We start from the raw sequence: 55829 nt of genomic DNA, 5'->3' as shown, positions 1-55829 counted from the left end.
TGGCTGGCGAAGGTCACGCTCGCGCCGGTCGCATATGGTCACTTCTTCGTCGAACACAACCGCGGGCACCATGTGCGGGTGGCGACGCCGCCCGATCCGGCTAGCGCGCGCTATGGCGAATCGTTCTGGGCATTCCTGCCGCGCACCGTGCTGGGTAGCATCGCTTCAGCATGGCGGCTCGAGAAAGAGCGGCTGGCGCGTAACGGCCAATCGCCATGGACCTGGCGCAACGAAGTGCTGCATTCGTGGGCGATGACTGCCGTGCTATGGGGCGTGGTGATTGCGCTGTTCGGCAAGGTGGTGATCCCGTTCCTGCTGATTCAGGCTGCATACGGTGCGTCGCTGCTCGAAGTGGTCAACTATCTGGAGCACTACGGGCTGGGCCGCAAGCTGCTGCCGAGCGGCCGTTATGAGCGCTGTCGTCCCGAGCATTCGTGGAACAGCAATCGCATCGTCACGAACCTGTTCCTGTATCAGTTGCAACGCCATGCCGATCATCACGCCAACCCGACCCGGTCGTATCAGGCCCTGCGCCATTTCGACGGCGCACCGCAACTGCCGTCCGGTTACGCGACGATGATCATGCTCGCCTATGTGCCGCCGCTCTGGTTCCGCGTGATGAATCCGCGCGTGGTGGCGCATTATCACGGCAACATGGAGCAGTCGAATATCAAGCCTGCGATTCGCGAGCGGGTGCTGGCGCAGTTCGCTGGGGCGGGTGGATGAAACGAGTTGACGCGGCGATTTCGCATCGCCGCGCCAGATGATTGTGCTTGTTGTGCTTGTTGTGCTTCGACCCGCCGTGTCACCAGGCGGGTCGCACCGCATTTACTTCCGGTCGAACGAATACTTGCCCGGGCCGGTCACGCTCAACAACAGCAAGCCGCCGATGATGCTGACGTTCTTGTAGAAGTTGATCATGTTCACATATTGCTCCATGCCGCTCATGGTCCAATAGTGGTGTGCAATGAACGCGGTGCCCAGCGTATAGAGCGCGAGCAGCACAGCCAACGGGCGCGTATAGAGGCCCACGACGATCGCGATGCCCACCACAAATTCCATCACCACCGCAATCACCGCCGAGATCTCCGGCATCGGCGCGCCGGTCTGCGTCATATAGGCCACGGTGCCCGAGAAGCCGGTCAGCTTCGACCAGCCGAACAGGACGAACAACGCCATCAACAGAATCCGTGTGACCAGAATCAGCTCGTCCTTGCGGTTTTCAAACAGGGTATAGCGCATGATTTTCTCCTTTAAGACCAAAGTTCGGACATCTCGATGTTGCGCAGGTCGAACACCAGCACTTCGGCGTCGTGGCCCTGCGTGAACGACAAAACCTGTTCGTTGCGCACCCGTGCGCCGTCGCCTTCGCCGAGCGCGACGCCGTTCACGGTGATGCTGCCGCGCGCCACGTGGACATATGCGTACCGGTCAGCCGCCAGTTCCAGCCGGGCGCTCTCGTCGCCGTCGAACAGGCCCGCATAGACACGCGTGTCCTGTTGCACCGCCAGCGACTCGTTCGCGCCGTCCGGCGAGATCACAAGGCGCAGCGCACCGCGCTTTTCCGCCGTACCGAAGTGGCTTTGCTGATAACGCGGCGGCGTGCCTTTGAGCGCCGGCGCAATCCAGATCTGCAGGAAATGCACGGGTTCGCTGCGCGAATGGTTGTATTCGCTATGGGCGACGCCGGTGCCTGCGCTCATCAACTGGATGTCGCCGGGCACGATCACCGAGCCGGTGCCCATGGTGTCCTTATGTTCCAGCGCGCCTTCCAGCACGTACGAAAAGATCTCCATGTCCCGGTGCGGATGCTTGCCGAAACCTTGGGCCGGTGCGACGCGGTCGTCGTTGATCACCAGCAGGTCCGAAAAGCCGTTCTGCTTCGGGTCATGGTAATTGGCGAAGGAAAACGTATGACGCGAACTGAGCCAGCCGTGCTCCGCGCGGCCGCGTTGATTGGCGTGTCTGATTTCAAGCATGTTGTTTCTCCTTGATTGTGCGATCCGGCCAGGTTGTCGTCCGTGATCCATGAACAGCAGTTTACGTCAATCAATGTGTTTATAATCATGCCTGAATCGGAAACACTGTCACGTAATGGTGGACAATATCCGTCAGCAATCAAGCGGGGCAATCAGGAGAAGGGCGATGCAACTCGACGACATGCGCATCTTCGTCGCCACGGTTGACGCGCACAATTTCACGACCGCGGCCAACCGGCTGTCGCTGTCGAAGCAGTTCGTCAGCCGGCGCGTCATGGCGCTGGAAGAGGCACTCGGCGTGCGGCTCCTGATCCGCAACACGCGCAAGCTCGCCGTCACCGAACTCGGCCAGGAATTTTACGAGCGGGCCAAGCGGATTCTTGGCGAGGTGGCAGAGGCGGAACAGGCCATGTCCTTGCGGCGCGGCTCGCCGCATGGGCTGCTGCGCCTGAGCGCGCCGATGTCGTTCGGCATGGTGCATCTGTCGCCGCTGGTGGCCATGTTCCTGCGCAAACACACCGACGTGCGCTTCGATATGGAACTGAGCGACCGCACGGTGGACGTGGTCGGCGAAGGTTTCGACATGGCGATCCGCATTGGCACGCTGGCCGACTCGACGCTGATCGCGCAAAAGCTCGCTGAAGTGCGGATGGTGGCCTGTTGCAGCCCGCAGTATCTGCGCCGGCGCGGCACGCCTGCGGGGCCGGCCGATCTGGAGCGCCACGCGTGCCTGGTGTACGGACATGGCGGCCCGGCAAGCTGGGAGTTCGTGGTGGACGGCGTGCACAAGGCGGTCGAGGTGCGCGGACCGCTACGCGCGAACAACGGCGAATTGATTCGCGATGCGGCCATCGCCGGGCTCGGCATTGCGCGCTTGCCGGATTTCATCGTCGCGGCGGCGCTCAAGAGCGGCGAGCTGGTCACCGTGCTGGAGCCGTTTCTGCCGCGAGTAGCGGCGCTCTACGCGGTCTATCCGCAGCACCGGCAAAGCTCGAGCACGATCCAGGCGTTCACGGCATTCTTGCGCGAGCAATTGGCGAAAACCATGGGTGGCTGAACGCTTCAGGGCGCCAATGGGAGGGTGGCGTGGCCGTGGATCAACCTGCGCCCTCAAACCACGCCGAGCAATTCCTTCAGATGCGCCGTCTTCGAGCGGCTGACCGGCACCTGGGTTTGCTCCGCATCGTCCATCACGAGATTCACGCTTTCGTCCGATTTAACCAGTTCGACGGCATACAGCAGGCTCACGATATGGCTGCGATGCACGCGCAGATAGATGCTGTTGTCGAGCCGCAGTTCCAGGTCCCCCAACGACAGATTGGACAGGTAGTGGTCGTCCCTGGTCACGATCGTGATGTAGTGGCCGTCGCCCTGAAAGCGCACCACATCCTTCAGGTCGATCAGGATCACGCGGTTGCCACGGTACACCGGAATCTTGAACAGGCGGCGCGGCTGCGCAACGGGGCCGCCAAGGCCGTTGCTTTCGCCGGCCTGCTGTCCCGACGGCTCGGTGGTGAGATCGGTGACGTCGTAGAAAATCATGCAGGTGCCGCAGGCGCCGTCCGCGCCGCTCATCTTCGACACCTTGATCATGAGAATGCGGTCGGGGATATTGATCATCATCGCCACCGGTGGCGGCGATTTGACGGGGCAGCCACCCGCGTCGCGCGAGTGCAGCAAAAAACGCAGCTTGTCGCGGCTCTTTTCCGGGTGCAGCTGCACTACGTCGATGCCGAACAGTTTGTCCTGCTTGACGCCGAGCGACTGTTCGCCCGCAGGACCGAGGATCTGCAGCGCGACATCGTTGAACGCGGTGACATGGCCTTGCTCGTCGAGCCAGACCATGCCGGGATTGAACTGCTCCAGCCGGTGCTGGAAAGTCTCGCTGCGACGTGACTCGGAGGCCGGCGGCGCGGCGCGCTCAAGCGGTTTCATACGGGTCTCCATGCCCTCATGGGGCGTGTCCGGGCGCCTGAACGCGCCGCGTCCGCTATCTGTTCTTACCCATTTTCGCGCAAATTTCCGGGCCATTCACGCAGGTAAACCCGCCATTCGGGAAAGCGGCGGCAGCGATGCTGCGGCGCGTTGTGAAGCGGATATTTCATTGACCTAACGAAGCGGGCAGTCTTGCGCGCGTTGCCTATTGTCTGATCCTGCTCCGCTTTCATGTACGTTTTCCGCTAGTTGAGGCGCGTGTGCCGCCGTTCGGGAAATCGCGTTGAATTGCTGCATTGCATTGTGAAATGCTCGAACAGGAATGAGGGGCCATGACGCTCCCGTTCGCAGGCGCGATGACAACAAAGGAGGCAGGTGTGATCCCACGTCCATTCGAATATCACGTTCCGCGCAGCTTGCCGGAAGCCATCGCGCTGCTGAACCAGCACGGCGAGGGGGCCAAGCTGCTCGCCGGTGGGCACAGTCTGTTACCGATGATGAAGCTGCGCTTTGCCGAGCCGGAGCATCTGATCGACCTGGGCAAGCTGAGCGAGCTCAAGGGGATTCGCGAGGTGGACGGCGAAATCCGCATCGGTGCGATGACGACCGAAAACGAGCTGATCTGGTCCGAACTGCTGCAAACGCGTTGCCCCTTGCTCGTGGAAGGCGCGCGGCAGATTTCGGATCCGCAGGTGCGTTATCGCGGCACGCTCGGCGGCGATATCTCCCACGGCGATCCGGGCAACGACCATCCGGCGCTGATGATCGCGCTCGACGCGGCCTTTGTGCTCGCGAGCGAGCGCGGTGAACGCGTGGTGCCGGCGGACGGCTTCTTTGTCGGCACATACGCGACGCTGCTCGAACCCGGCGAGATATTGACGGAGATTCGCATTCCGCTGCCTGCGCCGGGTACGGGCTATTGCTACGCCAAGCTGAAGCGCAAAACCGGCGACTTCGCGACCGCGGCTACGGCGGTGACGCTGCGCATGAATGCGGGCGCGGTCGACGATGTGCGCATTGCGCTGACGAATGTCGCCGAAACGGCCATCCGCGCAACCGATGCCGAGCAGGCGCTGCGCGGCAAGCCTCTCGATGAAGCCTCGATCGCCGAAGCCGCGCGCCTCGCGATGAGCATCTGTGCGCCCGTAGCCGATCTGCGCGGCGACCCCGAATACAAGACCGCGATGGCGGGCGAAATGACGCGGCGTGCGCTGGCGAGCGCCTATGCGCGTGCGGCACATTGAAACCACGAGTCCTGGAGAACACGGCATGAGCAAAAAGATCATGGTGTCGTTCAAGCTGAACGGCAAGGAAACGGACGTGGTGGTCGAGCCGCGCGAGTTGCTGATTCATACCCTGCGCGAAAAGTGTCTGCATACCGGACCGCATATCGGCTGCGAGACGTCGCATTGCGGCGCGTGCACGGTGGATTTCGATGGCATGTCGGTGAAGTCCTGCACGATGCTGACGGTGCAGGCAGAAGGCGCCGAGGTGTTGACCGTCGAAGGGCTTGCGCAAGGCGGCGATCTGCATGCACTGCAGGAAGGCTTCATGCAAGAGCACGGCCTGCAGTGCGGCTTCTGTACGCCCGGCATGCTGATGCGGGCGTATCGCCTGTTGCAAGAGAACCCCGACCCGAGTGAAGAGGAAATCCGCTACTGGATGGCGGGTAACCTATGCCGCTGTACGGGCTACCAGAACATCGTAAAGGCAGTGCAGTACGCGGCGCGCAAGCTGCGCGGTGAAGCTGTGGAAACTTCGCATCCGCTGATGGCCGCGGAAACCGCAGATAACCACTGACGAGACAGAGGCACGCCATGGGAAATCTCGACGCTAATCTCGATCGTCTCGCCGCGCTGGAAGGCATGGGCTGCTCCCGCAAGCGCCGCGAAGATCCGCGTTTCATTCAGGGCAAAGGCACCTACGTCGACGACATCAAGATGCCGGGGATGCTGTTCGGCGTGATGGTTCGCAGTCCGTATGCGCATGCGAGGGTGAAGAAGATCGACAAGTCACGCGCGCTCGCGCATCCGGGCGTGCATGCGGTGCTCACCGCCGACGATCTGAAGCCGCTCAAGCTGCACTGGATGCCGACGCTTGCCGGCGACGTGCAGGCCGTGCTGGCCGACGAAAAGGTCTGCTTCCAGAACCAGGAGGTGGCCTTCGTGGTCGCCGATGACCGCTATGTGGCGGCCGACGCGGCAGAGCTGGTTGAAGTGGAGTACGAAGAGCTGCCTGCCGTGGTCGATCCGCTGGCGGCGCTAGCGCCGGATGCGCCGGTGATCCGCGAAGACATCCGCGACAAGCCGGCCGGTGCGCATGGCGCACGCCGCCATCCGAACCACATCTTCACCTGGAACATCGGCGACAAGGACAAGACCGACCGCGTGTTCGACCATGCCGACGTGACGGTGAAGCAGCAGATGCTGTATCCGCGCGTGCATCCGTGTCCGCTGGAAACCTGCGGCTGCGTTGCCTCGTTCGACAAGGTACGCGGCGATCTGACGGTCTATATCACCTCGCAGGCGCCGCACGTGGTGCGCACCGTGGTCGGCTTGCTGTCCTCGATCCCGGAGTCGAAAATCCGCATCATTTCGCCGGATGTCGGCGGCGGTTTCGGCAATAAGGTCGGCGTGTACCCGGGTTATGTCGTGTCAATTGTCGCTTCCATCGTGCTGGGGCGGCCGGTCAAGTGGATCGAATCGCGCTCGGAAAATCTCAGCAGCACCGCGTTTGCGCGCGACTATCTGATGACGGGCGAACTGGCCGCGGATAGCGACGGCCGCATCAAGGCGCTGCGCGTGCATGTGACGGCCGACCACGGCGCTTTCGACGCCTGCGCCGACCCGACCAAGTGGCCGGCCGGCATGTTCCACGTCTGCACCGGCTCGTATGCGATTCCGAATGCGTTCGTTTCGGTGGACGGGGTCTACACCAACAAGTTTCCCGGTGGCGTCGCTTACCGTTGCTCGTTCAGGGTGACCGAGGCGGTGTATCTGATCGAACGGATGGTCGACGTACTGGCGCAGAGGCTCGGCATCGACAAGGCCGAAATCCGCCTGCGCAACTTTATTCGCAAGGACCAGTTTCCCTATACCACGCCGCTCGGGCTCGAATACGATTCGGGCGATTACGAGCCGGCGTTGAAGAAAGTGCTTGCCGCAGTCGACTATCCGGCGCTGCGCGCCGAGCAGGCCGCGCGGCGAGCCGACCCTCACGCGGAGTGGCTGATGGGGATCGGCGTGGTGAATTTCACTGAGATCGTGGGCGCCGGGCCGTCGAAGATGTGCGATATCCTCGGCGTCGGCATGTTCGATTCCTGTGAGATTCGGGTGCACCCGGATGGCTCGGCCATCGCGCGGATGGGCACGATCACGCAAGGGCAGGGCCATCAGACCACTTACGCGCAAATCATCGCCTCCGAAGCCGGCATTCCGGCCTCGGTGATTACGGTCGAAGAAGGGGATACGTCGACCGCGCCCTATGGACTCGGCACATACGGCTCGCGCTCCACACCAGTGGCAGGGGCGGCCGTGGCGCGGGCCTCGCGTAAGATTCGCGAAAAGGCCCGGCAGATCGCCGCGCATCTGCTCGAAGCGAGTCCGGGCGACGTGGAGTTCGACCTCGACCGCTTCGTGCTGAAGGGCTCGCCCGAGCAGTTCAAGACGATCAAGGAAGTGGCCTGGGCCGCCTATAACAACGTGCCCGAAGGCATGGAAATGGGCCTCGAAGCGGTCGACTACTACGATCCGCCCAACTTCACGTTCCCGTTCGGCGCCTACGTGTGCGTGCTGGAGGTGAACCGCTATACCGGCGAGACGCGCGTGCGCCGCTTCTACGCGCTCGACGACTGCGGCACGCGGATCAATCCGATGATTATCGAAGGGCAGATTCACGGTGGCCTCACCGAAGGCTTTGCGGTCGCGATGGGGCAGGAGATGCCGTACGACGAAGCCGGCAATCTGCTCGGCGCGACGCTGCTCGATTACTTCGTGCCGACTTCGGTCGAAACGCCGCGTTGGGAGACCGACTTCACGGTGACACCGTCGCCGCATCATCCGATCGGCGCCAAGGGTGTCGCTGAATCGCCGCACGTCGGGTCGATTCCGTGCTTTACCTCGGCGATGGTGGATGCGTTCGCGCATCTCGGCGTCACGCACATGAACATGCCGCATAACGCCTGGCGCGTCTGGCAGCAATGCCGCGCACTGGGGCTGACGAGGCAGTAGCGCGGCGAACTCGCAAAGGATGCTGGGATGAAAGTCGCACTCGATAAGGTGTTCCCACTTGACGCCACGGCGGAGAGCGCGTGGCAGCTCCTGCAGGACATCGAGACTGTCGCGGGCTGTATGCCGGGCGCGAAGATTACCGAGCGCATCGACGAGACCCATTACAAAGGCACGATCACCGTGCGGCTAGGGCCGGCCACCATGGCGTTCAAGGGTGAGATCGAGGTGTTGAATCTCGATCCCGCAGTACGCAGCCTGCATATGGTCGGCAAAGGTTCCGATACGACCGGCACCTCGGCGGCGTCGATGGATCTCACCGCTGCGGTGCGGGCCACGGGCGCCACCTGCGAACTGGCGGGCAAAAGCGAAGTCACGATGAGCGGCAAAGCGGCCGCGCTAGGCGGGCGGCTGATGGGGCCGGTGGCGGACCAGATGCTCAAGCAGTTTGTGGCGAATTTCGCGGTGCGGTTGCAGGCGTTGCAAGCGCGGCAGGCGGAAGCTGCCGGGGATGGCGTGGCCGCAGCCGGGGTCACAGGTACGGCCACCACTGCGACTACGGCTTCGGCTTCGAGCGCTGCAGCCGCGACCACCACCGCGACACCGGAACCCGCCGCGCCTCCCGCCGAGCTGAACGGTCTCGCAATGGCATGGGCTATCTTGCGCGACTGGCTGCATGGGCTGTTCTCGCACAAGACGGTCTGAGCATCGAGACCGCGATGGCAACCGACCGCATGAACGATGTCGTCAGCCTGCAGCAGCGGCTCGCGCAGCACGGTTTCATCGCGGAGCGCAGCTTCGCCGCCACGCTGCTGCTGACGATGGAAATGCGCCGCCCGCTGCTGCTCGAAGGCGAGGCCGGCGTAGGCAAGACCGAAGTCGCCAAAGCGCTCGCCAGATTGCTCGACACACGGCTGATCCGGCTGCAGTGCTACGAGGGACTGGACGCGCATTCGGCGCTCTACGAATGGAATTATCAGCACCAGTTGCTGGCGATCAAATTGCTGGAGCAGGACGCGCGCTCGGTTCAGGACAAGGAACAGGACATCTTCTCCGAACGCTATCTGCTCAAACGCCCGCTGCTCGAAGCGATTACGACCACACCCGCGCCGGTCCTGCTGATCGACGAAATCGACCGTACTGACGAAGCTTTCGAGGCCTATCTGCTGGAACTGCTGTCGGACTTCCAGATGTCGATACCGGAACTCGGTGTGATCCGGGCCACCGAACGCCCCTTCGTGATTCTGACTTCGAACGGCACCCGCGAGATCTCGGATGCGTTGCGGCGCCGCTGTCTCTACCAGTACGTCGACTATCCGGGCTTCGACAAGGAACTGCTGATCGTGCGCACCCAGGCGCCGGAGGTGCCGGAGAAACTGGCGCGGCAGATGGTCGAATTCGTGCAGTCGGTGCGCCAGATGGACCTGCAGAAAAAGCCTGGGCTCGCCGAAACGCTCGATTGGGTTGCGGCCTTGCTCAGGCTCGGTGTGAGCTCGATCGATGAAGATGGTGTGGAGCGAGTCATGGATTCGCTCGCGGCGCTCGTGAAGACGCGCGAGGATCAGGCCGGCATGACACGCTCCGTGGTTGAAAAACTGGTGGCGTCATGTTGAACGGGATCCCCAGCGCCGCCGACCGCGCCCCGCCGCTAAACCTCGAAGACGCGCTCGTGGCGCGTTACACGGGTTTTGCCAACTGGCTGCGGGCGAACGATTTTCACGTGACCTCGAGTGACGTGGCGGCGTCGCTGGAGGTGGCGCAGCGTATGGGGCAACTGGACAGCGAACTGCTGCGCTGGAGTCTGCGGGCGTTGCTGTGTTCGCGGGCTGAGGAGTGGCGCCGCTTCGACACCTTGTTCGAGGCGTATTTTTTCGCGCCGAATCGCCGCAAGCTCGGCGAGTCGCGGGCGGCCGGCGCGGGCCGTCTCGAAACCGGCGACACCGCTGGCCGGCGCGACGCGAGCGAAGGCACGCCGCTCGGCCTCGACGGCCCCGGTGAGGGCGATCCGAACGAGACGCAAGGTTCGACGGTCGAGCAGGGCGCTTCCATGGAAGCGTCGCTCGCCCATGCGGACTTCCGGCATCTGAACCAGCCCGACGAACTGTTTGCGATAGACGATGCGATCCGCCGCTTCGCCCAGCGCTTGCAGGGCATCCAGTTGCGCCGCGAACAGCGCGCCAGCAGCGGGCGGGTCATCGATATGGCGTGGACGATCCGCCGCAGTGTCTCGCGCGGCGGCCTGCCGCTCGAACTCCGCTGGCGGCGCAAGCAGCGCCAGCGTCCGCGCATCGTGCTGCTGCTGGATGTGAGCCGCTCGATGAGCCTGTACAGCTTCTTCTATCTGCGGCTCGCGCGGGTGCTGACGGCGCGCGTGTCGGACGTGCACTGCTTTATTTTCCATACGCGACTGGTGGGCATCGAACAGGCGTTGCGCGACCCCGATCCGCGGCGCGCCCAGGAGCGCTTGCATCTTATGTCCGCAGGCTGGGCTGGAGGCACGCGAATCGGCGATAGCCTGGGCGAATTCAATCAGCAGTACGCAGCGAAGCTGCTGCATTCGCGCACCGCGGTCGTTGTGGTCAGCGACGGCTACGACGCTGGCGACACCGAACGCCTGCAGCAGTCGCTTGCCGCGATCCGGCGCCGTTGCCGTTGTCTGGTGTGGCTCAACCCGCTCGCGAGCCGTGCCGATTTCACCCCGGCGAGCGCCGGCATGCAGGCGGCGCTCCCGTATATCGATCTGTTGGCAGGCGCCCGCGACCTGGCGAGTCTCGAACGGGTGCTGCCTCAAGTGTTGTCCACTCTCCAATGAACACCGATACTTGCGCGACTCTTTTGCAACTCGAGCAACGGCTGATCGACCGCTGTGAGCCGTTCGCGGTGGCGACCGTGATCCGGGCCGTGCCGCCGAGCTCCGCGTGGGTCGGGGCGCAGGCCCTGATCGAAGCCAACGGGGAGCTGCACGGCTGGATCGGTGGCGGCTGTTCCCGGGCAATCGTGATTCAGGCCGCGCAGCAGGCGATCCGCACAGGACAGCCCAAGCGCGTGCGCATCAGCAACGCGCCAGGCTGGTCGGAGGCCGACATCCAGGCCGGTATCCAGGCCGCCATTCAGGCCGATGAGGAGGCGGGAATCGAAACGCATGCGATGCCGTGCGCCAGCAACGGCGCCATCGAACTGTTCATCCAGCCGACCCTGCCCGCGCCGTCGGTTCTCGTGCTCGGCTCGACCCCCACCGCGCTCGAAGCCTGTGTGCTGGCGCAGCGGGTCGGCTTGCGCGTGTGCGCCGCGGCGTCGGTCACCGCCCCGTTTGCCGGCCTTGGACTGGTGCGCGTCCTGCAAGGATTCGACGCCGCAGCGTTCGACGACCTGAAGCCACAACTGATTCTGGTCGCAACCCAGGGCGACAACGACGAGGCGGCGCTTGAAGCGGCGTTGCGCAGCGAGGCGGCGGGCGTGCTGCTGGTGGCGAGCCGCCGCAAGGCCGACGCGTTGCGCGAGACGATGCAGGCGCGCGGCATTGCGGCCGCGCGGCTGGCGGCGCTGCAAGCACCCGCAGGCCCGTCGATCCACGCTCACACGCCGCAGGAGATCGCGTTGGGCGCGGTCGCCGGACTGGTCATGCTGCGCCGCGAACAGGAGGAAGCAGCAGCGTTGGCCGAGCGCTCGACGCCGGCGAGCGGAGAAGTGGTGCAGGGCTTGCCGCCGTGTGAGTCGATGACATCCGTCGAGCCGCCGGGCGCGAGCGCGCGCTACGTGAACCCGGTGTGCGGCATGGCCGTCGAGATCGCCTCGGCAAAGCACGTGATCGAATGGGGCGGCCAACGGGTCTATTTCTGCTGCGACGGTTGCAAAACCGAGTTCGAACGCGATCCGGAAAAGTATCTGGGCGCGGCTCCGACGGCGGCGCTCGCGCCTGTCGCTCCACTTAACCCGGATGAGCGACAGGCGGGCCATGCGGCCGATCAATCGGTCGCACCGCTGGAAAAACCATGAGTCTCGGGATGAATAACGGCGCGCTCGCGCAGACGCCGGCCTTCTCGGCAGTTGTGCTGGCGGCCGGCACGTCTTCGAGAATGGAAGGTCAGCATAAGCTGCTGCTGCCGGTCGGTGGTGAGCCGGCGGTGCGGCGCACGGTGAGCGCGCTGAGCGCCGCCGGTCCGGCCGAAATCGTGGTGGTGACGGGCTTCCGCGGACGCGCCGTGATGGAAGCCCTCGATGGTTTGCCGGTGCGGTTTCAGCCCAATCCGCGTTACGAAGAAGGACAAATGACCTCGGTGGCAGCGGGAGTGGCCGCCCTGGCTGCGCCCTGCGACCTCGTGCTGGTCTGCCTTGCCGACCAGGTTTTGCTGAACGCAGCGGATTACCGCGAACTGGTGGACGCTTACGCGGCGATGCCACGTGGCTCGATCCTCGTGCCCGCTTTCAACGGACAGCGTGGCAATCCGGTGGCTTTTTCGGTGAGCTACGCCGCGGAGGTCGTCAGCGGCCATATCAATCCGGGGTGCCGCAAGCTGATCGCCGAGCATCCGGATGAAGTGTTTATCCACGAGGCGGCCCACGACCGGTTCACAATCGATATGGATACGCCGGAAGACTATGCGCGGATCCTGGCGCGCCTTGCTGTATAGCGACAAGTCCCCTCCCAAACCCCGCCGCGAACCACCCTCAACCGATCAGGCCCGGATATTGCGATGTTCGAGCCTGCCAGATTCCAGCCGTATGGCGCGTGAATTCACAGCAGCCGTCAAGTTCGGCCAGCGGTGAATTCACTTGCAGCCAACGGCTGAATCGTATGTACTAGCCGCTGAAAAAATTACCTGTCCATGCACGTCTGCGTGGCAGCCGTTACAGTCTCACAAGGGAATTCGGAAGGCGGACAGTCAATTCATTCGCGGCTAACGCGATCGGAGGATTGGTGTCGAACAGACGGACAACACGGGCGGTCCCGAGCCGCAACAACCAGGCAACAGCGCGCACGCCGTGGCTGGCGGTCGCCACTATCGCGGGCTTTGCTGTCATGCCCGCCCCGGCCAGGGCACAAACCCCGGCGCCGCTGCAGGAGTGGCAGTATTCGGCAGGGGTTCCGCTGGAAAAGCTGATGGAGCCGCAGATCCCCACATGGCAAGTCGCGGTCGGTGCCGCCGGGGCCTTTCAGCCGCGCTATGACGGCGCGGATCGCTATCACTTCGAGGGTGGTCCGAGTGTCGACATCCGCTATAGCGACCTGTACTTTGCTTCAACAGGTGAAGGCTTCGGCGCCAACGTCCTGCAAGGTCCGAACTGGCGGATCAGCCTTGCCGCCGCCTACGATCTGGGCCGGCGCGGCCAGGACGACGACGAGCATCTGCATGGCCTCGGCAACATCAACCCCGCGCCCGAGCTGAAGCTGGCCGCCGATTACGTGGTGTCGAAGGAGTTCCCGCTGGTGCTGCGCGCCGATATCCGCCGCAGCTTCGGCGGCTCGAACGGCTGGGTCGGCGATATCGGCGCATACATGCCGTTGCCGGGCAGCTCGAAGACCTTCTTCTGGTTCGCCGGACCAAGTCTGACCTTCGCGGATTCGAAGTACATGAACAGTTGGTTCGGCGTCAGCGAGGCGCAGGCTGCCGACTCCAGCTACTCGTACTATCACGCGAGCGCCGGCCTCAAGTCGGCAGGCTTCGGCGTCAGCGCGATCTGGTTCTTCCAGAAACACTGGTTCGCAGCCTGCGACTTCGCGCTAGAACAGCTCGTGGGCAGTGCGGCGCGCAGCCCGATCACGCAGCGTGCATCCAATGGCGTGCTCGACCTGTCGATCAACTATCAGTTTTGATCCGATCGAGCGGGATCGGCGCTCCCGGCGCAGGCTCGGCCGCGCCAGCGTACGTCCCGCTGGGCAGGCCTAGCAGACCGTCGTCGGCGCTTCGGCGACAAGCTGCTTTTGTCCAGCTCTGAGCAGGCCCTCGACCATGCGCGTCTCGGCTCGCGCGATCATTTCGAGCGAGGCCGCCGACAGTTGCGCATCCAGAATCGATAGCGCCGCGCACAGGCGCGGGTACTCGTCATCGCCTAAGGTCCAGCCGTCCTGCTGATGCTCGGCGGCATCGAGCTGGACCATCGCGGCATGTGCGCTTTCGACGTACTGCAAACCCTCGGGCTCGAGTCCGAGACGGCACAGTTCCTCGGACACCAGAAAATGCCGGCCCAAGGTCATAAACAGATCCCGCGAACCGTGTCCGCGTCGAAACGCATCGAGTGCGGTGTAGCACTGCAGGAGCATGGCCTGCGTGACCGGCTCGTGCGCCGCGCGGCTGAAAGTGAGGGCGCGCAGAAGCGGCGACATGGCTGGCTGGTTGCGTTTGCGGCTGTGCGATTTATTGGGCATGACGGTTTAAACCTCGTTCTATAACGCTCGGCCCGCTACCGGAACCTTCTACAGGCAATGCACCGGCGGGGTAGTAAGCAACCTTGAGTGTGCGTCTTGTCAGCATCATGGCAAGCCACAATTAAAGCAGGCTTAAACGGCGAGGGTGGTGTCAACGAGATTGCGATCGCGAATTTGGCGGTCGACGGCTAAAAAAAAAGCCCTGTCCCGCAGGGGACAGGGCTCGACAGGATGGAAGAGTCGCACAGGCGCGTGGATGCTTGCCGACCTGTTCCCATCTCAACACAACACAACGCTGTTGAAACCAACTGCTGCGTAAAACGTGGTCCTTCACCTTCGCTTTGCTACAAACCCCTGTTGCTTTTATTGCATGTGATGCGAGAAGCACTTTGGTGATGCGTTTACTGCAACTGCCGGATGGCTACCGGTTACTGCGTGGTCGATGCTTTGTGCTGCCTAATGCTTGCTGCTTGCTGCGTCATGCCTACTGCGGGTTCTTACCAGATACTGCCTGTTGCTGACTGCGGACTACCGTCTTACGTACTGCGTGCTACGACTGCGGTTTTCTACTGCCACTTCTGGAACTGCCCTGCAGGTACGGTCAAAACAACGCGGGGGGAAGACCGCGTATGGGCTGGTGGTTCGTTGCGCCCATGGAAACCAGTGTAAAGGCGAAGAAATGAAAACGATCCGGCGAAACGAGGGGAATTGGCAGTGCAGTTCAGCGAATTGCCGACGACGGAAGCCACAGCGCACCTGAAAGGCGCTCGCTTCGGGCGCGGCGGGCACGCCCGTCAAACCGGCCGGATGTGACGGCGAGCAGCACCCGTCCAACCAGTGCCACCCTTTTCGCCGTAGCGGGAACGGCGCTTGCGGCGCTACTGCTGCCGCGACGTCGAGTCGCTTACTTCAGGAGGACATCATGAACAAGGATCAAGTGAAGGGCGTGGCAGAGAAGGTCAAGGGCAAGGCCAACGAAGTCGCCGGGAAGGCTACGGGGAATGTGGCCCGCGAATTGAAGGGCGATATCCAGCAGGACATGGGGCAAGCCCGAAAAGATATGGGCGACGCACGCGAAGATGCCGGGCATGCGGCGAAGGACCACGCCAAGCGCACCCATTAACGGCGTGTTCGATGCGCCGGGCGTCGCGTAGGGTGGGTATCGTCAGATGAGTTTCCTGACGGTTTCCTGCCTCGTGGCGCCTTTGGTCATTGATATGTCGAACATATTAAATGCCAATGACATGATCCCAGGATCGAGGTGCTGTCCTTTCTGCAGACAGCTTCTGCTTCATTGAGCGATTCTTCGTCCCCACGACGTATGAAGAAACCGGCGATGTTCCCGCTGCGGGCCTCTCGTTGCGCACCGAAGCGGTGCTGTGTTGATCGATTTGGCGCACGCCGGGGTATCCGCGCCACGCAAGCATGCAAGCGTTAAATCCGGCATTTGATCAAAAGACCGTCAGGCGGTCAGTTGACCAGATCGGCATAAAACTTGCCTTCGTCAGCCAGTAAAAAGCGTCTCCAGTGTGCCGGAGCCAACCCAGGCCCTCTTGTTCAGCAAGGGGAATCCGAACCTGTCGAGTCAATCGGCAGGATAGTCACGCACTGGCAAGAGAGCGATCCACGAAGGGGAGGACATCATGTTTGAGTCCGTGCCGATTACGGCCAGCAAGGTAGTGGATGGGGAAACGGTGCGCGCCGAGTATCTGTGCGATACGGGGCGCCTGCGCATCATCGGTGAGCGCACCGTGCATGCCGAATGGTTCCCGCCGCATTCCTGGTTCGCCATTGCCTCGAGTTCCGGACACAGCCGATGGGGCACCCGGCCCGACGAAGCCGACCTGTTGCTGCTTATCGATAACTTCATGGGGTATTCGAGTCACGACACCTTTGCACTAGTGCGGCGCTGACCCGGCTTGTAGAATTGAAAAAGCAGCAGCCGGTTGATCGGCAACAAGTAGAAGTGCAGGGTGGCGTATTCGCGTCATCCTTCGGCAGGTGATGGACGCAGCGGCTCGGGCGTAAAACGTAGCGATCGGATGCTCGCCATGGCCAGGCGGTGGACCGGAGTTCCTCAGCGAGATGTTCTTCGCGGGGATCCCCCACCCTTGGAAATCGAGAGGCTGGCAGCCATGTTTACTTTCGTCGTTGTCGTTGCCATTACGGCTTTCATTCCGTACGTCGCCGCACCCGGAATCGCAAACGGGGTGAAGGCCGTCACGTCCCATCCCTCCGCGGACGCCGGTGCACCGTACATGGCCCCCGGAGCCTACCCAACGCTTGACGCGGCAAAGCGCATTCCCGCCGACCGCCAGGACAATCAACGCATGGGGTGATTCGTCGGGGGATGAGCAGGGGGGGCACCAACACCTGCTCGTCAAAGCGTGCTGTAATTCGGACCACACCAAGTCGATATTCAAACGCGCCATGCAGATTAATACCCTGCTTCAGACGCAGGCATTGTCGGTACTGGATTACCGCTGCGCTGCCGCGCCGGGTGACAAACCCTACGCCGAGCTATTTGCCACGCATTCCATTTCTTACGTGCGCAAAGGAAGCTTTGGTTGCTGTTTGCGTGGCCGCAACTATGAGCTTGTCCCAGGCTCGTTGCTGGTGGGCCATGCCGGCGACGAGTACCGGTGCACTCACGACCATCATGGCGGCGGCGATGAATGCCTTTCTTTTCAATTCGCGCCGGAACTCATCGAGACCATTGCCGATGACAGCCGAATCTGGCGCGCAGGCTGGATGCCGCCGCTGCCGGAATTGATGATCCTCGGTGAACTTGCGCAATCGGCCGCGGCGGGATGCAGCGATGTCAGCGTCGAGGAAGTCGCGCTGATGCTGACCCAGCGTTTTGTCGAGGTATTTTCCGGGCACGTTTCGGCCTGCAACAGGCCGACTGCGCTCGACCGGCGCCGCGCCGTGGAAGCCGCGCTGTGGATCGACGCACATTCAAGTGAAACGATTGGTCTCGATACCGTCGCACGCGAAACGGGATTGAGTCCGTTTCACTTTTTGCGCATGTTTACCGGCGTGCTCGGGGTGACTCCCCATCAATATCTGGTGCGCTCGCGACTGCGCCACGCAGTCCGGCTGCTGACCGAGGAGACACGGGCCATCACGGACATTGCTCTCGATGTCGGATTCAACGATCTCTCCAACTTCGTGCGCACCTTCCAACGTGCTGCGGGCTTATCCCCTGGCCGTTTCCGGCGCGTCATTCATGGCGACCGCAAGATTTTCCAAGATCGGTTCGATTCGCCCGTCTAGCATGGTCTCTCCAACAACCCGGAGACAACACCATGTTCGACCATGTCGGTCTGAAGGTAAATAATCTGGATGCCAGCAGACGCTTTTACACGGCTGCGCTCGCCCCATTAGGCTACGTAATCGACAGTTCTGGCAGTGGCTTTGGCCCGAAGGATGAGCCGGCATTGTGGCTTTATGAGTCTACCGATGTGCAAGGCGACACACATGTGGCATTGCGGGCAAACAGTCGGTCCGCAGTCGACCGATTCCATCGGGACGGTCTGAAGGCTGGCGGGCGCGATCACGGTGCGCCGGGTTTGCGTGCCGACTACAGCCCAAACTATTACGCCGCGTTCCTGCTCGATCCGGACGGCAACAATGTCGAAGCGGTGTGCTTCAGCGAGGGCCGCTAGCGATGGCTTCCATTCGTCGTGAAATCGTAATCGACGCATCGCCCGAGCAGGTTTGGGATGCGGTGCGCGATATCGGCGCGCTGCATACGCGCCTGGTGCCCGGCTTCGTCGTCGATACGCAACTGGAGGACGGCGCGCGTGTGGTCACCTTTGGCAATGGTATGGTTGTACGGGAACTCATCATTGACGTCGATGACAATACGCACCGAATCGCGTGGGCATCCGTTGGCACCGCCATGACACATTACAGCGCCTCGTTCCAGGCATTCCCCGAGAATGGACGCACGCGCGGAGTGTGGATTGCCGACTTGCTGCCTCACGAGATGGCGCCTGCTATTACCGCAATGATCGAGCAAGGACTTGCCGCGATGAAGCGTGCCATGGAAATGCCGGTCAACCCATGACCACACCGGACGTGCCTGACCGCTACCCGTGACTATCGACCCAGGCACGCGCCCAGTCGAGGCCCGCAAAACGGGCCTCATCCTCGCTATCGAAGGTGCCGAGCACGCCCGAACCTTCAACGAGCTTGCTGCCGCGGGTGATCGTGCCGCTTGCGGCATAGCCGTCGTTCTGGACGATGGCGTGGCCCCAGATCGCATAGCCCTTGTAGATTTCAGATTCCATTTGTTGTCTGCATAGAGGCGACCCCTGATCGTAGCCCTTAGCGCACCACGGAAACAGACGTGCGCCCAGTACCCACCTGCAGAATATTGCCTTCGGGCGTCACGATCCGCGGAATGTCGAGAAACCGCGGGCTCGTCGCTTTCTTCGATGCGTCCACACCAGCAGGCTTGCCCGCCGACGCTTTGGCGAGCGGGTCCGCGATACGGCGCGGCGCGACCTTGCTCATGCCGTGCGAGAGGAGCGCGGGCTTGCCGGTTTTGGGCTTGCATTTGCCAGCGGGCTGGCCGATGCGGGCCTCAGGCGGATTCCATATTTCCACGTAATGCTCGCCGGCGACGGCGGTTGACGCGACCGCGAGCAGTAGGGCGGCCGCGCTGACAAATCGCAGCATGTGTTCTCCATAGGTTCGCCCGATGGGGCGCAGCGCGCTACACAAAGGCGGCCATTTCCGGCATGGGGTGATTGACGACGGTACGAACGCGCATCTGCATGGTGCCGCTCCCGAAAGGGCCGCTTGACGGTCAGGAAAGAGGATTGCGAGTACTGTACATTCATACAGGTTTTTGTGCAATCCGGGCCAATCCTCTATCAATCGAGGCAGTCCTTGGGATCGTCTTGCCGGCCACCGCCCGCCCACCCAGGAGTTAGACGTTCAGCGCCTCCGGCTCCTTGCAGCGGATGGCCACGGCCACCGAACTGCCGACGATCAGGATGATGCCGAGCAGCGACAGCAAGCCGACCGACTCACCCCACAATACGTATCCGAATAGCGTGGCCCAGACGATGCTCGTGTAGTTGAACGGCGCGAGCACGCCGACTTCGCCGTGGCGGAATGCCGACGTCATCAGCAGTTGCCCCGTACCGGCAGCCACGCCGAGCAAGATGAGGATGCCAAGGTGGTCGAGGCTCGGCGTGCGCCACGCGAAGAGCAGCGAGAACCCCATCACTACCGTGCCGATCAGGGTCGAATACAGGACGATCAGGCTGGCGTTTTCTGCGGTGCCGATACGCTTGATCTGAATGACGGAGAGCGCACCGAAGACGGCGCTCAGCAGAATCAACAAGGCGCCGGTGAGATTCGACGAGGCGCCGCCAGGCCGCACCACCAGCACGATACCCATGAAGCCGAATACGGCGGCCAGCAGGTCGCGGCGGCGCAGTGCCGCTTTCAGGAGCAACGGCGAGAGGACGATGAGGAACAGGGTTTCCGTATAGGCCAGGGCGACCGCTTCGCTGAGCGGCACGTAGCGCAGGCCGGCGAAGAAAAACGCCAGCGAGGCCATCAGCGCCACGGCGCGCTCGAGATGCGCGCGCCAGTGCCGGGTGCGCAGCAATTGGGGGCCTTGTCCGGCTCGCGCGGCGAGCAGCAGCGCCGGGCCGAGGCCAAACAGCATGCGGAAGAAGGTGATTTCGTTGGCCGGGTAGTGCGCGGTGATGGACTTGGCGAGCGCGTCGACCACGGCAAAGCAGAACATGGCGGCGAGCATCTGCGCGATGCTGCGCAGGGGCAGGGTGGTGCTGGGCGAGGTGGCGATTTGCATCGAGGCTCGGGGTGTCGGCAGCGTGGCAAGCGGGGCGCGGGGTCGATGATAACGCGGGCACTGCCCGTTACGCTCACGCCCTTACCGCTCAAGCACCGATTCCGCCTTCGCCAGCGCCCGCCACTGCGCCGGCGTCATCCCCACTTGCCGTTTGAACACGCGCTGAAACGCCGCGTCCGACTGATAACCCACCGCCTCGCCGATTTCGGCAATCCCGAGGCTGGTCTGCGCAAGCTTGCGGCCCGCTAGCGCCATGCGGATTTCCGTTAGCACGTCGCTGGCCGAGCGGCCGATCGCCTCGTCGAAGTGCCGTGCGAACGTGGCGCGCGACATATGGCATAGCTCCGCCAGTTCGGGCAAGGTCCAGGGCTTGCCGGGTTCATCGAACATCGCCGCGACGGCAGGTTGCAGACGCGGACGTTGCGCGAGCGCCAACAGGCCGCGCGGCGGCTCGTCGGCGTGGCTGGCAAAGCGCAGGGTAAGCGCGAACAGCGCGCCTGACAGGTGGTTCACCAAGGTCTCGCTCGCCGGCCCCTGTTCGAGCGCCTCCTCGCGCATGAGCTGGATCAGGCGGGCAAGGCGGCTATTGGCGAACTCACCGTCACGTTGTGCGGCGTCCACGTCGTCGCCCGGCGCGACGCTATGCACGAGCAGGCGCCCCGGCAAATGGTCGCGCAACAACCGCTCCGGCACCGCAGGCAGCAAAAACCGCCCACACAGAATATCGACAGCCGCGCCCGTGCCTTCATTGGTCGCGACGGTCAGTCCATCGACCTGCCGCGCACTCGCCGCCGTCACCGCGCCGCTGCTTCCATCGTGCAGCGCGTGCGGTGCGCCGGCTGGAAATAGCACGATATCGCCCGCCGTCATGCGCAACGGCTCGCCATGCCCGTCCTCGATCACCGCTTCGCCACGCAAAAGCACGTGATAAGGAATCTCGCGCGCATCCGCCGCGGGTTCGTCGATCCGCCACGGTGCGCCGAAATGGCAGCGCACGTCGAGCCGGCCGGCGACGGGCATCAAGGCAAGTAAGCGGCTCAGCAGATCCATGACGGGGTTCCGATTGGTTGAGACATCGATTGAGACGCTTGAGACGTTTGAGCATGAAATTGCTAAATTGTGGCATTAAATTACTCGCCGTACCTCACTACACTGACTTCCATGCCATACGACATGGCTAGCAGATGCAGATAAACCCAACCTCAAGGAGTCGATCATGTCCCGTCTTACCGCAATCAAGCCCGAAGCCGCTACCGGCGCCGCAGCAGAACTGTTCGCCAAGATCAAGAAGGCGGCCGGCAAGGTACCGAACGCCTACGCGACCGTGGGCACGCACAGCCCGGCCGCGCTGGGCGCGATGCTGAATGTCGACGCCGTGCTGGCGAGCGGCAGCCTCGCCAAGGCCGACATCGAAGTCATCAAGCTCGCTGTCAGCGAGGTCGCGGGCTGTGACTACTGTATCGCCGCCCACACGTTGATGGGCAAGTTCGCCGGCCTGTCGCCGGACACGATGAAGCAGGTGCGCGCCGGCTCGGCAAGCGGCGACGCGAAGCGCGATGCGTTGGTGCGCTTTGTGCGGATACTCGTCACGACGAGCGGCACGGTCGCGGCTGATGAGGTCGAAGCGATTCGCGGTGCTGGTTATAGCGAACAGCAGGTGATCGAAATCAATCTGGCGATTGCGTCGATCACCTTTACTAACCTGGTGAACCGCGTGAACGACACCACCCTGGACTTTCCGGCCGTGGCGTAAGGTTGTGCTGCAACCAGCCGGGCCGGGCATTTTGGCATCGCTCGGCCCTTCCCAAACCCCATGCTTTGCATATGCGCATTGATTGGTTCGCATCGGACTGACGCGTCCTTATCCTAGACATCGCTACGGCGATGGCGCCGCCCGCTTGCGGCGCTTCGAGCCGGCACGAACTTGCAAAGGACGCACATGGCTTCATCAGGACACTCCAACCGCGACGCGCAGCCGGCCGACGCCAGCCGTCGTTCGCTTCTGAAAACCGCAGCAGCGCTAGCGCTTGGAACCGGCGCCGTGCTCGCCGGTGGCGCAGCTGCGCTGCTGGCGAGCCAGCCCGCACTGGCTCAAGGGAATTCGAAAACGCTGCGCATCGGTTTTCAGAAATACGGCAACTTCGTGGTCTTGAAGGCGCACGGCACGCTCGAAAAGCGACTCGCACCGCAAGGTATCAGCGTGCAATGGCTGGAATTCCCTGCCGGGCCGCAACTGCTGGAAGGATTGAATGCGGGCGCGGTGGATGTCGGCACGGTCGGCGAAACGCCGCCCATCTTCGCGCAGGCCGCAGGGGTCGACTTCGTCTATATCGCCAACGAACCGGCGGCGCCCAAAGGCGAGGCGCTGGTAGTCCAGCACGATTCGCCGATCAAGACCGTCGCCGACCTGCGCGGCAAGAAGGTCGCGCTCAATCGCGGCTCGAACGTCCACTTCCTGCTGGTCAAGGCGTTGCAGCGCGCCGGTCTCGCGTACACGGACATCCAGCCGGTCTATCTGACCCCGGCCGACGCCCGCGCGGCCTTCGTGCAGGGCAGCGTCGACGCATGGGTGATCTGGGATCCGTATCTGGCCGCCATCGAGCGCCAGGTGAATGCGCGGGTCCTGACCAATGGTGAAGGGATCGTGCGCAACACGCAGTATTACGTCGCCACCCGCAAGTTCGCCGAAGCCCAGCCACAAGTGCTGCATACGCTGCTCGACGAGTTGAACCAGGTAGACGAGTGGGGCCGCGCTAACGTCCCTGCCGTGGCGGCGCAGTTGTCGCCGCTGGTCGGTCTGGATACCGCCACGCTCGAAGTGGCGCTGGGACGCGCCGGCTACGGCGTGCAACCGATTACCGATGCGACCCTCGCGTATCAGCAGCAGATTGCCGATACCTTCACCGATCTCAAGCTGATTCCGAAGAAGCTGACGGTCGCGGATGCGCGCTGGAACAGCGTGGGGTAAGCGGACACCGCTGCAAGGCAGTACACCCGGCAAACATCCGCAGCCGCACTACATGCCCTTGAACTGATCGGCATAGAGGCGGCTCACGCTCAGTTTTGCCGGGTGGCCGCGCAGGCTGAGTGTGAGCTTGCCCGATTCGTCGCGAGAGGCGCTGGCAATCACATCCGCACGCACCACCGTGCCCCGATGGATTTGCCAGAACTGCTGCGGATCGAGTTGCACGAGGAGTTCGCGCAACGACGTGCGAATCAGGTGTTCGCGCTCGGCCGTCATGACCCGGACGTATTTGTCCGCCGCCTCGAAGTACAGCACATCGCCGACCGGAATCATCGTGATCGTATTGCCCGCGCTCGCCTGGATCATGCGCAACGGGGCGGTGGCCTGCGCGGCGCCGTTTTGCGTCGAGGCGTCCGGCAGGCCTGCGGCACGAGGCGCTGCGGCGCCGAACAGCGCTCGCAACTGGTCGATCATCGGCGTCAGCGCCAACTCTCCCGTTTGTGGCTGCTCACGCTGCTCACGCGCCTGCAACGCCGCTTGCAGGCGTGCGCAGGTTTTGGCCAGGCGCTCGGGTTGCACGGGCTTGAGGACATAGTCGAGTGCGGCGCGCTCGAAGGCGTGCAGCGCATATTCGTCGTACGCGGTGACGAACACCAGCAGCGGCAGCGGCCGGCCCGAGTCGGGCCAGTCTTCGGCGAGCGCCTGCGCGGCTTCGAGCCCGCTCATGCCCGGCATGCGGATATCGAGGAACAGCAGGTCCGGCTGCAGCGTGAGACCCTGCTGCAGCGCAGACGCGCCGTCGCCGACGCTGGCGACGATGCGCAGTTCCGGCCACAAACGGGCCAGTTCGGCTTGCAGATTGGCGGCCAGCAGGGGTTCGTCTTCAGCGATCAGGGCGGTGGCGTACATAAGCGGAGCAGGAAGAAAGAAGTGGGCCGGCGCTCAGGCGACGGGGAGGCGCACGACAGCTAGTGCACCGCCGCGGCCGTCATCGGGCGTGGTCAGTTCGAGGGAGGCGGCGTTGCCATATAAGGCAGCAAGCCGTTCGCGCACCTGTTGCATGCCAAAGCGGCTGCCGTGCGCGGCCGCCGCGCCGAGGCCCACGCCGGTGTCGCGCACGCTCAGGCAGAGTCCGTGGCCGTCGCGCCGGGCCGTGACTTCAATCTGTCCGCCCGACACGCTCGGCTCGAGCCCGTGCTTGATCGCATTCTCGACCAGCGGTTGCAGCAGCAGCGGTGGTACGGGCAAGCCGCTCAGCTCGGCAGGGAGATCGAGCGTGCCGCGCAGGCGCGGCCCCATGCGCACCTGCATCAACTCCAGGTAATCGCCGATCCGCGCAAACTCGGCGCAGAGCGCATGCGAGTCCGAGCGCGAGGCGTCGAGCGTGGCGCGCAGGAAGCCGTTCAGATGATCGAGCATCGCCTGAGCCCGCTGCGGATCCTGGCCGATCAGCACGCGCAGGTTGGCGAGCGTATTGAACAGCATATGCGGCTCGAGCTGCGACACCAGCAGCTTGAGCTGATTCTCGGCGGCGGTGCGCCGCGCAGCTTGCGCCTGCGCTTCCGTTGCGGCCAGCCGGCCGCGTGCGTAGAAAAAATAGGTGCAGCCGATCGAGAGCGCAAACGCGGGCGCCAGGGTTGGCACGAGCGTCTGCAGATTGCGCAGGAAACCAATTGGCGCGTGATGCGTGCCGGTCAGCAGGTCGCCTAGCGCATGGCCGCCGAGATAACCCACCACCGCGGACATAGCCACCCACGGCGCCATCAAAGCCCAACCCGGCCAGCGCCGTTGTGTGGCGGGGGTGCCCGGCGGCAATTCATTTGCGCTCCCGCCGCCGGACCGGATAAATCTGGCCGACAAACCGTAGCGGCCCGCTTCGATCAAGGTCTGAATGCACAGCGCGACGGTGAACGAGTAGATCAGATTGGGGACGAACGAGGCGTCCGAAAACGGGCCGAACAGGAAGGTGCTCGCGAGTGCGATGAGAATCGTGATTCTCAGTTCACGCCAAAGCCAGTAGAACATGATGCGGTACGGGGGCATGTGGCTGTCCGGGTTCAGACGTTGGTCGAGCGGGTTGGCGAGCGGTCGAAGACTGCGGCGAACAGGCTTTGCGGGTGCGGGTCGCGCCATTCGGCGCATGCCGCCGATTGTAGCGGTTGGGCGCGCAGCTACGGCTGGGGCGTGAGAGCGAGGACAAAGGCGAGGCGACGCACGTCAGCCGACCCGTTGGCCTTGGTCCGCCCGGCGCATCAATACGCCGTGTCGCGCGGCAACGCCTGCCGTACCGCGCGCCATACCGCCAGCGCACGAGCGAGAAAGGCGCCGCTAAATGCGCCGTAGACGAAGCCTGCAAAACCGGCGATCCCGTCGTCCAGAGCCAGTCCCGGGTAGGTCGCCCGTACCACGCTGACGCCGAACTTGATGCAGAAGAGTCCCAGCATCAAAACGAGCGGCAGCCAGCTACCGGGCATCAGCACGCTGCGCTCGGCTTCGAGCCATTGGACTTCGCCCCACACCCGGAAGCCCTGACACAGCGTCACGACCGCCACCACGCCGGTAGCCCAGGCAACCAGCGCCAGCGGTTGGCGGGAAAAAGCCGACGCGAGGCCGTAAAAAGACAGAATGGCCATCACGACTGGCAACGCAGTGGCGCTGCGCAACGATCTGCGGCGCATGACTGTTTGCTTGAACCCCATGGCGATCAGGGCGGCAAGCACGCCCCAGACCCAGTTAGGCGTCTGTTGGAGAATGTCGGTGAACATGATGGTGGGCTCCTTGTCTATCAACGAGGGTTTCAATGACACGCATGTTCAGCCGGTTTGCCGCCACGTTCGAGCGGTTTGCGACAAAATGCCAAGGGGCGGCGCGAGACGGCCCGGATCCGGCGCGAAGCGTGGCTGACGCGAACGTCAGCGAGCCCGCCTGGCGCTGGGGTAGCTAGCCGCGCGCCTGAAAGCGTATGTAATCTGCACTGATGGTTGCCGTACAGAAAGCGCGGGGCAAAGGTCCTATAGGTTGGGAACTGGCTCCGCACGCCGGACACCTGCCAGGATAGGGGTTGCATGACCATGAGAATGTGCTTTCCCAATGCGCTGAGCATGCTGACCGCGATCGGCGCGACGCTCTATGCGATCTCGTCGTCCGCGTACGAACTCGACGCGCAGCTGGACTGCAGCTCCAACGCCCATACCTTCATCGCTTCGCTGCAGAGCGACCAGTTCATCGAAGCGGAACCGATGCATGTGGAAGCGAATTCCGTGAACGCGTTTCGCCCGACGCGCGGCAGCGAGCTGACGGCCTTTGGATTCCGGGTCTACGCGGTGCTCGGCTACGATCAGAACGACGAGCTATTTCATAAGGGCAGCGGGCAGGCCATGACGGGGTCGATGTACGGCGTGGTGGTGTTCGGCGCGAGCGAGTCGGTCAAGACGCATCTGCATGATGCGGGCAGCGAGGCGGCGGTGCATGAAGTGCTGCCGCTGATCATGACCGCCGTGCTGTGCAAGAGCAATTGAGGCGGTCAAAAAGGCAAACCCGGCGGGCGCCGACTGCAAAGCCGTTCAGGCCCGTTGAGCCCTCCCGGTCTTTGCGGTGGCAAAGTAACCTTGGGTGTCTCAGTTCGACCAGGCGCGGCCATCGATCGTCCAGTCGCGAACATCCGGTCAAGACTGTTAGTGCTCCTTTGGAGATAGAGCGCCGAAGTCAGCGTCGGCCACAGGCGGTCCTCGACTAACGGGCGCATCGCCGATCATGCCGTCAATCGCGTTGGCGAACTGCCGCCATGCGCTGTCGCTGATCAGCTTCGTCCTGCCAACGCCTGAGCGCGCTGCACAAACATTCACCACGTCAACATGGAGCATCTAGAGTCTCGGATCTCCCATTAAAGATACGTGCTATCTTTTGTATGTGCTATATTTCAATTTAAAGGATAGCAAGTACATATGAAGACCACAAAATCCAGGCAACAACAAACCCAGCGTCTGATCTTGCAAGCCACAGTCGACTTGATGACCGAACACGGTTTCGACAACGCCAGCATGAAACAGATAGCTCGCGCGGCTGGGATCGGCGACGCCACGATCTACAAATACTTCCCCACCAAGGAAAAGTTGGTGCTGGGGTATTTCGAACAATCGATCAACGATGCCATTGCCGCAACCCTCGGCACGACGGGCTTTGCCAGTTATACGCTGGAAGAACGTTTGCAGCGCCTGGTGGACGCATTGCTGGAAATATTGCTGGGCGATCGTGAATTCGTCGCCGTCGCACGTGAGCTGGTGGGCAAGTCGCCGACGCTGATGATGGGCGACGCGCTGCCCGGAAAGCTCGCCATCAAGCAGCAGGTTGTCGCCTTTCTCGATGCCGCCGAAGCGGCCGGCGGCATTGCGCCTTGCGACTTCAAGCCGCTCATCGGCGGCCTGTTCGCGGACTATTTGCTGGCGGTGATCGTGTATTGGCTCAACGACGGCTCGGACGAACTTGCCGACACGACCCGCCTGGTCGATTTGACGCTGGCGCTGCTGGTGCAAGTGCTGGAGAGCGGCTTGCTCAACAAATTGTCGGATCTGGCCGGATTCCTGTTGCGCAGCCAACTCGCGCGCCTGATGCAAAACGGCTCGGCCTTGCTCGACTTGGTGCAGCTTGCTCGTCCGCTCATGCGTCATCCGAAAGCCGCTAGTCATGGCGCGTAACGAAAAACTCTCCACCGGCACGCTTGCGAGGGGAACGATCACCGGCCTGGCTGTCGCGCAAGCCGGCATCGTTCATCTGGGACACCTCGCACGCAACCGCTCCGGCGAAGAAGCTTCCGAGGGGCAGCAGGCACGGCACGAAGCCGAGTTAGGACGAATCCTGTTTCGCGCGCTCAATCGGCTCAAGGGCACGGCACTGAAGGCTTCGCAACTGCTGAGCATGGAAGCGGGATTGCTCCCGGAAGGCGTGCGCCTGCAACTGGCGCGCGGCTTCCATCAGGCCACGCCGCTCAATCGCGCGCTGGTGCACCGGGTTTTCAGGCAAGAGTTTTCTCGGGATGCAGACCAGCTTTTCCAATGCTTCGACCCGCAGGCTTTTGCCGCTGCGAGCCTGGGGCAGGTACATCATGCGGAATTGCACGGCGGCGAACGGGTGGTCGTGAAACTGCAGTATCCCGGCATCGCTACCTCGATCGGCGTCGATATGCGGATGATCCGCACCCTGTTGCAAGGCTTGCGGCTAAGTACCGATCTGCTGCCCGACAACGAAATCGTCGAGCGGTTCATGGCCGACATTGAATACAAACTCGCTGAAGAAGTCGATTACACACACGAAGCGGATCAACTGCGTTGGTTCGGCGCGCATGCGTCGTTACCTGGGATATTTGTCCCGCAACCGATTGCGAGCCACAGCACTCGGCACGTGCTCACGATGCAGGCAGTTGACGGCCTGCATCTGGATGCCTGGCTGGCCACGAACCCGACGCGGCAGGCACGCGATCGCGCCGGGCAACTCCTGTTCGACTGGTTCTTGCAAAGCGCCTTCGTATGGCGGCGCTTGCATGCCGATCCGCATCCCGGCAATTTCCTTTTCCAGGCGGACGGTCGAATCGGCGTGGTTGACTTCGGCTGCACCAAGACGATTTCCCCCGGCTTTGCTGCGGTCGTGGCAAAAGCATGGTGCGCGGTGCTGCGGCACGGGCCCGGCGGCGACGGCGAGGCGTTGCGGCACAACTATGTCGACTTTGGAATGATCTCGCCGAATTTGTCGGTCGACGAATTTGAGCGGGAATTGATGCCTGCATTGGCGTCGTTGCAGGCTTGGCAGATCGCGCCTTTTCGCACGTCGCGCTTCGACTTCGCAAGCCGATCGCCGTATCCCGCATTTGAGGCAACGCAGCAGCGCAAGATCGCTCGCTACATGACCGGGTTTCGTGACGAGATTCCGTATTTTGAACGGGCTTACCTGGGCCTCAACCACATGCTCAAAGCCTTGGGCGCAAAGGTGTCGACCGACAACCCGTGGATCAACCGAGGAGCATCAATAGGGTAGCAGCAACGGCGTGGATTATTTTTTCCCTTGGCGTCATTCATTGCGTCGCCGGGGTGGCGATGTTCAAGAAGCTGCTCGCTGAAGCAATAAAAAATTGTCGCACCTATTACATTGGAAATTTCATCTGGGGTACTCATGACAAACAAAGTCTTGCTGATTCCCACGCCGACGGCGGCAATTCGTGCGTCAGGATTGACGCACATTGATTTCGCCGATGGTTATTCCTGTCAGGCAGATCGAACCTACGTCGACGCCGAACAGGCAGCGCGCGCCGTGTTTGCCGATCCGCCATACATGGTCAGATGTCTGATGGCCTTGCGTAACGGAATCGTGGCGCCGTTCGGACTAAGGGCAAGTATTGACTTTAGCGATCGCGGGCTGGGGAAGATTGACGTGTTTCCGATTATTTCAAACACGGGTGCTGAAGTGGTCGTCGGTGGTGACGACAAGCATCTGGATTTTCGGACCTGGATAAGCATCCAACCGGGTCTGAAGGGATCGGAAGTGACGATTTCAACCTTGGTCAAAATCAACAATCCCCTTGGAAGAGTCTACTTGTTTGTCATCATGCCGTTTCATAGGCTCCTGTCTCGCTCGCTGCTACAACTGGCTGTCAATCGGCGCGACAACGTGTCTCCAGAGGCCAGGTAGGTACATTCCGGTGAAATACCACAGGAGGGGTTATGTCTGAGCGCAACAATAAGCTCCACGGTTGCTGGCGGCTGGTTTCTCTTGATACTGAACTTCAGGATTCAAAGGGGCGCACGCAACCGTGGGGCGCCGACCCCAATGGGTATCTTATCCTCGGTTCCGATGGGCGAATGATGACACTCATTACAGCAAAGGCGCGGGAGCCTGGAAATACAGAGGAGAAACTGGCGGCACTTTTCCGTACCATGATGGCCTATACAGGTCGGTATTGGATAGATGGTGACAGGCTCATCACAAAGATTGACTCGTCCTGGAACGAAGCCTGGAACGGCAGTGAGCAGGAGCGATTCTACAAGCTTGATGGAGACACGCTCGACATCATTTCGGCCTGGATGCCGAATCCCTTAGATTCCGGAAAATCAATGGGGCGGGGTATTCTCAGTTTTAGGCGCGAGTAATTTTCCCCACACCGAGTTGCGAGGGGGACGCAGACGATCCGGTGGCCTAAACCGTGAACTCGGTGCTCACGACATCCGACAACTCCCCTCCGTGATCAAGCCCTTGTTCATGATCACGATCGGGAGTCGGAGTAGCGCGAGTTGCGTGAGATGCCGCGCTCGCGGTCCCACTCCCACTCTCTGATGGACAACGGCGTAATCAAGCCGTAGATCTCGTATGGCTGCTCGGGCAGATAGCAACTTGACATTGCGCCGCCGGAAGCGGTGACGCGTCTTGGGGGCAATTTCGGATCTTTGACTTTGGGGCGAGACCAACTCAGCAGTCGCTATGATGAAGCGGCCGACCGTCGCATCGTCGGGGCTGGCTGGCGCCGCGAGTACCGTCGCTCGTCCCTATGCGCAGGCATGAATTTTGCAATCGAAGTCCCGCCCCGGTTCCCTTGCAGGCTCCTCATGCCGAGACCTTCGTTTTCCACCCAGCTTTACGCGCTGTGGATCCTTATCGCCGTACTGTGCTGCCTGCTGACCACAACCGTGTGGGTGATGCTGTCGTCGGCGCTCGGGGAGCGCGTCGCCGATGCGAAGCAGCAGGCCGCCACGGCCTGCGCGGCGGTCGCGTCGCGCTACGACATGTCGGTGCAGCGGCCGGGCGAAACGAATGTCGATCTCATGCACGCCGTGCTCGACCTCGTCCTGGTCCGCACGGAAGGGATCGAAGGCGGGTTCTGGACTTCCGAACCCGCGCCCAGTGCACCGAGCGGCTTTCTCGCCTACGCGTTTCCCACCTACGAAGGTAGCGGTCTCAAACGCGATATACCCGAGGCTGAGACACCGCTCATTCTTCGCACGCTGCGAAACGTGGTCAGCGCCGGCCAGATGCGCGCCGGCGTCGTCTCTGGAGGCGCCGATGCGGTAGTCGCCGTCGCCTGTCCGGTTCCGCGTCATGCCGGTCTGCTCGTCTGGATGCTCACGCGCGCGCGGCCGCCGCTCGGGCCGTATGGGGCCCTGGCCGCGACTTTCCTCGCGGGCGTGCTCGCGATCATCGTGGCGCTGGCGCTACTGCTCGCGATGGCGCTCAGACGCTGGAAGCGCAACCTCACGCGGCTCGAACAGGCGCTTGCGCCAGACGGTCGACTCGAGCAGGGCAGGCGGATCGATCGACTTGGCGAGCGCGATCTGGACCATATCGTCGACGCGCTGAATCGCTATGTCGAACGCGCAGAGCACCTGCAACGCGAGGCGAACGAGTTGAGCGCGAAACTCGCGCAGGCGGAACGCTTCGGCGCGCTTGGCAAGATGGCCGCACAGATCGCCCACGAAATCCGCAATCCGGTGGGCGCCATGCGGCTCAAGGCGGAAAACGCGCTGGCGGGCGACGCCGCCCGGCGCGAATCCGCGCTGAAGATCATCATCGAGCAGGTGGGGCGCATCGAGTCGCAGTTGTCGAGCCTGCTCGCGCTTACCCAGCCCGTCACCGTTCGCGCGCAGGAAGTCGACCTGCGCGCGTGGCTTGCCGGACTGGTTCGTACGCACGAATCGCGGGCGGAAAGCCGGCACGTAAGCTTGCAGGCTGAAGCTGGATCCTGCACGACGCATCCGGTCTTCGATGCCGCGCAACTGGCGCGCGCGCTCGATAACCTGATCGTCAACGCGCTGCGTCACGCACCGTCCGGCGGACACGTCACGGTCAGGGCGCGTGCCATGTCGGAGGATGACGGCGAGCGGCTCCGGCTCGAAGTGATCGACGATGGCCCCGGCGTGAGTGCAGGCGAGCGCCAACGCATCTTCGAGCCGTTCGTCACAGGCCGGCCCGACGGGTCGGGTCTGGGCCTCGCCGTTGTGCGCGAGATCGCATCGGCGCATGGCGGCCGCGCGTGGCTCGAGGACAATCCGGAATTGACCTGTTTTGTAATCGATATGCCATGGCGACCATCCTGATCATCGACGACGACGACGCCTTCCGTGACGGCCTCGCGGAAACCATCCAGGACCTTGGATACACGCCGCTCGAGGCACGTTCGGGCGAAGAAGCGATCGAACGTCTGCGCGAGGAGGCGTCGCCCGACTGCATCTTTCTCGACTTCCGGCTGCCGGGCGCGGACGGCCTTTCCGTGCTCGAAACGCTGCGTGGGACGGCTGGTCTGCAGGACGTGCCGGTCGTGATGCTGACCGCGTACGCGACCAGCGACAACACGATCGGCGCGATGCGGCTCGGCGCCTTCGAGCATCTGACCAAACCGGTTGGCCGCGACGAGATCGCCACGCTCCTCGCGCGCATCCTCGCAACCCGCGCCAATACGCCTGCTCCACAGGCGATCCACAGATTCGCGGACGACACGCCCTCGCGCGAACCGCAGTTGCTCGGCATCAGCGAAGCCATGCGCGACGTACAGAAGCGCCTCGGCCGCGCGGCCGGCACCAACTCGACGGTGCTGATTACCGGTGAGACGGGCACCGGCAAGGAAGTGGCGGCGAGCGTGCTGCATCGTGCGTCGGCGCGTGTGGGCGGACCGTTCATCGCCGTGAACTGTGCGGCGATCCCGGAAGACCTGCTCGAGAGCGAACTCTTCGGCCACGCCAGGGGCGCATTCACCGGTGCACATGCAGAGCGGCGCGGTCGCTTCGAAGAAGCGCATGGCGGCACACTTTTTCTCGACGAGATCGGCGATATGCCGCTCGCGATGCAGGCGAAGCTGCTGCGCGTGCTGCAAGAGCGGCAGATCACGCCGCTCGGAACCAACCGGCCGCTTGCTGTCGATGTACGCGTGGTGGCCGCGACGCATCGCGACCTGCCGGCGATGGTCGCAGCGGGCACGTTCCGGCAGGATCTATCGTATCGGCTCAGTGTGATTCCGTTGCACATGCCGCCTTTACGCGAGCGCGTAGCCGACATTCTGCCGCTGGCGGAGCATTTCCTCGCGGCCGTCGCGGGTCCCTCCGAAGCGGCGCGCAAGCATCTCTCCGCGGACGCCCAGCGCCTGCTCGTCGGCTTCAGCTGGCCCGGCAACGTGCGGGAACTCGCCAACGCCATCGAACGCGCGAGCGCGCTTGCGCCTGCCGCGCTGCTGACCCGCGAAGATTTCGCCTTCCTGTTCGATCCGGCCGCGAACGACGCTTATGCGATTCCCGCGGGCCTCATCGACCTTCCGCTGAACGACGCTCTCGCACAACTCGAACGCGCCCTCATCGTCCGGGCGCTTGCGCTCGCCGATGGCAATCGCGCCGAAGCGGCACGCAGGCTCGGCATCAGCCGCCAGTCGCTCTACACGCGTCTGGCGAATCTCGGCTTGTCCGACTCCTGACCGTTCGAAGGTGTCCAGGGTGTCCAGTAACCGGACAGCACCTGTCCGGTTACTGGACACCGCAGCCCTGCTGTGTTGCGTCGCTGCCCGGCAGCATGGGATTTCTGGCCGATGGCATAGGCCTTGCAAAAAGCTCCTCGTCTTACGAAGGAGTGGACCATGCAAGCGATTCCGAATTACCCACTTGGCAGCATCGCCACGCGCATCCTGAGCGCGATGAGCCTCGCAGCGCTCATGGCGGCGAGCAACGGATGTGCCGCCCAGACTCAACCTGAGCCGCCAACCGCGCCTGCACCTGCACCGTCGCCGGCCGCAACCGGCGCGACACCCCCCGTGCCGCCGCCCGGCGTCGCTGCCATGGCGCCGCCCCCGCCGCCAGCCGGCGGCCCGGCGCCGCTCACCGATGCCGGAAATCTCACGACCGCGCAGGGCATCGTCGCGCGTTTTCTTACCAATCCGGATGGCGACGTCGACGGCTTGCTGACGAGCGACGGCCTGCTCGTGCGAGTCCCGCCGCACATGGGCCCGCAGCTTACGTCGATGGTTCGTCCTGGCGACAACGTGCAGGTGAGCGGGAGGCGCGATGTGGGCGGCGCGCTCGCGGCGCAGCGCATCACCGACACGCGCAGCGGCCAGCAACTAGAAAATCAGCCGCCACTGCCGGGCACCCAGCGGCTGCCGCTTGAGCTACGCGGCGTCGCGCTGTCGCCTCTCAGCGTGCAGGGCCAGGTGGCGCACGTCACGACCGCGCCACGCGGCGAGCCGGACGGCGTGATCCTCGCCGACGGCACCGTGATCCGGCTGACACCACCGATCGCCCAGCAGTTTCCGACGCTCGTGCAAACCGGCGCGAAGGTCTCGGCGCAAGGCTACGGCACGCGCACCCCGTATGGCACGGCGCTGCAGGCGACGGCATTCGGACCGCCCGGCAATCTGACCCGGCTCTACGATCGCGCGCCACCGGCCCCTTGAGCGCGCCCGATAACCGCACCTGACATTCACCGGTTCAACCATCATCGAAAAAAGGACCCTGACCATGCATTGGATTGATCCCGACAGCCTTCCCGAAACGCGCGGCACGGTAACGCGTTTTCTTTTGAATCCGCACGGCGAACTGGATGGCTTCGTGCTCGGCTCGCGTCAGATGCAACAAGTCCATTTTCCGCCCCATCTGTCGCGGCAGGTCGCGCGGCTCGTGGCGGTGGGCGACGCGGTGCGCGTACGTGGCGTCAAGCCGCGCGGCGCAAACATGATCGCGGCCGTCTCGCTCACGTCGAAGACGGGCAAGGTCATTCTCGACGAAGGCCCGCCTCGCGACGGCGAGAAACATCCTCACCCTGACGCTGAGCGCAGCCCCATGGAGGCGAGCGGCGAAGTGCTGCTGTCACTGTTCGGTCCGAAGGGCGAGTTGCGCGGTGCGCTGCTGGACGATGGCACGTCGTTGCGCATGCCACCGCATGCCGCCGCCGAGCTGGCGTCGTACCTGGCGCCAGGGGCGCATGTCCATGCGTGGGGACATGGCATGAGGAACCGGTACGGGCGAACCGTTGAAGTGGACGAGATCGCCGAACTCATCGACGCGGAAACCCGACACGAATAGCCACCGATGGTGATCGAACCATGAATCCCCAGTACGCGCTCGAAGGGCTCAACTTCTTCATGGCCGATGTCCAGGCAGGCATCGGGCCGTTTCTCGGCGTCTTTCTGCAGGCCCATGGCTGGCATCCCGACGCGATCGGCACGGTGATGACGCTCGGTGGCATAGCGGGCATGCTCGCGACTTCGCCGGCCGGCGCGCTCGTCGATGCGACCCGTCACAAGCGCGGCGTGATTGTCGCGGCAGGTGTGATGACGACGCTCGCCTCGCTCGTGCTATGGGTGGCACATACGTACTGGATGGTCGCCGCGTCGCAGATCCTCACGGCGGTGACGGGCGCCGCGCTCGGGCCGGCCGTGGCGGGCGTGACGCTCGGCATGGTCCACGAGCGCGGCTTCGACCGGCAGTTTGGCCGCAACCAGGTGGCCAATCACGCGGGCAACGTGGTTGGCGCAGCGCTGTCGGGCTGGCTTGGCTGGCGCTATGGTTTCGGCGCGGTGTTTGCGCTCGCGGGCGTCTTCGGCGCGCTGTCGGTCGTCTCGACGTTGCTGATCCGGCGTGATTCCATCGATCACGACCGCGCACGGGGCCTGGCTGCTGCCCCCTCCACGCAGGAGCACGAACAGGCGAGCGGCTTTCGCGTGCTGCTGACGTGCCGCCCGCTGCTGCTGTTGTCCGCCGCGCTCGCGATGTTTCACCTCGGTAATGCCGCGATGCTGCCGCTCTACGGCCTCGCAGTTGTCGCCGCGCATAAGGGCGACCCGAGCGCGTTTACCGCGCAGACGATCGTCGTGGCGCAACTGGTGATGGTCTTCGCGGCGTACTTCGCGAACCGGTTGATCCAGCGCGTCGGGTACTGGGGTGTGATCCTCATCACCTTTCTTGCGCTGCCGCTGCGTGGGCTGGTCGCGGCGCTGTTGATCTCGGCCTGGGGGGTATGGCCCGTGCAGGCGCTCGATGGCATTGGCGCGGGTCTGCAAAGCGTGGCCGTTCCAGCGCTCATCGTGCGGCTACTGCAGGGCACCGGGCGTGTCAACGTCGGACAGGGCGTGGTGATGACCGTGCAGGGCGTAGGTGCAGCGCTGAGTCCTGCACTCGGCGGTGTCCTCGCGCAGCACTTCGGCTATGCGGCGTCCTTTCTCGTGCTGGGCGCCGTGTCGATGGGCTCGCTTGCGCTGTGGCTGCTGTTCGGCACCTCCCTGAAAAAGGCCTGTGGCATTCGCAACGATCTCGCCAACCACAATCCGCTCGCTACATGAATCCCACTTTCCTCTCCTGGGGTATCGCGCTTGCCGCTACCGCTGGCGTTATCCTGCGTCCCTTCCGATGGCCAGAAGCGATCTGGGCAGTGACAGGCGCGGTGCTGCTCGTCGCGCTCGGGCTGCTTCCTGTCAGCCTCGCGCTGCAGGCGGTCGCAAAAGGCGCCGACGTCTATCTGTTCCTCATCGGCATGATGCTGCTGTCGGAGCTGGGTCGCCGTGAGGGACTGTTCGACTGGATCGCAGTGCTTGCCGTGAACCACGCGAAGGGCTCGCCGCGCAGGCTCTTTCTGCTGGTGTACCTGGTCGGCGTCGTGGTGACGACGTTTCTGTCGAACGATGCCGCTGCCGTCGTGCTGACGCCCGCCGTGTTCGCCGCCGCGAAGAAGGCGAATATGAAGCCGTTGCCGTTGTTGTTCGTGTGCGCGTTCATCGCCAACGCGGCGAGTTTCGTCCTGCCAATCTCGAATCCCGCCAATCTCGTGCTTTACGCGAATCACACGCCGGCGTTGGACTTGTGGGTGGCGCGCTTCGCCGTGCCGTCGGTGCTGTCGATCGTCGTGACGTTCTTCATGCTGCGCTGGACGCAACGTCGGGATCTGCAAGGGGAGTGCGCCTCAGGTCTGCCGGTGGACACGCTCAGCGTGAACGGCAAGGTGGCGCTGGCGGGCATCGGCGTGACCGCGATCGCGTTGCTTGCCGTCTCCGCCCTCGATCTGCAGCTCGGCCTGCCGACCGCGACGCGGCGCAGAGCATCAATGCGACGACGCGTGCCAATGCCAGGCGGACCATGGAGCTGTTCATCACAAGCGGCGAGGACAAAGTCAGCAAAATTTATCAATCGATCGACGCCAACAAGAAGACCATCGACGAGGCGCTTGAAACGCTCGACAGGCTGTCTTTCTCGCCCGACGAAAAAGAGCAAGCGAAGGTCAAGGAATCCCGCGTCGCCTATGTGGCCTCCTTCAGCAAGGTCGCCAGGTTGATCGCAGCGGAAAAGCGCCATGAGGCCGTCAATATGATGAGTGGCGAAACCCTTCCTGCCCTGGATCTGCTCCAGCAGCGCATCACGGACATGCTGAATCTGGAGAAAAAGCTGGTGGCTGCCGATGGTACCGAAACCACGCAAAACATCGAGTCGGCCCGCAATCTGATGATCGGGTTGGGCCTGGCGGCTACATCGACCGGTTGATACGCAACCAACAACGGCCTTCCAATGTTCTCGCGAGCGGGCGGTCATGATCGATCACGGCATCGTTGCCGTCGATGTGAAACTTGGTATGGAGCCTAGACACCGAACAGCGAGAAATTGTTGAGGTGCCGCGAAAATACTGTCTCAGCGTAGAAATCAAGCGCATCTTGAGTGCGCAGCGTGTATGTCCGAAGCTCGTAGGCTCGCATGGTGGACTCCTGTTGCAGGATAGTGATTTATCGTCACGTCCATTGTTGGACGTGACGCAGCATTTCTACTTATCCCAGACTAGGCGGGGGAACGGCGCCGATCTGGATAAAGACGTCGAGGGTGTTGAGTTCGTCCCAATGCTCGACGAAGCGGTCATTCTCGACCCGCCAGATGTCGATCGAGCGCATGGCAAAGGCATTGCCAGTCGCGGGGTAGCCGAGGAGGTTTCCAGTGTGTGTGCCGTCGTAACGGTAACGGCCGACCACCCGCGAGCCGTCCGCCGAGACGAAGACGTCTTCCGCAGTCACCTTGAGGTCGGGTACACCCGCGATGATGGCGCCAAGGACTTTCTTTGAACCCTCCAGGCCCGGTTCGGCGAAGGCGTTGTGGTTGACATAATTGGGAGCCTTGATCTCGTCGAGGCGCGATAGATCGTGGCTGGACATGATCTCGGCGAAAAGATAGCCGAGCTTGACCAGATCAGTTGTCGTTGGGATCGTCATATTTCGTCCTTTTCAGTTTCAGTTGCGAAGAGGTGGCCGGGCCTGATCGGATCGACCGTCATGTTTCGTTCAGTTTCCAGTTAGCTTTTACCTGGCGCCGAAGATGAGGCACGCGCCAGTTGCGACAATGACCATCCCTGTAAAGCCATGAATGCCCAAGGCGGCGCCTCTGCTTCCTCCCGATCGAAGGACTGTCGCCATGTCGCCAAATGCGATGAGGCTCGCCACGAGCATGAATTCGCCGAGCAACCGCGGCGATCCATTGGCCATGAGCAGGAAGACAAAAAGGCCGGCTGCGATATCTCGAGTGCCCTTCACAGACAGCCAGGCGGCAAGTTCTGTTGACGGCGGTGGTGAATTGGCGATGCCGAAGCCGGCTGATGCTGCGGCAGGGCCCCACCAGAAGCGCGACCCGAGGAAAAGAATCCCGACCGCGATCAGGGCGGAGAGCGCATATCCCGTAAAAATCATTTGAATCTCCTATCGATTGAAGAAATACTAGCGTTGCTAGATATTTGCGTCAAGCAAAAACCTAGCATTGACAGAAATAAGTGCATCGCTACAATTTCAGCTGTCTGCCCGTACAACGCAGTGAGCTCCAATGTGCGGAGTGCGATGAACCCGTTCCTGGCCCATTGCGTGAACTTGGCGAGGCCGAGGGTTACGTCGAACTGACTGGTCTCCGTGTCGCGGGCTCAGGTGTCGAAAGTCCATCCAGCGGGTGCATCTTGAGGCGCGTGGCGTCGATGACTGCCAGTGGGCGTGCTCGAACACAGCGGCGCCCCACGATGTTTAAAAGTTAGTGGTCTGGGAGATCTAAGGTTGAGTGTCACAGAGCGGAAAAGCAGACAACGGGCTGAGCGCGAAGCCCGCATTATTGCGGCAGCGCGCGTGATCGCAGAGCGCGAAGGGTGGGATGCCGTCACAGTCCGCCGCCTGGCCGACGAGATCGAATATAGCCAGCCAGTCCTCTATTCACATTTCGAGAATAGGGATGCGATTGTTGCCGCCGTTGCGGTCGAGGGTTTCCAGGAGATCACCGTAGCTCTTCAGCAAGCGGCGCGTGGCTCGACCGGTCAAAACGCACTCGAGAATGTCGCCATGGCCTATCTCGGCTTTGCATTGCGGCACCCGGCACTCTACGAGGCCATGTTCATCCTCCCGACGGATCTACGGTTCGCCGAAGCTGAAACCAGACCGGAACTGCGGGCTGCTTTCGACGCTCTCGCTTCGGTCGTAGCGCCGTTCTGCGTCGACGTAGAGGTCATGACCGAGACCTTTTGGGCAGCCCTTCATGGGCTCGCCGAACTCGAACGCTCCGGCCGAATCAGGCCCACCGCGCGCGCTGAACGCATCATGGTTGTAGTTCGAGCACTCCTCGTTTCTCGAGACAACCCTCTCGAGTCCCGCTCATAAACCAAGAGGCGGGATTGCCACGCTCGTATTGCCGGCTAACTGCTTCCGGTTGTTCGAGGGCCGATGAGTGACCACACTGAGACACCAAGGTTAATTTCGCGCTGGGAATGGCCTTCGCAATCTCCTCGGACTGGTCTGGCGGTGTGAGAGGGCCATGCGAGATAGGTGCGGAGCGGCTCCTGTACCTTGCAAGCAGCCGTGGCGAGCGCGGGGTGACGATCGACTCTCGTGGGTCGTTCTGAGCCGATCGCTATCGGGCTCCGTTCGTTGCTGCAAAGAAATCCTTCGCAATCTGAACATTCTCTTCGATGCTCATCGTAGCTCTCCGTTTTCCTTACGTCGGATTGTGACCGATCGAATCGGATACGTTATGGTCAACGAGGCAGGATCGCATCACAATTTATCAGTCGAACTTGATCAAGTCCTTAAAGATCAGTTGACCCCAGCTATTTCCGCGCGCCTGCACAAGCTGCCCACCTTCCGAGAGTCCGCCAAGTTTGATCGGCGAGAAACCGAGCGTTTCCGCAAGCGCACCAATCTCTGCTGCGGCGCCGTCATCGTCGCTCGCCAGGAACACGACTCTCCTGCCACCATGTACGGCCGGATCCTGGCCAAGGACAGCAGCGCCCAAATGATTGAAGCCCTTAACCAGTCTTGCACCGGTGAAGGCCTGTGCGACGACCTTGGAAGAAGGCTGTCCTCCCAGTTCCTCAGGGGATACGCCGTAGGCATTGGTCACATCGATGATGGTCTTGCCGTTCCAGCTCGGCAGCACCTTCGCGACATCCGGATGCGACTCGAAACGGACAGCCAAAAAGATGATGTCCGCCTTGACCGCTTCCGCCAGTTTTTTGGGAATGATCTCGGGTCCGATCGCGGCCGCAGCGGATGCAAAGCTTTCCGGATCGCGCGTGGTTGCCACGGATACTTCGATGCCGTTGCGGGCGAACGCCTTGGCCAGGGCCCGGCCAATATTGCCGAAGCCGATAATTGCGTAGCTCATATATTTTCCTTCAGTTTGCCGAGCCCTACGGCGCTCCGAATAATCGAATGGAGCGCCGTAGGGCGAAGCACGTCAGAGTTGCGCCAGGCCGCCGTCGACGGCGACCTCGCTGGCGGTCATGAAGCTGCTGTCCGACGACGCGAGAAAGGCAGCCGCCGCCCCGACCTCCGCCGGATCGCCCATGTGCTGGAGCGCAGTCATCGAGCCGTAGGCCTTCAGGCCCTCCTCGCCGAGTGCTTGCTTCGCAAGTTCGGTCGCGACCGCCCCGGGCGACAGCACGTTTACGCGGATACCAGAGCCCTTCAGGTCCTCCGCCCAGGTCCGCGCCAGGTTACGCACTGCCGCCTTGCTTGCGCTGTAGGCGGTGAACGCCGCGGCGCCCGTGGTGCCGGCGCTTGATCCGGTCAGGATGATCGAGCCGCCCTTGCTCATCAGCGGCAGCGCCTTCTGGACCGTGAAGATCGTACCCTTCACATTGATGTCGAAGGTTTCGTCAATGTGCTTGGCGGTGATCTCGCCGAGCCGAAGCTGACTTCCCACCCCGGCATTGGCGAAGACGACGTCGAGCGTTCCGCGCTCGGCCTTCACCGCTGCGTAAAGCCGGTCGAGGTCGGCCTCATCTGAAACCGAGCCCTTCACCGCGCGGGCATTGAGCCCAAGTTCATCCACAGCGGCGTCGAGCGCTTCCTGCCGGCGGCCGAAGATGAAGACGAAGGCACCTTCCTCGATGAAGCGCTTTGCAGCGGCGAGGCCGATGCCGGTGGCGCCACCGGTGATCACTGCTGTCTTTCCATTCAGTCTGGTCATGTCGTGCATCCTTCCTTGGAGTCGTACGGAAGCAGAAACTGCTTCCTTGAGACAAGTATGCAGTTCTGATAACCTAGCGACAAGTATGCACCTTTTGGTAACCATGAAAAATGACTGACTGTTCTCAAGCTTGCGGTGGCCACTACTCCTACGGGCTCGCCGCCACGCTCAGCATCATTTCGGGCAAGTGGAAGCCGTTGATCCTGTACTTCCTGCTCGACGGCCCGAAGCGCTACGGCGAGCTCAAGCGCAACGTCCATGGCGTCAGCGCCAAGGTGCTGATTCAGCAATTGAAGGAACTGGAGGCCGATCGCGTGCTGGCGAGGACCGACTACAAGGAGGTGCCACCGCGCGTGGACTACGCGCTTACCCCGCTCGGTCGCAGTCTGGCCGACAAGATTGTCCCGCTGTGCACCTGGGGAACCGAGAACATGGCAGAAATGGTGAGCATTCTCGCCGAGCGCGACAGGTTGCTTTAGCAAGAGGGCAATCGCGCCCTGTCACATCGCGCGAACGATATGCGTACGCCGATTGATTAATGCAAGGTCGCGTCTAAGGCTTCGCATTTTCCGGCGTCGGCCATTTTCGGTTATCTGGTTATTTGAAAAGGCTTTTCAGGTTTCCGAAAAGCAGGTCACGCTGCCGTGAATGCCGCGACTTCGTTTGTCAACGCATCTATCGCGCTGCGTACGCGTTGGGGCAGATGAGGCGTTGCCGGCCAGATCAAGGAGATGTTCGACACGATGGCGCCTGCGGCTGGGAGCACTTCCACGAGTTCACCGGCGCGAAGCCGGTCACGTACTAGCCAGTGCGCCAGCCAGGCCAGACCAAAGCCCGCTGCGACAGCATCAGCGATTGCTTCGATATCGTTGAGATTAAGCTTTGCCGGGGGGGTGACGTAACAGGGTGAACTGCCCGTCCGTAGAAACGACCACGGCTGAACCCGCCCACGCCGACCATAAGCGATCGCTTGATGAGCCGCGAGATCGGCAAGTGTTTCGGGCGTGCCATTTTCCTTGAGATAACGAGGTGACGCGCACACCAGCATGCGTTCTGTAGCAATCTCGCGGGTCATCAGGCCAGCGCTTTGTCCAGGAGGTCCATTGCGCACGCAGAGATCGAATCCGTCGTCGACAAGATCGACCAGTCGGTCACTGAAATGCATGTCCAGCTCGAGTTTCGGATGCGCTGCGGAGAGTCGCAATAGAATCGGCGCGACACATCGGCGGCCGAACAGCACGGGCATCGATACACGCAATCTGCCGCGAATCTCGGTGCGACCGGAGTCCATGAGATCCTGGCCGGCACGTAACTCGACAAGCGCGCGCTGGCAATACTCGTAAAACGATTGACCGTCTTCAGTGAGACTTTGCGTGCGGGTGGTCCGATGAAAAAGCCGGCCGCCGACGCGCTCTTCAAGGCGCGAGACCGCCTTCCCCACAGCGGAGCGTGACAGATTCAGCCGACGCGCTGCATCAGAAAAACTGCCGGCTTCCACTACGGCGACAAATGCGGGAATGTCCTTGAATTCTTCGGTCACGGCCATCCTGTTTGTAGCATTTAGAGAGCCAATATCGAGAAAACATATCCGCACTGTAGACTAAAAATCGACGATAAGATAGGCGCATCGACTCAGATCAGCGAGTTCAAACGTCACCTTGGAGAACTGACATGATCGATCGCCGACATTTTCTAGGAGTCGCGCTGGGCTCCTTTCTAGTCGCCAGGATGGCTGAGTCCAAACCGGCTCCTGCTTCAGTACGGTTAAGCGAACTCGGCCCGGAGAATCAGACGCTCGTCGAGCGCACCGGTCTTTGGGACGTGACCGAGACGTTGTGGAGTTCGCCGTCGGCACCGCCTGAGACAACGACCGGACTGGTTGCCGAGCGTCGCCTGATTGGCTCGATGCTGCAGGAGTTCCTATATACCGCCAGCGACCGCGCGGTGATCCTGCGGATTGATTATCTGAGTTTCAATCGGGTTGAAGGCCGGTGGGATTATGTATCGATGGATACTCGCGCCGCAGTCGGCATCATGCCGGCGTGGAGCTTCGCGCGAGGCGATGCGGACAATATCACCCTCACGTTCGAGCCATTCGCCTGGCCGGGCGAGGGCGTTGCAGTCTCCGGCCAGATGTTGCGGATGGACGAAGTGATCAGCCATCAGGGACTTGACCGGGACAGGAAAGACCAGCATTTCATCATGGCGGACGGAACCGGGACAGCATGGCTCGCGCATCAGTACCTATATACGCGTCGGGAGCGGCAATTCTAGATATTTCCCCGCCCTAACCAAAGTCAACTGTAGCGGTAAAATTGCCCACCGGATGGACCCGAGGGTCCATTTTTTTCGGACGCTGCCGTTAACCGGGTCATCGGCTATCCGCGAAACCTTGGCAATCCTTCGCCGCTGAATCCGCTTACCCCAACCCGACTCTACCTCCGCGACTGCGGGACAACGCTGTTAGGACCGGGTGCAACCATTAGAGCATTAGCGTGTCTCTTTCCATGACCACCGGAAAACTGGCTGTTCTCGCTGGCCGCCATCCTTTGATCGTCGGCATACTCGGTAGTCTGATGGCATTGGGCGTGTTGGCGATCAGTCTGATCACGCTTCTGGCCGCCCGCGAGACCGCCGTCGAACATGCCCATGAAACGTCCAGAAACGTCACTGCCGTGTTGGTCAGCAATATCGCCAGGACGATTGAAACGTCAAATAACTCGCTTCTCGCCGTGATTTCGGCGCTGGACAAGCCTGTGGTCCAAAGCATGGATCCTGACCTGCGTCACGAATTGCTGTTTGACCGAACCGCGGCCAGGTACGTCACCGGGATGGGGGTCACGGACGATCAGGGTCGTCTTGTCGACGGCTGCTGTTCCAGCTCTCATAAATGGGATTTCAGCGATCGGGACTATTTCTTGGTTCACCGCCAGTCGGCGAATGTCGGGCTCTATGTGTCATCAGTCTACCGGGCGCGGTCGCGGCCAGGCGCGCAGTCAATCGCGATCTCGAGAAGGATGAACCGGCCCGACGGGTCATTCGGCGGGGTAGCGATTGTCGCTATAGACGTCGAGTATTTCAGGCAACTCCTTACAAAACTGGACGTGGGGCCAAAGGGTATCACTGCGATCGTACGGACGGACGGCAGCCTGGTGGCCAGAAATCCCCCAAGCAGCCAGGCCGGGCTGGCCAATGTGGGTAGATCTCCCGTATTTCCGCGTATGGTGAACCATGATTCCGGGTTCTATGCTGCTCGATCGATCTCGGACGGCGTACTTCGTCTGTATACATTCCAGCGCATTCCCGGCACGCCACTCATCGCCGTTGTCGCGCCGGCGGAAAGCGACGTACTGGCCTCCTGGAAGCAGTTGTCATGGATAGTCGGGATTGCCGCATCGTCCGTTAGCCTGGCGTTCTGTGCAGCGGTTTGGTTGCTTGCGTTTGCACTGCGGGACCAGGTAAAGACTCAGGTGCTACTTACAGAGCTGACGCAAACCGACGCGTTGACAGGGCTCAAGAACCGCCGTGCCCTCGACGAGGTGCTCGAAAACGAGTGGGGCAGACTTCAGCGCAACGATGGTTGCTTGTCGCTGCTGTTCGTCGATGCGGATAACTTCAAGAAATACAATGACAGCCACGGCCATGCTCAGGGCGATATAGCGTTACAACATCTCGCGGAGTGCATCAATCGTCACGCGCGTCGTCGTGGCGATGTCGCGGCACGATATGGTGGGGAAGAATTCGTTGTGGTGTTACCCGACACGGACGAAACGGGCGCGGCTCAGATTGCTGAAGCAATACGTCTTGAAGTCGAGCATGGGCGAAAGACTGTGTCTTCTGCGACAATTTCGCCCTTCACAGTGAGTATTGGATGCGCGACCGGTCGACGCTCACGTCCCGTGTCGCTGGATGAATTGACTAATTCAGCTGATCTGGCGTTGTACGCGGCCAAAAGAAGTGGAAGGAACGCTGTTGTCTTCGCAGATGATATTGCCGCACCGGCTGAGTCGCAGAATTGATTGCATTCCTTGGCTGGGGCCGTCTCATTCTGACATCACAGCGTCATCAGCATCTGTCATGTAGGATAGCCGCCAGCGCGTCCCTCACATTGCCGATCACACCTTTCCAACGTTGAGTGGCATCGCGCTGACGGAACAGATACATGTCCTTGGGGTACCACGGCGACTGCACGCCCGTGTGGTGCCAGCGCCAGTCGACGCCGCGGTGCGGCAGCATCACCCAGCAAGCCACGCCCAGTGCTCCAGCCAGGTGAGCGACAGCAGTATCCACACAGATCACCAGATTGAGCTGCCCGACGATGGCAGCGGTATCACCGAAATCACGAATCTCGTCACCCAGGCAGACTGTCGGCTGTTGCGCCGCGCACGCCCGCGCCTCGGCCTCGGCGCCGCCCACCTGAAGACTGATGAAACGCACGCCTGGCACCGACCACAACGGCAGTAACTCCGAGAAATGGCGCAACGAACGCTCGGCGTCGTTCTCGTGTTCGGGGTTGCCCTTCCACACGAGTCCGACGCGGATGCCGTCGTCCGGCAGACGCGCGCGCCATGCTTCGAGGCGGTTGGTGAATACACCGACATAGGGAATCGACGCGGGGATCGACTCGAGCGTCGTGCCGAAGCGGCCAGGCAGACTCAACAACGAATCCCAGTAATCGTGCACCTGCAGCGCTTGTGGGTCCGTGATCAACGCGTCGATGCCTTGCACTGTCCGCAGCAGCGGCGCGAGCGCCGGTTTGCAGGCCACCGAGAGCTTCGTGAGGCCACGCGCTTTCAGCAGACTCGCATAACGGACAAACTGAATGGTGTCGCCATAGCCCTGCTCGGGCAGCAGCAGGAGCGTCTTGCCGTGCAGATCTTCACCGCTCCATTGCGGAAAAGGCAGAGCGCCATGCTCGTGGAATACCTGCGAGCGGGCTTCGTAATACGTCCAGCCTTGCACATAACGGCCCGTGGCGAGCAGCATAAGCCCATAGTTGTAGCGCACTTCCGGATTGTCGGGTTGCAGTTCGAGCGCGCGGCGATATTCGGTCTCGGCTTCATCGTAGCGCTGCAGGCCTTCGAGCGTGTCCGCCAGGTTCGAGCGGATCTGCGCCGCATCGGGCAGCACTTCGAGTGCGCTCCGGTAATGCTCCACGGCCTCCGCCAAGCGAGCCGACTTGCGCAGCAGATTGGCCAGGTTGTTGTGAACCACACCAAGGTGGTCGCCGGTTTCGAGCAAGGCGCGGTACAGGCGTTCAGCGCCGGCGAAGTCGCCTTTTTGCTGGGCGTCGAACGCCGCGTCGACAAGCTCAAGACCGGCGCCGGGCGCGCGGCGATGCGAAGGCTGTTGGTTCATAAGACAGATGGTTTGCGCTCGATGGCGGCAAGCAGTGTCTTGCAGATGGACCGTTCGGCACGTCAAGGCTGGCGTACCGGCTCAAGCAAGGTAACGCGTCATTCTACCGCCGCACCTACCATCGGCACGCAAGTGTGCAAGCTTATGAAACTATCGGTGTACACGATACATTGGATACTAAATAACGATTTTTCATTTGCTTATAACCGTCTTAGGATGCACGGGTACGTTGCCGCCGCCCCACGACGGTGCAGCCCCAGGAGGCATAGATGGAACACCACGCGCGCACGCAAAACGAAAAACTCGAAGTCAAAACCACCACTTGCTACATGTGCGCCTGCCGCTGCGGCATTCGCGTGCATCTGCGCGACGGCGAAGTGCGCTATATCGAAGGCAACCCTGACCATCCGCTCAACCAGGGCGTGATCTGCGCGAAGGGATCGTCGGGGATCATGAAGCAATACTCGCCCGCGCGCCTGACCCAGCCGTTGATGCGCAAAGCGGGCGCTGAGCGCGGCAGCGCGCAGTTCGAACCGGTTTCGTGGGAAGTGGCGTTCGACACCCTCGAAAAACGTCTCGCCCATCTGCGCGCCACCGATCCGAAGAAGTTCGCGCTCTTCACCGGCCGCGACCAGATGCAGGCGCTCACGGGCCTGTTTGCCAGGCAGTTCGGCACGCCCAATTACGCGGCGCACGGCGGCTTTTGCTCGGCCAATATGGCAGCCGGGATGATCTATACGATCGGCGGCTCATTCTGGGAGTTCGGCGGCCCCGACCTCGATAGCGCCAAGCTGTTCTTCATGATCGGCACCGCCGAGGACCATCACTCCAATCCGCTGAAAATCGCGCTCTCGAAGTTCAAGCGCGCGGGCGGCCGCTTCATCGCCATCAACCCGATCCGCACAGGCTACGCCGCAATCGCCGACGAATGGGTGCCGATTCGCCCGGGCACCGACGGCGCGTTGTTCATGGCGCTGATCCACGAACTGCTGGCAACCGACTCTTACGATCGCGAGTTCGTCACGCGTTATACGAACGCGGCCGAACTGCTCGATATGAACGCCGATAGCGATGCGTTTGGGTTGTTCGTGCGCGAGCCGGGACTGCCCGAAGTCAATCCGCTGTTTCCGCAAAACCACCTGTGGTGGGATCTGAAGACGCAACGCGCGGTGCGGCATCACACGCCGGGAGCACAGCCGGCTATCGAGGGCAATTACACGCTCGATGACGGCACGCCGGTGACACCATCGTTCGCCTTGTTGCGCGACCGCGTGGCGGATACGACGCCGGAGTGGGCTGCCGAGATCACCGGCATCCCCGCCGATGTGATCCGCCGCCTTGCGCGCGAAATGGCGCAGACGGCACGCGATCACAAGATCAGCTTGCCGATCCGGTGGACCGACGCCTGGGGTGAAACGCACGAAACCGTCACCGGCAATCCGATTGCCTTTCACGCGATGCGTGGTCTCGCGGCGCATTCGAACGGCTTTCAATCGATCCGCGCGCTGGCGGTGCTGATGTCGCTGATGGGCACGATCGACCGGCCCGGCGGCTTTCGTCACAAGTCGCCGTATCCGCGTGCGGTGCCGCCCTCGGCCAAACCGCCGAACAACCCTGACGCCGTGCAACCGAATACGCCGCTCGCCAGTGGTCCGCTCGGCTGGCCGGCGGCGCCCGAGGACCTGTTTATCGACAGCGACGGCGAGCCTGTGCGGATCGACAAGGCGTTCTCTTGGGAATACCCGCTTGCCGTGCACGGGCTGATGCATAGCGTGATCACCAACGCATGGCGCGGCGATCCTTACCCGATCGATACGCTGCTGATTTTCATGGCCAACATGGCATGGAACTCGTCGATGAACACGGTCGAAGTCCGCAAGATGCTGGTGGACAAGCACGAGAACGGCGAATACAAAATCCCGTTCCTGGTGGTCTGCGACGCGTTCCAGTCGGAGATGACCGCGTTCGCCGATCTGATCCTGCCCGACACGACTTATCTGGAGCGCCACGATGCGATGTCGGTGCTCGACCGGCCGATCTCCGAGTTCGACGGTCCGGTGGACTCCGTACGCGTGCCGGTGGTGCCGCCGACCGGCGAATGCAAGCCGTTCCAGGAAGTGCTGATCGAACTGGCGAGCCGCCTGAAGCTGCCCGCGTTCACGACGAAAGAGGGCACGCGCAAGTTCCGCGACTATCCGGACTTCATCGTCAACTTCCAGACGGCGCCGGATTCCGGCGTGGGATTCCTGATCGGCTGGCGCGGCAAGGACGGCGACAAGGCGCTGGTGGGCGAGCCGAACCCGAACCAATGGGAGCAGTACGCCAATAACAACTGCGTGTTTCATTACACGCTGCCGGAAACGCTGCAATACATGCGTGGCGTGAATGGGCCGTATCTGAAGTGGTCGGTCGAGAATGGCTTTCGCAAGTTCGACACGCCGATCGTGATCCAGCTTTACTCGGACGTGATGCAGAAATTCCGTCTCGCCGCGCAAGGCAAGACGACGGGCCGGCAACCGCCCGATCATCTGCGCGGCCGGGTCGAGCGTTACTTCGATCCGCTACCGTTCTGGTACGAGCCGCTCGAACTGGCCGCCACGGATCGCACGCGTTTTCCGCTTGCTGCGGTTACGCAACGACCGATGGCGATGTACCACTCGTGGGACTCGCAAAACGCCTGGCTGCGGCAGATTCACGGCGAAAACTACCTGTTTATGAATCCGTTGATGGCGCGCGAGAACGGCATCGAAGACGGCGGCTGGATCTATGTCGAATCGCCATGGGGCAAGGTGCGCTGCATGGCGCGCTATAGCGAGGCGGTGGAGCCGGGCACGGTGTGGACCTGGAACGCGATCGGCAAGGCCGCGGGTGCATGGAACCTCGGGCCGGATGCCAACGAATCGCAGCGCGGCTTCCTGCTCAACCACCTGATCACCGACGAGTTGCCCGGTGCCACGCCTGGCGACGCGCGCATGTCGAACTCCGATCCGATCACCGGGCAGGCTGCCTGGTACGACGTGCGGGTGCGTGTCTATCCGGCCGAAGCCGATGCCGATCACACTTTGCCGCAATTCGCGCCGATGCAGCCGTTGCCCGGATCGACCGGTGTTGTGCAGCGCATCGTGCAGACTTACTTCGCCGGCCGCGGCGAGTTTGCCGCGCGTCTGCGTGGCGCCGGCAAGCAAAAATGACGAGGAATCTCCGATGACCCAGATGGCGCTCGTAATCGATCTGAACGTCTGCGTGGGATGCCATGCATGCGTGACGAGCTGCAAGGAATGGAACACGTCCGGCGAGGCCGGCAGTCTTGCCGATCTGCGTCCCTACGACGCCGATCCGTCCGGCACGTTCTTCAACCGTGTGCAGACCTTCGAGGCCGGCGAGTTTCCGCTCACCGATACGATCCACTTTCCGAAGTCGTGCCTGCACTGCGAGGATCCGCCGTGCGTGCCGGTCTGTCCGACCGGTGCGAGCTATAAGCGCAAGGAAGACGGGCTCGTGTTGGTGGACTTCGACAAATGCATTGGCTGCAAATACTGCGCATGGGCCTGTCCTTACGGCGCACGTGAGCTCGACGAAGAACGCCAGGAGATGACCAAGTGCACGCTATGTGCGGATCGCATCCATAACGAGGCGCTGCCCGAGCGCGACCGCAAGCCGGCCTGCGTGCTGGCGTGTCCGACTTCGGCGCGGCTGTTTGGCGATATTCACGATCCGGATTCGGTGGTGTCGCAGGCGATTCGCGAGCGGGGTGGCTATCAGTTGATGCCGGAGTGGGAGACCAAACCCGCCAATCATTATTTGCCGCGCCAGAAAACGACGGGCTGTGGTGGCGAGGCTTGCTCGTGCAAGTCGCAAGGTAGCGCCGAGGCTTTGGTTGCGGACGCAACGAGCGGGCCTGCTGCCGTTGATACTCCTCTCACGCAGGGACAACTGCGCACCGAGCGGCGCGGACCCGTCGCCGGCATGCTGGACCGCGTCTTCAATATCTTGAGTCTGGGGAGGGGCACATGAAGCCCGCATTTTCCGTGGTATTTCTGACCACGCTGAGCGGCGCGGGGCAGGGGCTGCTGATCGCGCTATTCGGCGTCGAACTGGCCGTACGGCTCGGGTTGATTGCCGCTGGCGCGGTGCCGCCGCAGATGTTCTTTGTGCTTGGTGCGGCTCTCGCGGTTGTGCTGGGTGGCTTGGGACTGCTGGCTTCGTTTTTCCACCTCGGGCATCCGGAGCGAGCATGGCGGGCCATTGCGATGTGGCGGACCTCGTGGCTGTCGCGCGAATGTCTCGCTTTACCGGCGTTTCTCGGCTGTGCGTTTGCGTATGGCGTGGCGCATTGGCTCGGCTCGCCGTGGTCGCTGGCGATTGGCGCCCTCGGCGTGCTCGCGAGTGCCGCTCTGTTCGTGTGTACCTCGATGATTTACGCGTGCCTGCGTTTCCTGCAGGAATGGGCCACACCGCTGACGATGGTCAATTTCGTGCTGCTCGGCTGCGCGTCGGGTTTCACGATTGCGACCGCGTGCGCCGCATGGTTTGCACCGGGACTGGTGGGCGGGTTGGCCGTTTGGGCTGGTGCGTTGACGCTAGCAGGCTGCGCAAGCCGCGTCGCGTCGCTGCGGCACAATGCGCGCTTGCGGCCTAAGTCGACCGTGCAGAGCGCAACCGGCATCAAGTCTGCGAAGCTGGAGCAGAAGTCGCGCGGCTTTACGGCGGGCGCGTTCAATCTACGCGAGTTCTTTCACGGCAAGACGCCGCAGGCGCTGCGTCGGATCAAGTGGACCTTTCTGCTTGGCGCCTTCGCGGTGCCGGTGGTGTTGATCGCGCTGGGCGGCAGTGTCTCGTCTTTGGCGGCATCGTTCTGGCTGCTGTGTGCGGCGTGTGCCGTGCAGTACGCCGGGCTGGTGGCGGAGCGGTGGTTCTTCTTCGCAGAAGCTCGGCATCCGCAGAATCTTTACTATCGGCAGGCTGCCTGAGGGCACCTGGCGGTGCGGCTCTCAAATAATTTCATCCCCGCTGCCAGCGGCATCCGTTAACGCTTGCCGCCGGCGGGGGATGCACTTCATTGGGCTTGTGGCGTAGCAACTGCCGCACCCGTAATGCCCGACGCACCCGACGCCGCCGCCGCAGGCTGCGCAGCGGCCGCCCTCGGCGGCGCATCCTTCACATACCGATCGAACCACCGCTGCATCTCATACACGAGCTGCTCGTTCGATTCGAGCGCCGAATACCAGTGCGGTTCATGCGGCAACATCACCAGCCGTGTCGTGCCACCATTACCACGCAGCGCCTCGTACAGCATCGTCGCCTGCAACGGGGTCGTGCCCGGGTTCGCGTCGTCCGTGCCGTGCACGATCAGGAGCGGCGTCTTCAACTGGTCCGCGTAGAAGAACGGCGACACCTTCAGATAGACATCCTGCGCCTGCCACACCGAGCGCCGCTCGTTCTGGAAGCCAAACGGCGTGAGCGTCTTGTTGTACGAGCCGCTGGTCGCCACACCCGCGCGGAACAGATCGGAATGCGCCAACAGATTGGCGGTCATCAGCGCGCCGTGGCTGTGACCCGTCACACCGATGCGGTCCGGATCGACCACCCCAAGCCGCACTGCCTCGTCGACCGCAGCCTTGGCGTCGGCGACGAGCTGCTCGTTGTAGGTGTCGTACGCGTGCTTCGGATCGCCGATGATCGGGAATGACACATTGTCGATGATCGCGTAGCCGGCGAGCAGCATCAGCCGGTAGTTCTTCAGGCGCGTGAACGTCTGCTCGGACCCGCTTACCTGGCCGGCGGTCGCCGCATCGGCATAGTCGAGCGGATAGGCGTACAGGATTGCAGGCACCCGCGTGCCTTCCTTGTAGCCGGGCGGCGTGTAAAGCGTGAACGACAGGTCGAGCCCGTCGGCGCGTTTGTATTTGACCAGACGCTTCTTGATCTGGCGAACCACCGGTGTCGGATCGACGAGGTGGGTGAGCGCAGTCGTGCTCGATGCGTAGCGGGCTTCACCGTCCGGTGCGTCGAGCGGGGCATCGAGTGTGCGTTCGAACAGGTTCGGCGGATCGACCGGCGTCTGGTGCCAGGTCAGGAACGACTGTGTACCTTGGCCGGTGAACGCGACGAAGTACTCGAGAGCGGCCTTGTCGCTGCGGAACAGGCGCTCGGTCTTGAGCGTCGCGAGGTCGAGCCGGTCGAGGAACGGCCGGTTGCCGGCCGGCGAAGCGCCTTGTCCGTCGAGGAAGATCGCGCCGTCGTCGACACGGATCACGCGGAAGCCGTTCGGCTGGATCCGCGTAACCGGCGTGCCGGGGTCCTTGTATTGCTCGTCGCTCGACATGTCCCACAGCACGCGCTGTGTGACCTGCGGGGCGTCGACGTCGACCATGAAGGTGCGCTGCCAGTGACGGTTGTTATCGTACTCGGAGAGCAGCGCGAGATCCGGCTGCGAGGTCCAGCCAAAGCCCGCATATCGCTGGTGCAGGCGCGTCACTTCACGCGGCGCGGTGTCGAAAGGCGCCTTCTGCATCATGACCTTGTCGCGCGCCGGCACGTCGACGTTCCAGTCGCCGCCGTCGAGCGCTTCGGCCCACACCAGCGTGGCCGGTTCGGTCGACCGCCAGGAGAAGCTGCGCGGCCCGAGCGGCACGCCAGCAATCGGCACCCGGTCGGCCAGCGGGCGAGACACGATCAGGTGGGTCGCGATGTGCGCGCGGTTCGCAATGTCCCATACCGTGTAATCGTGCGGGAAGCGCTCCGCGGTCGTGACGTACGAATACGGCCGTTGGATCGTCGACACCAGCACGTGCCGTCCATCCGGCGCCGTAGCGATGCCGTCAAACAGCGCGGGCGCTCCGAGCGGCGCGACGGTGGCCGTACGTGTGTCGACCAGCGCGAGCTGCGAGGCGGCGTAGTAGTCGAACAGGGCTTCGTCCTGCACGTTGCTGAGCGTGTCGCGCGCTTCGTAGGTGCTGCTCTGGCCGCGTTTGCCGTCGGATTCCTGGATGCTCGGGCCGACCGACGCCTCGGTAGCAACCGGCGGCGGGCCGCTGTGCGGCGGAACGAGCTTCACGAGCAGCGAGGTCTGGTTGGGCATCCACGTCAGTTCGTCGCCGAACATCGGGTTTAACTGCACGCCAGGAATCTTGCGGACCGCGCCGGTGTCGCCATCGCCGACCCACAGCTCGACTGAGTGCGCGGTCACGTTCTCGAACGCGAAACGCTTGCCGTCGGCGCTCCAACGCGGGCGGGTCGCGCAGACGCCGGCCGGCAGCGCGACCGGCCGCGTGGCGCCGCTTGCGAACGGCACCAGCTCGAAGCGGGTTGCGCACGATGGGATGCCGTAGCCGCCGGGCGTGTCGTGGCGGCTACGGTTGGCGGGTTCGAGGCGCACGCCCGCGAGCCGCAGGAACGGCGTCGCGACCCGCGCGATGGACGGATATTCCTGATAGGTCACCAGCAGCGCCCGGTCGGCGGTTGGACTGATGACTGGCGTCGGCTGCGGCGGCGCGAGCATCACATCGAGGATCGCTTTGGACGGCTGGTTGTAACCCGAGGCGGCGGGCTGGGACGGGGCCGCCGTCGTGGTGGTCGGCTGGGCGAGTGCGGCTTGAGCGGTGATCGACAGGACGAACGCGGCAATCGCGAGATGGGAAGTGACGGAGTGAGAGGTCATCGTCTGCGTGACAGGTTTCCAGAAATGAAGTCGTCAGGTGAAACTGAAACACGCAGTATTGCATGCGGCGGGCGCGGGGCCTCCGGCACACCTGTCAAATCTTCGCTCAGTGCGGCAAAGCGGTTTGGTAAGATCCGCCTTTATACCCGCGCGATCCCGTCATGCTGGCACTCAAGCTCACGCTTGTCCCCGTCTTCCTGTTGATCGTGTCCATGTCGGGCAAGTGGTGGGGGCCTGCCGTCGCGGGCTGGCTCGCCGGGCTGCCGGTGGTGGCGGGGCCGATTCTCTACCTGCTGGTGCTGGCCCACGGGCCGCAATTCGGCGCGCATGCCGCCACGCTCGCGCTTTCGGCGATCCTCGCCTCCGAAGCCTTCAATTTCGCCTACGCCTGGACCTGCCGGGCCTGCGCCTGGCCAATTGCCCTGGCGGCCGGGCTTGCAACCTGGCTGGCCGCAGCCTGTGCGCTGTCGTTCCTGCCTGTCTCGCCGTTTTGGGCGCTGGGCGTTGCGCTGACGGCGGTGCTGTTCGGACAGTCGTTTCTTCCGCGTAGTGCCGCTGTTGCGGCGGGCGCGCCGCTGACCCGTATCGACCTCGTTAGCCGCATGCTCGCAGGGATGGCGCTCACCCTGTTGGTGACGGCGCTCTCTGGTTGGGCGGGTGCGAGCTGGAGCGGCCTGCTTGCGGTGTTTCCGCTGCTGGGCAGCGTGCTGTCGGTGTCGTCACATCGTGCGCATGGCGCCGACTTCGTTATTGCCTTGCTGCGTGGAATGGTGCTGGGGCGGTTTTCGTTCGCGGCGTTCTGCCTGTTTCTGGCGTTCGCGCTGCCGCATCAGCCGCCGCTCGTGGCGTTTGCGGAAGCGGCTGCGCTCGCGATCTGCGTGCAGGGCTGCACCCGGGGTCTGGCGAGTGCAAACCGCGCACGGGCCGCCACGCCAGGCGTTGTGGCGGCGGAGTAAGCGGACTATTGCGAGTTGCGTTGCAGCCGAGTCACCTCGACCTTGTCCGCTCCGGCCTGACCTGACCTGACCTGACCTGACCTGACCTGACCCGACCTGACCCGACCTGACCCGACCCGACC

The 55829-nt window shown here is 62.7% G+C and carries 56 protein-coding genes and 1 pseudogene (1 of these 57 running past the window's edge); 39 read left to right on the top strand and 18 right to left on the bottom strand.

Going from position 1 to position 55829, the window contains the following annotated elements; translation table 11 throughout:
* Window positions 1–726 carry the 3' portion of an alkane 1-monooxygenase gene (locus BLQ92_RS18835; protein ID WP_090686054.1) on the top strand. It extends 438 nt beyond the left edge of the window, so 726 of the gene's 1164 nt are visible here — the last part of the coding sequence; its start codon lies beyond the left edge, outside the window; the stop codon is at window positions 724–726.
* A gap of 102 nt (window positions 727–828) precedes the next feature.
* On the opposite strand, the gene BLQ92_RS18830 is transcribed toward BLQ92_RS18835, so the two are convergent.
* Window positions 829–1242: a DoxX family protein gene (locus tag BLQ92_RS18830; protein ID WP_090686053.1), complete on the bottom strand. Its 414-nt coding sequence runs from the start codon at window positions 1240–1242 to the stop codon at window positions 829–831.
* A gap of 11 nt (window positions 1243–1253) precedes the next feature.
* On the bottom strand, window positions 1254–1979 hold the full coding sequence (locus BLQ92_RS18825) for a pirin family protein (RefSeq protein WP_090686052.1): 726 nt from the start codon (window positions 1977–1979) through the stop codon (window positions 1254–1256).
* A gap of 166 nt (window positions 1980–2145) precedes the next feature.
* Here BLQ92_RS18825 and BLQ92_RS18820 point away from each other — a divergent pair, with 166 nt between their 5' ends.
* A complete protein-coding gene (locus BLQ92_RS18820; protein ID WP_090686051.1) occupies window positions 2146–3036 on the top strand; it encodes a LysR family transcriptional regulator in 891 nt (296 codons plus the stop codon).
* Window positions 3037–3089: 53 nt separating this feature from the next.
* Here BLQ92_RS18820 and BLQ92_RS18815 read toward each other — a convergent pair whose 3' ends face one another.
* Complete coding sequence (locus BLQ92_RS18815) at window positions 3090–3914, bottom strand: LytTR family DNA-binding domain-containing protein (protein ID WP_090686050.1); 825 nt, start codon at window positions 3912–3914, stop codon at window positions 3090–3092.
* Between the two features lie 377 nt (window positions 3915–4291).
* Here BLQ92_RS18815 and BLQ92_RS18810 point away from each other — a divergent pair, with 377 nt between their 5' ends.
* From BLQ92_RS18810 to BLQ92_RS18770, 9 genes are all read left to right on the top strand, one after another.
* Window positions 4292–5158: an FAD binding domain-containing protein gene (locus BLQ92_RS18810; protein WP_090686291.1), complete on the top strand. Its 867-nt coding sequence runs from the start codon at window positions 4292–4294 to the stop codon at window positions 5156–5158.
* 25 nt (window positions 5159–5183) lie between these two features.
* Window positions 5184–5714: a (2Fe-2S)-binding protein gene (locus tag BLQ92_RS18805; RefSeq protein WP_090686049.1), complete on the top strand. Its 531-nt coding sequence runs from the start codon at window positions 5184–5186 to the stop codon at window positions 5712–5714.
* Window positions 5715–5731: 17 nt separating this feature from the next.
* On the top strand, window positions 5732–8143 hold the full coding sequence (locus BLQ92_RS18800; protein ID WP_090686048.1) for an aerobic carbon-monoxide dehydrogenase large subunit: 2412 nt from the start codon (window positions 5732–5734) through the stop codon (window positions 8141–8143).
* A gap of 27 nt (window positions 8144–8170) precedes the next feature.
* The gene (locus tag BLQ92_RS18795; protein ID WP_090686047.1) at window positions 8171–8845 is read left to right on the top strand and encodes an SRPBCC family protein; all 675 of its coding nucleotides are present in this window, start codon (window positions 8171–8173) and stop codon (window positions 8843–8845) included.
* Between the two features lie 14 nt (window positions 8846–8859).
* Window positions 8860–9753 (top strand): AAA family ATPase, encoded by an 894-nt coding sequence (locus tag BLQ92_RS18790; protein ID WP_090686046.1) that lies wholly within the window; start codon window positions 8860–8862, stop codon window positions 9751–9753.
* Window positions 9747–10952: a vWA domain-containing protein gene (locus BLQ92_RS18785; RefSeq protein ID WP_090686045.1), complete on the top strand. Its 1206-nt coding sequence runs from the start codon at window positions 9747–9749 to the stop codon at window positions 10950–10952. The genes BLQ92_RS18790 and BLQ92_RS18785 overlap by 7 nt, the downstream gene beginning before the upstream one ends.
* Window positions 10949–12136 carry an XdhC family protein gene (locus BLQ92_RS18780; RefSeq protein WP_090686044.1) on the top strand — a complete coding sequence of 396 codons (1188 nt, stop codon included), beginning with the start codon at window positions 10949–10951 and terminating at the stop codon, window positions 12134–12136. Before BLQ92_RS18785 ends, BLQ92_RS18780 begins: the two co-directional genes overlap by 4 nt.
* Window positions 12133–12771: a nucleotidyltransferase family protein gene (locus BLQ92_RS18775; protein WP_244106271.1), complete on the top strand. Its 639-nt coding sequence runs from the start codon at window positions 12133–12135 to the stop codon at window positions 12769–12771. The genes BLQ92_RS18780 and BLQ92_RS18775 overlap by 4 nt, the downstream gene beginning before the upstream one ends.
* 287 nt (window positions 12772–13058) lie before the next feature.
* On the top strand, window positions 13059–13955 hold the full coding sequence (locus BLQ92_RS18770) for a MipA/OmpV family protein (protein ID WP_425194932.1): 897 nt from the start codon (window positions 13059–13061) through the stop codon (window positions 13953–13955).
* A gap of 69 nt (window positions 13956–14024) precedes the next feature.
* Here BLQ92_RS18770 and BLQ92_RS18765 read toward each other — a convergent pair whose 3' ends face one another.
* Window positions 14025–14507 (bottom strand): hypothetical protein, encoded by a 483-nt coding sequence (locus tag BLQ92_RS18765; RefSeq protein WP_090686042.1) that lies wholly within the window; start codon window positions 14505–14507, stop codon window positions 14025–14027.
* Window positions 14508–15429: 922 nt separating this feature from the next.
* Here BLQ92_RS18765 and BLQ92_RS18760 point away from each other — a divergent pair.
* The 6 genes from BLQ92_RS18760 (at window position 15430) to BLQ92_RS18735 (ending at window position 18579) form a co-directional block, all read left to right on the top strand.
* A complete protein-coding gene (locus tag BLQ92_RS18760; RefSeq protein ID WP_090686041.1) occupies window positions 15430–15630 on the top strand; it encodes a CsbD family protein in 201 nt (66 codons plus the stop codon).
* A gap of 520 nt (window positions 15631–16150) precedes the next feature.
* Entirely contained in the window at window positions 16151–16420 is a 270-nt protein-coding gene (locus BLQ92_RS18755) for a hypothetical protein (RefSeq protein WP_090686040.1), read from the top strand.
* Between the two features lie 222 nt (window positions 16421–16642).
* A complete protein-coding gene (locus BLQ92_RS40430) occupies window positions 16643–16846 on the top strand; it encodes a hypothetical protein (protein WP_090686289.1) in 204 nt (67 codons plus the stop codon).
* A 91-nt stretch (window positions 16847–16937) separates the two neighbouring features.
* Window positions 16938–17783 carry a helix-turn-helix domain-containing protein gene (locus BLQ92_RS18745; RefSeq protein WP_090686039.1) on the top strand — a complete coding sequence of 282 codons (846 nt, stop codon included), beginning with the start codon at window positions 16938–16940 and terminating at the stop codon, window positions 17781–17783.
* A gap of 32 nt (window positions 17784–17815) precedes the next feature.
* Entirely contained in the window at window positions 17816–18175 is a 360-nt protein-coding gene (locus tag BLQ92_RS18740) for a VOC family protein (RefSeq protein ID WP_090686038.1), read from the top strand.
* Window positions 18176–18177: 2 nt separating this feature from the next.
* Entirely contained in the window at window positions 18178–18579 is a 402-nt protein-coding gene (locus BLQ92_RS18735; protein ID WP_090686037.1) for an SRPBCC family protein, read from the top strand.
* Window positions 18580–18601: 22 nt separating this feature from the next.
* Here BLQ92_RS18735 and BLQ92_RS18730 read toward each other — a convergent pair whose 3' ends face one another.
* The 4 genes from BLQ92_RS18730 to BLQ92_RS18715 form a co-directional block, all read right to left on the bottom strand.
* A complete protein-coding gene (locus BLQ92_RS18730; RefSeq protein WP_090686036.1) occupies window positions 18602–18802 on the bottom strand; it encodes a hypothetical protein in 201 nt (66 codons plus the stop codon).
* A gap of 37 nt (window positions 18803–18839) precedes the next feature.
* Window positions 18840–19193, bottom strand: coding sequence for a hypothetical protein (locus BLQ92_RS18725; RefSeq protein WP_090686035.1), 354 nt, complete (start codon window positions 19191–19193; stop codon window positions 18840–18842).
* A gap of 253 nt (window positions 19194–19446) precedes the next feature.
* Window positions 19447–20343 (bottom strand): DMT family transporter, encoded by an 897-nt coding sequence (locus tag BLQ92_RS18720; protein ID WP_090686034.1) that lies wholly within the window; start codon window positions 20341–20343, stop codon window positions 19447–19449.
* 81 nt (window positions 20344–20424) lie between these two features.
* Window positions 20425–21393, bottom strand: coding sequence for a cupin domain-containing protein (locus tag BLQ92_RS18715; protein WP_090686033.1), 969 nt, complete (start codon window positions 21391–21393; stop codon window positions 20425–20427).
* Between the two features lie 166 nt (window positions 21394–21559).
* Between BLQ92_RS18715 and BLQ92_RS18710 the strand changes: the two genes are divergently transcribed.
* Complete coding sequence (locus BLQ92_RS18710) at window positions 21560–22096, top strand: carboxymuconolactone decarboxylase family protein (protein WP_090686032.1); 537 nt, start codon at window positions 21560–21562, stop codon at window positions 22094–22096.
* Window positions 22097–22282: 186 nt separating this feature from the next.
* Window positions 22283–23311: a sulfonate ABC transporter substrate-binding protein gene (locus BLQ92_RS18705; RefSeq protein ID WP_090686031.1), complete on the top strand. Its 1029-nt coding sequence runs from the start codon at window positions 22283–22285 to the stop codon at window positions 23309–23311.
* A gap of 48 nt (window positions 23312–23359) precedes the next feature.
* On the opposite strand, the gene BLQ92_RS18700 is transcribed toward BLQ92_RS18705, so the two are convergent.
* From BLQ92_RS18700 to BLQ92_RS18690, 3 genes are all read right to left on the bottom strand, one after another.
* Window positions 23360–24217: a LytR/AlgR family response regulator transcription factor gene (locus tag BLQ92_RS18700; RefSeq protein WP_090686030.1), complete on the bottom strand. Its 858-nt coding sequence runs from the start codon at window positions 24215–24217 to the stop codon at window positions 23360–23362.
* A gap of 33 nt (window positions 24218–24250) precedes the next feature.
* The gene (locus BLQ92_RS18695) at window positions 24251–25351 is read right to left on the bottom strand and encodes a sensor histidine kinase (RefSeq protein WP_244106270.1); all 1101 of its coding nucleotides are present in this window, start codon (window positions 25349–25351) and stop codon (window positions 24251–24253) included.
* A 209-nt stretch (window positions 25352–25560) separates the two neighbouring features.
* Window positions 25561–26115, bottom strand: coding sequence for a DUF6622 family protein (locus BLQ92_RS18690; protein ID WP_425194931.1), 555 nt, complete (start codon window positions 26113–26115; stop codon window positions 25561–25563).
* 258 nt (window positions 26116–26373) lie between these two features.
* Here BLQ92_RS18690 and BLQ92_RS18685 point away from each other — a divergent pair, with 258 nt between their 5' ends.
* The 12 genes and pseudogenes from BLQ92_RS18685 (at window position 26374) to BLQ92_RS18625 (ending at window position 37794) form a co-directional block, all read left to right on the top strand.
* Window positions 26374–26826 (top strand): hypothetical protein, encoded by a 453-nt coding sequence (locus BLQ92_RS18685; protein WP_244106269.1) that lies wholly within the window; start codon window positions 26374–26376, stop codon window positions 26824–26826.
* 426 nt (window positions 26827–27252) lie between these two features.
* Complete coding sequence (locus BLQ92_RS18675) at window positions 27253–28002, top strand: TetR/AcrR family transcriptional regulator (RefSeq protein ID WP_090686027.1); 750 nt, start codon at window positions 27253–27255, stop codon at window positions 28000–28002.
* A gap of 247 nt (window positions 28003–28249) precedes the next feature.
* Window positions 28250–29335, top strand: a complete 1086-nt coding sequence (locus BLQ92_RS18670) for an ABC1 kinase family protein (RefSeq protein WP_244896659.1) — start codon at window positions 28250–28252, stop codon at window positions 29333–29335.
* Between the two features lie 135 nt (window positions 29336–29470).
* Window positions 29471–29986: a DUF2867 domain-containing protein gene (locus BLQ92_RS18665; protein ID WP_090686025.1), complete on the top strand. Its 516-nt coding sequence runs from the start codon at window positions 29471–29473 to the stop codon at window positions 29984–29986.
* Window positions 29987–30018: 32 nt separating this feature from the next.
* Window positions 30019–30444, top strand: a complete 426-nt coding sequence (locus tag BLQ92_RS18660) for a lipocalin-like domain-containing protein (protein ID WP_090686024.1) — start codon at window positions 30019–30021, stop codon at window positions 30442–30444.
* A gap of 453 nt (window positions 30445–30897) precedes the next feature.
* Entirely contained in the window at window positions 30898–32382 is a 1485-nt protein-coding gene (locus BLQ92_RS18655; RefSeq protein WP_090686023.1) for a sensor histidine kinase, read from the top strand.
* Entirely contained in the window at window positions 32367–33746 is a 1380-nt protein-coding gene (locus tag BLQ92_RS18650) for a sigma-54-dependent transcriptional regulator (RefSeq protein ID WP_090686022.1), read from the top strand. Before BLQ92_RS18655 ends, BLQ92_RS18650 begins: the two co-directional genes overlap by 16 nt.
* A 159-nt stretch (window positions 33747–33905) precedes the next feature.
* On the top strand, window positions 33906–34718 hold the full coding sequence (locus tag BLQ92_RS18645; RefSeq protein ID WP_244106268.1) for a hypothetical protein: 813 nt from the start codon (window positions 33906–33908) through the stop codon (window positions 34716–34718).
* Between the two features lie 64 nt (window positions 34719–34782).
* The gene (locus tag BLQ92_RS18640) at window positions 34783–35346 is read left to right on the top strand and encodes a hypothetical protein (RefSeq protein ID WP_090686021.1); all 564 of its coding nucleotides are present in this window, start codon (window positions 34783–34785) and stop codon (window positions 35344–35346) included.
* Between the two features lie 20 nt (window positions 35347–35366).
* The gene (locus BLQ92_RS18635) at window positions 35367–36602 is read left to right on the top strand and encodes an MFS transporter (protein ID WP_090686020.1); all 1236 of its coding nucleotides are present in this window, start codon (window positions 35367–35369) and stop codon (window positions 36600–36602) included.
* Window positions 36599–37342 (top strand): annotated as a pseudogene (locus tag BLQ92_RS18630) (SLC13 family permease); the annotation flags it as partial. The gene BLQ92_RS18635 and the pseudogene BLQ92_RS18630, both read left to right, overlap by 4 nt.
* Window positions 37343–37392: 50 nt before the next feature.
* On the top strand, window positions 37393–37794 hold the full coding sequence (locus BLQ92_RS18625) for an MCP four helix bundle domain-containing protein (protein WP_090686019.1): 402 nt from the start codon (window positions 37393–37395) through the stop codon (window positions 37792–37794).
* Window positions 37795–38072: 278 nt separating this feature from the next.
* On the opposite strand, the gene BLQ92_RS18620 is transcribed toward BLQ92_RS18625, so the two are convergent.
* Window positions 38073–38507, bottom strand: a complete 435-nt coding sequence (locus tag BLQ92_RS18620; protein ID WP_090686018.1) for an ester cyclase — start codon at window positions 38505–38507, stop codon at window positions 38073–38075.
* 87 nt (window positions 38508–38594) lie between these two features.
* Window positions 38595–38978, bottom strand: coding sequence for a DUF4267 domain-containing protein (locus BLQ92_RS18615; RefSeq protein WP_090686017.1), 384 nt, complete (start codon window positions 38976–38978; stop codon window positions 38595–38597).
* 351 nt (window positions 38979–39329) lie between these two features.
* Between BLQ92_RS18615 and BLQ92_RS18610 the strand changes: the two genes are divergently transcribed.
* A complete protein-coding gene (locus BLQ92_RS18610; RefSeq protein ID WP_090686016.1) occupies window positions 39330–39923 on the top strand; it encodes a TetR/AcrR family transcriptional regulator in 594 nt (197 codons plus the stop codon).
* Between the two features lie 403 nt (window positions 39924–40326).
* Here BLQ92_RS18610 and BLQ92_RS18605 read toward each other — a convergent pair whose 3' ends face one another.
* Together BLQ92_RS18605 and BLQ92_RS18600 are read right to left on the bottom strand one after the other, a co-directional pair.
* Complete coding sequence (locus BLQ92_RS18605; protein WP_090686015.1) at window positions 40327–40926, bottom strand: NADPH-dependent F420 reductase; 600 nt, start codon at window positions 40924–40926, stop codon at window positions 40327–40329.
* Between the two features lie 72 nt (window positions 40927–40998).
* The gene (locus BLQ92_RS18600; protein WP_090686285.1) at window positions 40999–41733 is read right to left on the bottom strand and encodes an SDR family NAD(P)-dependent oxidoreductase; all 735 of its coding nucleotides are present in this window, start codon (window positions 41731–41733) and stop codon (window positions 40999–41001) included.
* A 110-nt stretch (window positions 41734–41843) separates the two neighbouring features.
* On the opposite strand from BLQ92_RS18600, the gene BLQ92_RS18595 reads away from it, so the two are divergent.
* A complete protein-coding gene (locus tag BLQ92_RS18595) occupies window positions 41844–42212 on the top strand; it encodes a winged helix-turn-helix transcriptional regulator (protein ID WP_090686014.1) in 369 nt (122 codons plus the stop codon).
* A gap of 155 nt (window positions 42213–42367) precedes the next feature.
* On the opposite strand, the gene BLQ92_RS18590 is transcribed toward BLQ92_RS18595, so the two are convergent.
* Window positions 42368–43273: a LysR family transcriptional regulator gene (locus tag BLQ92_RS18590; RefSeq protein WP_244106267.1), complete on the bottom strand. Its 906-nt coding sequence runs from the start codon at window positions 43271–43273 to the stop codon at window positions 42368–42370.
* 131 nt (window positions 43274–43404) lie between these two features.
* Here BLQ92_RS18590 and BLQ92_RS18585 point away from each other — a divergent pair, with 131 nt between their 5' ends.
* Window positions 43405–44007 carry a hypothetical protein gene (locus BLQ92_RS18585; RefSeq protein ID WP_090686012.1) on the top strand — a complete coding sequence of 201 codons (603 nt, stop codon included), beginning with the start codon at window positions 43405–43407 and terminating at the stop codon, window positions 44005–44007.
* 233 nt (window positions 44008–44240) lie between these two features.
* Window positions 44241–45752 carry a sensor domain-containing diguanylate cyclase gene (locus BLQ92_RS18580; protein ID WP_244106282.1) on the top strand — a complete coding sequence of 504 codons (1512 nt, stop codon included), beginning with the start codon at window positions 44241–44243 and terminating at the stop codon, window positions 45750–45752.
* Between the two features lie 46 nt (window positions 45753–45798).
* Here BLQ92_RS18580 and BLQ92_RS18575 read toward each other — a convergent pair whose 3' ends face one another.
* Window positions 45799–47091 (bottom strand): tetratricopeptide repeat protein, encoded by a 1293-nt coding sequence (locus BLQ92_RS18575; protein WP_090686011.1) that lies wholly within the window; start codon window positions 47089–47091, stop codon window positions 45799–45801.
* Window positions 47092–47360: 269 nt separating this feature from the next.
* Here BLQ92_RS18575 and BLQ92_RS18570 point away from each other — a divergent pair, with 269 nt between their 5' ends.
* Genes BLQ92_RS18570 through BLQ92_RS18560 form a run of 3 tightly spaced genes read left to right on the top strand, consistent with a single transcriptional unit; the run spans window position 47361 to window position 52061 of the window.
* The gene (locus BLQ92_RS18570) at window positions 47361–50282 is read left to right on the top strand and encodes a molybdopterin oxidoreductase family protein (RefSeq protein ID WP_090686010.1); all 2922 of its coding nucleotides are present in this window, start codon (window positions 47361–47363) and stop codon (window positions 50280–50282) included.
* 13 nt (window positions 50283–50295) lie between these two features.
* A complete protein-coding gene (locus BLQ92_RS18565) occupies window positions 50296–51105 on the top strand; it encodes a 4Fe-4S dicluster domain-containing protein (RefSeq protein WP_244106266.1) in 810 nt (269 codons plus the stop codon).
* Window positions 51102–52061, top strand: coding sequence for a dimethyl sulfoxide reductase anchor subunit family protein (locus BLQ92_RS18560; protein WP_090686009.1), 960 nt, complete (start codon window positions 51102–51104; stop codon window positions 52059–52061). The genes BLQ92_RS18565 and BLQ92_RS18560 overlap by 4 nt, the downstream gene beginning before the upstream one ends.
* A gap of 86 nt (window positions 52062–52147) precedes the next feature.
* On the opposite strand, the gene BLQ92_RS18555 is transcribed toward BLQ92_RS18560, so the two are convergent.
* A complete protein-coding gene (locus BLQ92_RS18555) occupies window positions 52148–54751 on the bottom strand; it encodes a S9 family peptidase (protein WP_090686008.1) in 2604 nt (867 codons plus the stop codon).
* Between the two features lie 161 nt (window positions 54752–54912).
* On the opposite strand from BLQ92_RS18555, the gene BLQ92_RS18550 reads away from it, so the two are divergent.
* Complete coding sequence (locus BLQ92_RS18550) at window positions 54913–55707, top strand: hypothetical protein (protein ID WP_090686007.1); 795 nt, start codon at window positions 54913–54915, stop codon at window positions 55705–55707.
* Window positions 55708–55829: the final 122 nt, after the last annotated feature.

The organism is Paraburkholderia phenazinium (genome assembly GCF_900100735.1).
GTDB classification, from domain to species: domain Bacteria; phylum Pseudomonadota; class Gammaproteobacteria; order Burkholderiales; family Burkholderiaceae; genus Paraburkholderia; species Paraburkholderia phenazinia.
Note: the sequence above shows the minus strand (reverse complement) of the source record. Positions and strands in the feature narration are given on the sequence as shown.

Bases quoted from the DNA above. Each gene is read 5' to 3' on its own strand.
- BLQ92_RS18830 (WP_090686053.1), bottom strand. From the start codon at position 1,242: ATGCGCTATACCCTGTTTGAAAACCGCAAGGACGAGCTGATTCTGGTC.
- BLQ92_RS18825 (WP_090686052.1), bottom strand. From the start codon at position 1,979: ATGCTTGAAATCAGACACGCCAATCAACGCGGCCGCGCGGAGCACGGC.
- BLQ92_RS18820 (WP_090686051.1), top strand. From the start codon at position 2,146: ATGCAACTCGACGACATGCGCATCTTCGTCGCCACGGTTGACGCGCAC.
- BLQ92_RS18815 (WP_090686050.1), bottom strand. From the start codon at position 3,914: ATGAAACCGCTTGAGCGCGCCGCGCCGCCGGCCTCCGAGTCACGTCGC.
- BLQ92_RS18805 (WP_090686049.1), top strand. From the start codon at position 5,184: ATGAGCAAAAAGATCATGGTGTCGTTCAAGCTGAACGGCAAGGAAACG.
- BLQ92_RS18800 (WP_090686048.1), top strand. From the start codon at position 5,732: ATGGGAAATCTCGACGCTAATCTCGATCGTCTCGCCGCGCTGGAAGGC.
- BLQ92_RS18795 (WP_090686047.1), top strand. From the start codon at position 8,171: ATGAAAGTCGCACTCGATAAGGTGTTCCCACTTGACGCCACGGCGGAG.
- BLQ92_RS18790 (WP_090686046.1), top strand. From the start codon at position 8,860: ATGGCAACCGACCGCATGAACGATGTCGTCAGCCTGCAGCAGCGGCTC.
- BLQ92_RS18785 (WP_090686045.1), top strand. From the start codon at position 9,747: ATGTTGAACGGGATCCCCAGCGCCGCCGACCGCGCCCCGCCGCTAAAC.
- BLQ92_RS18780 (WP_090686044.1), top strand. From the start codon at position 10,949: ATGAACACCGATACTTGCGCGACTCTTTTGCAACTCGAGCAACGGCTG.
- BLQ92_RS18775 (WP_244106271.1), top strand. From the start codon at position 12,133: ATGAGTCTCGGGATGAATAACGGCGCGCTCGCGCAGACGCCGGCCTTC.
- BLQ92_RS18765 (WP_090686042.1), bottom strand. From the start codon at position 14,507: ATGCCCAATAAATCGCACAGCCGCAAACGCAACCAGCCAGCCATGTCG.
- BLQ92_RS18760 (WP_090686041.1), top strand. From the start codon at position 15,430: ATGAACAAGGATCAAGTGAAGGGCGTGGCAGAGAAGGTCAAGGGCAAG.
- BLQ92_RS18755 (WP_090686040.1), top strand. From the start codon at position 16,151: ATGTTTGAGTCCGTGCCGATTACGGCCAGCAAGGTAGTGGATGGGGAA.
- BLQ92_RS40430 (WP_090686289.1), top strand. From the start codon at position 16,643: ATGTTTACTTTCGTCGTTGTCGTTGCCATTACGGCTTTCATTCCGTAC.
- BLQ92_RS18745 (WP_090686039.1), top strand. From the start codon at position 16,938: ATGCAGATTAATACCCTGCTTCAGACGCAGGCATTGTCGGTACTGGAT.
- BLQ92_RS18740 (WP_090686038.1), top strand. From the start codon at position 17,816: ATGTTCGACCATGTCGGTCTGAAGGTAAATAATCTGGATGCCAGCAGA.
- BLQ92_RS18735 (WP_090686037.1), top strand. From the start codon at position 18,178: ATGGCTTCCATTCGTCGTGAAATCGTAATCGACGCATCGCCCGAGCAG.
- BLQ92_RS18730 (WP_090686036.1), bottom strand. From the start codon at position 18,802: ATGGAATCTGAAATCTACAAGGGCTATGCGATCTGGGGCCACGCCATC.
- BLQ92_RS18725 (WP_090686035.1), bottom strand. From the start codon at position 19,193: ATGCTGCGATTTGTCAGCGCGGCCGCCCTACTGCTCGCGGTCGCGTCA.
- BLQ92_RS18720 (WP_090686034.1), bottom strand. From the start codon at position 20,343: ATGCAAATCGCCACCTCGCCCAGCACCACCCTGCCCCTGCGCAGCATC.
- BLQ92_RS18715 (WP_090686033.1), bottom strand. From the start codon at position 21,393: ATGGATCTGCTGAGCCGCTTACTTGCCTTGATGCCCGTCGCCGGCCGG.
- BLQ92_RS18710 (WP_090686032.1), top strand. From the start codon at position 21,560: ATGTCCCGTCTTACCGCAATCAAGCCCGAAGCCGCTACCGGCGCCGCA.
- BLQ92_RS18705 (WP_090686031.1), top strand. From the start codon at position 22,283: ATGGCTTCATCAGGACACTCCAACCGCGACGCGCAGCCGGCCGACGCC.
- BLQ92_RS18700 (WP_090686030.1), bottom strand. From the start codon at position 24,217: ATGTACGCCACCGCCCTGATCGCTGAAGACGAACCCCTGCTGGCCGCC.
- BLQ92_RS18695 (WP_244106270.1), bottom strand. From the start codon at position 25,351: ATGCCCCCGTACCGCATCATGTTCTACTGGCTTTGGCGTGAACTGAGA.
- BLQ92_RS18685 (WP_244106269.1), top strand. From the start codon at position 26,374: ATGACCATGAGAATGTGCTTTCCCAATGCGCTGAGCATGCTGACCGCG.
- BLQ92_RS18675 (WP_090686027.1), top strand. From the start codon at position 27,253: ATGAAGACCACAAAATCCAGGCAACAACAAACCCAGCGTCTGATCTTG.
- BLQ92_RS18665 (WP_090686025.1), top strand. From the start codon at position 29,471: ATGACAAACAAAGTCTTGCTGATTCCCACGCCGACGGCGGCAATTCGT.
- BLQ92_RS18660 (WP_090686024.1), top strand. From the start codon at position 30,019: ATGTCTGAGCGCAACAATAAGCTCCACGGTTGCTGGCGGCTGGTTTCT.
- BLQ92_RS18655 (WP_090686023.1), top strand. From the start codon at position 30,898: ATGCCGAGACCTTCGTTTTCCACCCAGCTTTACGCGCTGTGGATCCTT.
- BLQ92_RS18650 (WP_090686022.1), top strand. From the start codon at position 32,367: ATGGCGACCATCCTGATCATCGACGACGACGACGCCTTCCGTGACGGC.
- BLQ92_RS18645 (WP_244106268.1), top strand. From the start codon at position 33,906: ATGCAAGCGATTCCGAATTACCCACTTGGCAGCATCGCCACGCGCATC.
- BLQ92_RS18640 (WP_090686021.1), top strand. From the start codon at position 34,783: ATGCATTGGATTGATCCCGACAGCCTTCCCGAAACGCGCGGCACGGTA.
- BLQ92_RS18635 (WP_090686020.1), top strand. From the start codon at position 35,367: ATGAATCCCCAGTACGCGCTCGAAGGGCTCAACTTCTTCATGGCCGAT.
- BLQ92_RS18625 (WP_090686019.1), top strand. From the start codon at position 37,393: ATGGAGCTGTTCATCACAAGCGGCGAGGACAAAGTCAGCAAAATTTAT.
- BLQ92_RS18620 (WP_090686018.1), bottom strand. From the start codon at position 38,507: ATGACGATCCCAACGACAACTGATCTGGTCAAGCTCGGCTATCTTTTC.
- BLQ92_RS18615 (WP_090686017.1), bottom strand. From the start codon at position 38,978: ATGATTTTTACGGGATATGCGCTCTCCGCCCTGATCGCGGTCGGGATT.
- BLQ92_RS18605 (WP_090686015.1), bottom strand. From the start codon at position 40,926: ATGAGCTACGCAATTATCGGCTTCGGCAATATTGGCCGGGCCCTGGCC.
- BLQ92_RS18600 (WP_090686285.1), bottom strand. From the start codon at position 41,733: ATGACCAGACTGAATGGAAAGACAGCAGTGATCACCGGTGGCGCCACC.
- BLQ92_RS18595 (WP_090686014.1), top strand. From the start codon at position 41,844: ATGACTGACTGTTCTCAAGCTTGCGGTGGCCACTACTCCTACGGGCTC.
- BLQ92_RS18585 (WP_090686012.1), top strand. From the start codon at position 43,405: ATGATCGATCGCCGACATTTTCTAGGAGTCGCGCTGGGCTCCTTTCTA.
- BLQ92_RS18580 (WP_244106282.1), top strand. From the start codon at position 44,241: ATGACCACCGGAAAACTGGCTGTTCTCGCTGGCCGCCATCCTTTGATC.
- BLQ92_RS18575 (WP_090686011.1), bottom strand. From the start codon at position 47,091: ATGAACCAACAGCCTTCGCATCGCCGCGCGCCCGGCGCCGGTCTTGAG.
- BLQ92_RS18570 (WP_090686010.1), top strand. From the start codon at position 47,361: ATGGAACACCACGCGCGCACGCAAAACGAAAAACTCGAAGTCAAAACC.
- BLQ92_RS18565 (WP_244106266.1), top strand. From the start codon at position 50,296: ATGACCCAGATGGCGCTCGTAATCGATCTGAACGTCTGCGTGGGATGC.
- BLQ92_RS18560 (WP_090686009.1), top strand. From the start codon at position 51,102: ATGAAGCCCGCATTTTCCGTGGTATTTCTGACCACGCTGAGCGGCGCG.
- BLQ92_RS18555 (WP_090686008.1), bottom strand. From the start codon at position 54,751: ATGACCTCTCACTCCGTCACTTCCCATCTCGCGATTGCCGCGTTCGTC.
- BLQ92_RS18550 (WP_090686007.1), top strand. From the start codon at position 54,913: ATGCTGGCACTCAAGCTCACGCTTGTCCCCGTCTTCCTGTTGATCGTG.